Annotated in this window: 58 protein-coding genes and 1 pseudogene (1 of these 59 only partly in view); 31 read left to right on the forward strand and 28 right to left on the reverse strand. The window is 66.1% G+C overall.

Features of this window, described 5'->3' with window-relative positions; all coding sequences use genetic code 11:
* Positions 1-650, reverse strand: partial view of a nucleoside triphosphate pyrophosphohydrolase gene (mazG, locus tag AC6BOR_RS00620; protein ID WP_498059316.1) — the 5' portion only. Its footprint begins 142 nt before the window's first position; only the first 650 of its 792 coding nucleotides appear in the window; the start codon lies at positions 648-650; the stop codon falls past the left edge of the window.
* A gap of 82 nt (positions 651-732) precedes the next feature.
* Between mazG and AC6BOR_RS00625 the strand changes: the two genes are divergently transcribed.
* Together AC6BOR_RS00625 and AC6BOR_RS00630 are read left to right on the forward strand one after the other, a co-directional pair.
* Positions 733-1320, forward strand: a complete 588-nt coding sequence (locus tag AC6BOR_RS00625) for a glutathione S-transferase family protein (RefSeq protein ID WP_498059317.1) — start codon at positions 733-735, stop codon at positions 1318-1320.
* A gap of 90 nt (positions 1321-1410) precedes the next feature.
* Positions 1411-2463 (forward strand): YeiH family protein, encoded by a 1053-nt coding sequence (locus tag AC6BOR_RS00630; protein ID WP_498059318.1) that lies wholly within the window; start codon positions 1411-1413, stop codon positions 2461-2463.
* On the opposite strand, the gene AC6BOR_RS00635 is transcribed toward AC6BOR_RS00630, so the two are convergent.
* From AC6BOR_RS00635 to dusB, 14 genes and pseudogenes are all read right to left on the reverse strand, one after another.
* The gene (locus AC6BOR_RS00635; protein ID WP_498059319.1) at positions 2458-3237 is read right to left on the reverse strand and encodes an MBL fold metallo-hydrolase; all 780 of its coding nucleotides are present in this window, start codon (positions 3235-3237) and stop codon (positions 2458-2460) included. The genes AC6BOR_RS00630 and AC6BOR_RS00635 overlap by 6 nt on opposite strands.
* A 12-nt stretch (positions 3238-3249) precedes the next feature.
* Positions 3250-4107, reverse strand: coding sequence for a formyltetrahydrofolate deformylase (purU, locus tag AC6BOR_RS00640; protein ID WP_498059320.1), 858 nt, complete (start codon positions 4105-4107; stop codon positions 3250-3252).
* Entirely contained in the window at positions 4104-4877 is a 774-nt protein-coding gene (locus AC6BOR_RS00645; RefSeq protein WP_498059321.1) for a TatD family hydrolase, read from the reverse strand. The genes purU and AC6BOR_RS00645 overlap by 4 nt, the downstream gene beginning before the upstream one ends.
* A gap of 3 nt (positions 4878-4880) precedes the next feature.
* Entirely contained in the window at positions 4881-6413 is a 1533-nt protein-coding gene (gene metG, locus AC6BOR_RS00650) for a methionine--tRNA ligase (protein WP_498059322.1), read from the reverse strand.
* A 38-nt stretch (positions 6414-6451) separates the two neighbouring features.
* Complete coding sequence (locus AC6BOR_RS00655) at positions 6452-7420, reverse strand: DNA polymerase III delta subunit-related protein (protein ID WP_498059323.1); 969 nt, start codon at positions 7418-7420, stop codon at positions 6452-6454.
* Positions 7417-8022 (reverse strand): dTMP kinase, encoded by a 606-nt coding sequence (gene tmk / locus AC6BOR_RS00660; protein WP_498059324.1) that lies wholly within the window; start codon positions 8020-8022, stop codon positions 7417-7419. Before tmk ends, AC6BOR_RS00655 begins: the two co-directional genes overlap by 4 nt.
* Complete coding sequence (locus AC6BOR_RS00665; protein WP_498059325.1) at positions 8022-9170, reverse strand: D-alanyl-D-alanine carboxypeptidase family protein; 1149 nt, start codon at positions 9168-9170, stop codon at positions 8022-8024. Before AC6BOR_RS00665 ends, tmk begins: the two co-directional genes overlap by 1 nt.
* A 38-nt stretch (positions 9171-9208) precedes the next feature.
* Positions 9209-9979, reverse strand: a complete 771-nt coding sequence (locus AC6BOR_RS00670) for a septal ring lytic transglycosylase RlpA family protein (protein WP_498059326.1) — start codon at positions 9977-9979, stop codon at positions 9209-9211.
* Between the two features lie 125 nt (positions 9980-10104).
* Complete coding sequence (locus AC6BOR_RS00675; protein WP_498059327.1) at positions 10105-11112, reverse strand: lytic murein transglycosylase; 1008 nt, start codon at positions 11110-11112, stop codon at positions 10105-10107.
* 129 nt (positions 11113-11241) lie between these two features.
* Positions 11242-12540 carry a GTPase HflX gene (gene hflX, locus AC6BOR_RS00680; RefSeq protein WP_498060680.1) on the reverse strand — a complete coding sequence of 433 codons (1299 nt, stop codon included), beginning with the start codon at positions 12538-12540 and terminating at the stop codon, positions 11242-11244.
* A gap of 61 nt (positions 12541-12601) precedes the next feature.
* Positions 12602-12829: pseudogene (gene hfq / locus AC6BOR_RS00685) on the reverse strand (RNA chaperone Hfq); the annotation flags it as partial.
* A gap of 106 nt (positions 12830-12935) precedes the next feature.
* Entirely contained in the window at positions 12936-14336 is a 1401-nt protein-coding gene (gene ntrX, locus AC6BOR_RS00690) for a nitrogen assimilation response regulator NtrX (RefSeq protein ID WP_498059328.1), read from the reverse strand.
* 18 nt (positions 14337-14354) lie between these two features.
* Positions 14355-16574, reverse strand: coding sequence for a sensor histidine kinase NtrY-like (locus AC6BOR_RS00695; protein ID WP_498059329.1), 2220 nt, complete (start codon positions 16572-16574; stop codon positions 14355-14357).
* Between the two features lie 178 nt (positions 16575-16752).
* Positions 16753-17769, reverse strand: a complete 1017-nt coding sequence (gene dusB, locus AC6BOR_RS00700; RefSeq protein WP_498059330.1) for a tRNA dihydrouridine synthase DusB — start codon at positions 17767-17769, stop codon at positions 16753-16755.
* A 66-nt stretch (positions 17770-17835) separates the two neighbouring features.
* Between dusB and AC6BOR_RS00705 the strand changes: the two genes are divergently transcribed.
* Both AC6BOR_RS00705 and AC6BOR_RS00710 read left to right on the forward strand, forming a co-directional pair.
* Positions 17836-18981: a bifunctional 2-C-methyl-D-erythritol 4-phosphate cytidylyltransferase/2-C-methyl-D-erythritol 2,4-cyclodiphosphate synthase gene (locus AC6BOR_RS00705; RefSeq protein ID WP_498059331.1), complete on the forward strand. Its 1146-nt coding sequence runs from the start codon at positions 17836-17838 to the stop codon at positions 18979-18981.
* A 5-nt stretch (positions 18982-18986) separates the two neighbouring features.
* Positions 18987-19475 (forward strand): CinA family protein, encoded by a 489-nt coding sequence (locus AC6BOR_RS00710; protein WP_498060681.1) that lies wholly within the window; start codon positions 18987-18989, stop codon positions 19473-19475.
* A 6-nt stretch (positions 19476-19481) separates the two neighbouring features.
* Here AC6BOR_RS00710 and AC6BOR_RS00715 read toward each other — a convergent pair whose 3' ends face one another.
* On the reverse strand, positions 19482-19937 hold the full coding sequence (locus AC6BOR_RS00715; protein ID WP_498059332.1) for a type II toxin-antitoxin system RatA family toxin: 456 nt from the start codon (positions 19935-19937) through the stop codon (positions 19482-19484).
* On the reverse strand, positions 19937-20887 hold the full coding sequence (lipA, locus tag AC6BOR_RS00720; protein WP_498059333.1) for a lipoyl synthase: 951 nt from the start codon (positions 20885-20887) through the stop codon (positions 19937-19939). Before lipA ends, AC6BOR_RS00715 begins: the two co-directional genes overlap by 1 nt.
* A 106-nt stretch (positions 20888-20993) precedes the next feature.
* On the opposite strand from lipA, the gene AC6BOR_RS00725 reads away from it, so the two are divergent.
* Both AC6BOR_RS00725 and AC6BOR_RS00730 read left to right on the forward strand, forming a co-directional pair.
* A complete protein-coding gene (locus tag AC6BOR_RS00725) occupies positions 20994-21695 on the forward strand; it encodes a carbonic anhydrase (RefSeq protein ID WP_498059334.1) in 702 nt (233 codons plus the stop codon).
* Positions 21696-22036: 341 nt separating this feature from the next.
* Positions 22037-22171, forward strand: coding sequence for a hypothetical protein (locus tag AC6BOR_RS00730; protein ID WP_498059335.1), 135 nt, complete (start codon positions 22037-22039; stop codon positions 22169-22171).
* 66 nt (positions 22172-22237) lie between these two features.
* On the opposite strand, the gene AC6BOR_RS00735 is transcribed toward AC6BOR_RS00730, so the two are convergent.
* The 8 genes from AC6BOR_RS00735 to AC6BOR_RS00770 all read right to left on the reverse strand — a co-directional run bounded on the left by AC6BOR_RS00735 (position 22238) and on the right by AC6BOR_RS00770 (position 29084).
* Complete coding sequence (locus AC6BOR_RS00735) at positions 22238-22609, reverse strand: hypothetical protein (RefSeq protein WP_498059336.1); 372 nt, start codon at positions 22607-22609, stop codon at positions 22238-22240.
* A complete protein-coding gene (lpdA, locus tag AC6BOR_RS00740) occupies positions 22609-24003 on the reverse strand; it encodes a dihydrolipoyl dehydrogenase (protein ID WP_498059337.1) in 1395 nt (464 codons plus the stop codon). The genes AC6BOR_RS00735 and lpdA overlap by 1 nt, the downstream gene beginning before the upstream one ends.
* A 5-nt stretch (positions 24004-24008) precedes the next feature.
* Complete coding sequence (locus AC6BOR_RS00745) at positions 24009-24317, reverse strand: hypothetical protein (RefSeq protein ID WP_498059338.1); 309 nt, start codon at positions 24315-24317, stop codon at positions 24009-24011.
* The gene (locus AC6BOR_RS00750; RefSeq protein ID WP_498059339.1) at positions 24314-25588 is read right to left on the reverse strand and encodes a pyruvate dehydrogenase complex dihydrolipoamide acetyltransferase; all 1275 of its coding nucleotides are present in this window, start codon (positions 25586-25588) and stop codon (positions 24314-24316) included. The genes AC6BOR_RS00745 and AC6BOR_RS00750 overlap by 4 nt, the downstream gene beginning before the upstream one ends.
* A 1-nt stretch (position 25589) precedes the next feature.
* Positions 25590-26243 (reverse strand): NYN domain-containing protein, encoded by a 654-nt coding sequence (locus AC6BOR_RS00755; RefSeq protein ID WP_086116243.1) that lies wholly within the window; start codon positions 26241-26243, stop codon positions 25590-25592.
* A 5-nt stretch (positions 26244-26248) separates the two neighbouring features.
* On the reverse strand, positions 26249-27583 hold the full coding sequence (locus AC6BOR_RS00760; RefSeq protein ID WP_498059340.1) for a pyruvate dehydrogenase complex E1 component subunit beta: 1335 nt from the start codon (positions 27581-27583) through the stop codon (positions 26249-26251).
* Positions 27583-28641: a pyruvate dehydrogenase (acetyl-transferring) E1 component subunit alpha gene (pdhA, locus tag AC6BOR_RS00765; RefSeq protein WP_498059341.1), complete on the reverse strand. Its 1059-nt coding sequence runs from the start codon at positions 28639-28641 to the stop codon at positions 27583-27585. Before pdhA ends, AC6BOR_RS00760 begins: the two co-directional genes overlap by 1 nt.
* 110 nt (positions 28642-28751) lie before the next feature.
* Entirely contained in the window at positions 28752-29084 is a 333-nt protein-coding gene (locus AC6BOR_RS00770) for an FtsB family cell division protein (protein WP_498059342.1), read from the reverse strand.
* Between the two features lie 97 nt (positions 29085-29181).
* On the opposite strand from AC6BOR_RS00770, the gene AC6BOR_RS00775 reads away from it, so the two are divergent.
* The 4 genes from AC6BOR_RS00775 to msrA all read left to right on the forward strand — a co-directional run bounded on the left by AC6BOR_RS00775 (position 29182) and on the right by msrA (position 33673).
* Positions 29182-31221, forward strand: coding sequence for a 3-hydroxyacyl-CoA dehydrogenase NAD-binding domain-containing protein (locus AC6BOR_RS00775; protein WP_498059343.1), 2040 nt, complete (start codon positions 29182-29184; stop codon positions 31219-31221).
* 139 nt (positions 31222-31360) lie between these two features.
* Positions 31361-32512 (forward strand): DUF3089 domain-containing protein, encoded by a 1152-nt coding sequence (locus tag AC6BOR_RS00780; protein ID WP_498059344.1) that lies wholly within the window; start codon positions 31361-31363, stop codon positions 32510-32512.
* 31 nt (positions 32513-32543) lie between these two features.
* Positions 32544-33020 (forward strand): peptide-methionine (R)-S-oxide reductase MsrB, encoded by a 477-nt coding sequence (gene msrB / locus AC6BOR_RS00785; protein ID WP_498059345.1) that lies wholly within the window; start codon positions 32544-32546, stop codon positions 33018-33020.
* Entirely contained in the window at positions 33017-33673 is a 657-nt protein-coding gene (gene msrA, locus AC6BOR_RS00790; protein WP_498059346.1) for a peptide-methionine (S)-S-oxide reductase MsrA, read from the forward strand. Before msrB ends, msrA begins: the two co-directional genes overlap by 4 nt.
* Positions 33674-33682: 9 nt before the next feature.
* On the opposite strand, the gene AC6BOR_RS00795 is transcribed toward msrA, so the two are convergent.
* Complete coding sequence (locus AC6BOR_RS00795) at positions 33683-34534, reverse strand: MipA/OmpV family protein (protein ID WP_498059347.1); 852 nt, start codon at positions 34532-34534, stop codon at positions 33683-33685.
* A gap of 140 nt (positions 34535-34674) precedes the next feature.
* Between AC6BOR_RS00795 and AC6BOR_RS00800 the strand changes: the two genes are divergently transcribed.
* Genes AC6BOR_RS00800 through ftsY form a run of 5 tightly spaced genes read left to right on the forward strand, consistent with a single transcriptional unit; the run spans position 34675 to position 38179 of the window.
* Positions 34675-34989 carry a TraR/DksA family transcriptional regulator gene (locus AC6BOR_RS00800; RefSeq protein WP_498059348.1) on the forward strand — a complete coding sequence of 105 codons (315 nt, stop codon included), beginning with the start codon at positions 34675-34677 and terminating at the stop codon, positions 34987-34989.
* Between the two features lie 42 nt (positions 34990-35031).
* Entirely contained in the window at positions 35032-35619 is a 588-nt protein-coding gene (gene pdxH, locus AC6BOR_RS00805) for a pyridoxamine 5'-phosphate oxidase (RefSeq protein ID WP_498059349.1), read from the forward strand.
* Positions 35619-36452 (forward strand): PhzF family phenazine biosynthesis protein, encoded by an 834-nt coding sequence (locus tag AC6BOR_RS00810; protein ID WP_498059350.1) that lies wholly within the window; start codon positions 35619-35621, stop codon positions 36450-36452. The genes pdxH and AC6BOR_RS00810 overlap by 1 nt, the downstream gene beginning before the upstream one ends.
* 15 nt (positions 36453-36467) lie before the next feature.
* A complete protein-coding gene (gene dapF / locus AC6BOR_RS00815) occupies positions 36468-37271 on the forward strand; it encodes a diaminopimelate epimerase (protein WP_094473886.1) in 804 nt (267 codons plus the stop codon).
* The gene (ftsY, locus tag AC6BOR_RS00820) at positions 37268-38179 is read left to right on the forward strand and encodes a signal recognition particle-docking protein FtsY (protein ID WP_498059351.1); all 912 of its coding nucleotides are present in this window, start codon (positions 37268-37270) and stop codon (positions 38177-38179) included. The genes dapF and ftsY overlap by 4 nt, the downstream gene beginning before the upstream one ends.
* Before the next feature lie 3 nt (positions 38180-38182).
* On the opposite strand, the gene AC6BOR_RS00825 is transcribed toward ftsY, so the two are convergent.
* Entirely contained in the window at positions 38183-40516 is a 2334-nt protein-coding gene (locus tag AC6BOR_RS00825) for a putative bifunctional diguanylate cyclase/phosphodiesterase (protein ID WP_498059352.1), read from the reverse strand.
* 221 nt (positions 40517-40737) lie between these two features.
* Here AC6BOR_RS00825 and ffh point away from each other — a divergent pair, with 221 nt between their 5' ends.
* The 12 genes from ffh to AC6BOR_RS00885 all read left to right on the forward strand — a co-directional run bounded on the left by ffh (position 40738) and on the right by AC6BOR_RS00885 (position 49431).
* Positions 40738-42222 (forward strand): signal recognition particle protein, encoded by a 1485-nt coding sequence (ffh, locus tag AC6BOR_RS00830; protein WP_498059353.1) that lies wholly within the window; start codon positions 40738-40740, stop codon positions 42220-42222.
* A gap of 47 nt (positions 42223-42269) precedes the next feature.
* Complete coding sequence (rpsP, locus tag AC6BOR_RS00835; RefSeq protein WP_498059354.1) at positions 42270-42716, forward strand: 30S ribosomal protein S16; 447 nt, start codon at positions 42270-42272, stop codon at positions 42714-42716.
* Positions 42717-42728: 12 nt separating this feature from the next.
* Complete coding sequence (rimM, locus tag AC6BOR_RS00840) at positions 42729-43217, forward strand: ribosome maturation factor RimM (protein ID WP_498059355.1); 489 nt, start codon at positions 42729-42731, stop codon at positions 43215-43217.
* A gap of 35 nt (positions 43218-43252) precedes the next feature.
* Positions 43253-43528 carry an AbrB/MazE/SpoVT family DNA-binding domain-containing protein gene (locus AC6BOR_RS00845; protein WP_498059356.1) on the forward strand — a complete coding sequence of 92 codons (276 nt, stop codon included), beginning with the start codon at positions 43253-43255 and terminating at the stop codon, positions 43526-43528.
* Entirely contained in the window at positions 43525-43902 is a 378-nt protein-coding gene (locus tag AC6BOR_RS00850; RefSeq protein WP_498059357.1) for a type II toxin-antitoxin system VapC family toxin, read from the forward strand. Before AC6BOR_RS00845 ends, AC6BOR_RS00850 begins: the two co-directional genes overlap by 4 nt.
* On the forward strand, positions 43899-44630 hold the full coding sequence (gene trmD / locus AC6BOR_RS00855; protein WP_498059358.1) for a tRNA (guanosine(37)-N1)-methyltransferase TrmD: 732 nt from the start codon (positions 43899-43901) through the stop codon (positions 44628-44630). Before AC6BOR_RS00850 ends, trmD begins: the two co-directional genes overlap by 4 nt.
* 1 nt (position 44631) lies before the next feature.
* The gene (gene rplS, locus AC6BOR_RS00860; RefSeq protein WP_086117968.1) at positions 44632-45003 is read left to right on the forward strand and encodes a 50S ribosomal protein L19; all 372 of its coding nucleotides are present in this window, start codon (positions 44632-44634) and stop codon (positions 45001-45003) included.
* 90 nt (positions 45004-45093) lie between these two features.
* Entirely contained in the window at positions 45094-45546 is a 453-nt protein-coding gene (locus tag AC6BOR_RS00865; RefSeq protein WP_498059359.1) for a YbgC/FadM family acyl-CoA thioesterase, read from the forward strand.
* Complete coding sequence (tolQ, locus tag AC6BOR_RS00870; protein WP_086117969.1) at positions 45546-46253, forward strand: protein TolQ; 708 nt, start codon at positions 45546-45548, stop codon at positions 46251-46253. Before AC6BOR_RS00865 ends, tolQ begins: the two co-directional genes overlap by 1 nt.
* Positions 46253-46702 carry an ExbD/TolR family protein gene (locus tag AC6BOR_RS00875; protein WP_498059360.1) on the forward strand — a complete coding sequence of 150 codons (450 nt, stop codon included), beginning with the start codon at positions 46253-46255 and terminating at the stop codon, positions 46700-46702. The genes tolQ and AC6BOR_RS00875 overlap by 1 nt, the downstream gene beginning before the upstream one ends.
* A complete protein-coding gene (gene tolA, locus AC6BOR_RS00880; protein ID WP_498059361.1) occupies positions 46699-47487 on the forward strand; it encodes a cell envelope integrity protein TolA in 789 nt (262 codons plus the stop codon). The genes AC6BOR_RS00875 and tolA overlap by 4 nt, the downstream gene beginning before the upstream one ends.
* Positions 47488-47505: 18 nt before the next feature.
* Positions 47506-49431 (forward strand): S9 family peptidase, encoded by a 1926-nt coding sequence (locus AC6BOR_RS00885; protein ID WP_498059362.1) that lies wholly within the window; start codon positions 47506-47508, stop codon positions 49429-49431.
* A 473-nt stretch (positions 49432-49904) separates the two neighbouring features.
* Here the strand turns inward: AC6BOR_RS00885 and AC6BOR_RS00890 are convergent, their stop codons facing one another.
* Positions 49905-51578 carry an amidohydrolase gene (locus AC6BOR_RS00890; protein ID WP_498059363.1) on the reverse strand — a complete coding sequence of 558 codons (1674 nt, stop codon included), beginning with the start codon at positions 51576-51578 and terminating at the stop codon, positions 49905-49907.
* 137 nt (positions 51579-51715) lie between these two features.
* On the opposite strand from AC6BOR_RS00890, the gene tolB reads away from it, so the two are divergent.
* From tolB to truA, 4 genes are read left to right on the forward strand one after another with little or no spacing between them, the layout of a single operon-like run.
* The gene (gene tolB, locus AC6BOR_RS00895) at positions 51716-53017 is read left to right on the forward strand and encodes a Tol-Pal system beta propeller repeat protein TolB (RefSeq protein ID WP_498060682.1); all 1302 of its coding nucleotides are present in this window, start codon (positions 51716-51718) and stop codon (positions 53015-53017) included.
* 39 nt (positions 53018-53056) lie between these two features.
* Positions 53057-53599 carry a peptidoglycan-associated lipoprotein Pal gene (gene pal / locus AC6BOR_RS00900; RefSeq protein ID WP_498059364.1) on the forward strand — a complete coding sequence of 181 codons (543 nt, stop codon included), beginning with the start codon at positions 53057-53059 and terminating at the stop codon, positions 53597-53599.
* A gap of 43 nt (positions 53600-53642) precedes the next feature.
* Positions 53643-54548, forward strand: coding sequence for a methionyl-tRNA formyltransferase (gene fmt, locus AC6BOR_RS00905; protein ID WP_498059365.1), 906 nt, complete (start codon positions 53643-53645; stop codon positions 54546-54548).
* Entirely contained in the window at positions 54545-55309 is a 765-nt protein-coding gene (gene truA / locus AC6BOR_RS00910) for a tRNA pseudouridine(38-40) synthase TruA (protein WP_498060683.1), read from the forward strand. Before fmt ends, truA begins: the two co-directional genes overlap by 4 nt.
* Positions 55310-55319: the final 10 nt, after the last annotated feature.

The following is a 55319-nucleotide window of genomic DNA, read 5'->3' on the forward strand; positions in this document are numbered from 1 at the left end:
TCCGGATCAATGCCATGCCGCCGCGCCAGATTGGCCATCACGAACAGCACGTCGCCCATTTCCTCGGCGCGATGGGCATCGTCTGCGGCCATGTCAAACTCGGCCAATTCCTCATCCAGTTTGGCACGCACGCCGGCCACATCATGCCATTCAAAGCCCACGCGCGCGGCACGCGCCTGCAGTTTTTCGGCACGCATGAGGGCAGGGAGGGCACGCGCCACCCCATCCAGCGCCGAAACCGGCCGCTCCGGCGCGCCGGCCGCGGCCCGCTCCTCGGCCTTGATGCGCTCCCACTCGGCCTTCTGGGCGCCAGCATCCGCCGCCCGTGTGCCGTCGCCAAAAATATGGGGATGCCGCCGTTCCATCTTTTCGCACAGGCTGGTCACCACATCGGCCAGCGCAAAATGGCCCGCTTCCTCGGCCATGCGGCTGTGGAACACCACCTGGAACAGCAGATCGCCCAGTTCCTTCTTCAACTCGCCCATGTCGCGCGCCGCAATCGCCTCGGCCACTTCATAGGCTTCCTCGATGGTGTAAGGCGCGATCGTGTCGAAATCCTGCGCCAGATCCCAAGGGCAGCCGCGCTCGGGGTGGCGCAGAGCGGCCATGATATTGGCAAGGCGATCAAGGGCAAGGTCAGGGCTGCTCATCACGCCTTCCTGCCGCAGCCCGCACCGGCTTTCAATCGCGACGCGCCGCCGCTATGGGCCAACAGGCAAAGGAGGCCCCCTGATGTTCACCCTTTATGGCGACAGGATTTCCGGTAACTGTCTCAAGGTGAAGTTCGTGGCCGATCATCTCGGCCTTGCCTATCACTGGGTTGATATTGATGTCGTGAAGGGTGAGGCCAAGTCGGCCGACTATCTGGCCCGGTTTCCGATGGGGCAAGTGCCGGCAATGCAACTGGCGGACGGGCGGGTGCTGGCCCAATCCAATGCCATGATGCTCTATCTGGCCGACGGCAGCGATCTGATCCCGGCCGATGGATTTGAACGCGCCGAAATGCTGCAATGGCTGTTCTGGGAACAATATACCCACGAACCGGCGATCGCGGTTCGGCGGTTCCAGAAGCATTATCTGGGCAAGAGCGATGCCGAGATTGACCCCGCACTCGAACGCAAGGGCCGCGCAGCGTTGGATCTGATGGCCAATCATCTGGGCGGCCGCCAATGGTTTGTGGGCAATGCGCTCAGCTGTGCCGATATTGGCCTGGTTGCCTACACGCGCTTTGCCCATGAGGGCGGCTTTGATCTGACGGAATGGCCGGCGGTGGCGGCCTGGGTGAGGCGGGTTGAACAGGCGCTCGGGATCGCCTCCTGAGATCATGCTGATTTATCGATAATATATATTATGTTTAATAAACTTATGCTGGCCCTTGGCAGATCAGTGGCTACAGCCTAACCATCTGCCATGGACGTCCAGCCATCCGCCTTGCCGCAGGCCGCCGATCTTTATGGCGATATTGAACGAACGCCTGCAACCCGTTGGCGTGATTATCTTCCTGGGCTCTCCGTAGCCGTGCTCGCAACCTTGGCGGCGGCATCGCTCGCGGATCGTTATGGCGCGCCACTGACGCTGTTGGCGCTGCTCATCGGCCTTGCCATGAATTTCCTGTCAGCCGATCGGCGGCTCACACCGGGCCTGACTTTGGCCAGTCGCGAGTTGCTGCGTTGGGCCATCGTGCTGGTCGGCGCCCGCATCACGCTTGAGCAGATCATTGCTTTGGGGCCGCAATCCCTGCTGGCGGTGGTGGCCATTGTCGCCATCACCATCGCGGCTGGCGTCGCCACCGCACGTAGCCTGGGCTTTTCGCCGGCGTTCGGCACCTTGTCGGGCGGCGCCGTTGCCATCTGCGGCGCGTCCGCCGCCATGGCCCTGTCGGCCACACTCAGCGAACGCCGGGTCCGCCAGGCCGAATTGACCCTTGTCCTGGTTGGCACGTCGACCATGAGCAGCGCGGCGCTCGTGCTCTATCCAGCCATATGCGAGCTGTTTCATCTCAACGACTTGCAGGCCGGGTTTGTGCTTGGTGCATCGATCCATGATGTGGCGCAGACCTTGGGCGCCGGCTATGCCTTTTCCCCCGCGGCCGGCGAAACCGCCACCATCGTGAAACTGGCACGGGTTGCCTTGCTGGCGCCGGTGCTGGCGCTGGTCGCCATGGCCTTCCCAGCGCCACTGAAGATCAGCGGCGGCAAACGCGCCGCGCCGCTGCTTCCCTGGTTTGTGGCCGGCTTTTTCGTGGTGGCCGGCGTCAATTCCACCGGCATCATTCCGGATGCGGTATCGGGCCTGGCGGCGGATGCTTCGAGCTGGATGCTGGCCGTATCGGTGGCTGCCACGGCCATCCGTTCGCCGTTGGGTGAAATCCTCAAGGCCGGGCCCAAGCCACTGCTGGTCGGCCTGGTCGCCAGCATCACCAGCCTGGCGCTGGCGCTGGGGTTCGCCCTGTTGGCGTTATAGGGTGATGACCAGCCCGTCGTAACCAGGTTCAACCCCGACGGGCAGTTCGGCCAACAAGCTCGCATAATCCAGGGTCTGGTCCATGTGGGTCAGCACCGCCCTGCCCGGCCGCCGCTCTGCAATCCAGTCCAGCGTTTGCGCCAGATGGCTGTGCGTCGGATGCGGGTGCCGCATGGCCGCATCGACCACCCACAGATCAAGGTCGGTCAAAGCCAGATCAGCGCGATGATCAAAGGCTTTTACATCAGTCGAGTAGGCAAAACTCTTGCCATCATGATCAAAACGGAAGCCCGTTGATTCAATATCGCCATGCAGCTGGGGAAAGCCGGTGACACGCAGCTCGCCGAGTTGCACCGGTGCCAACAGATCATGTGCAACGCAGGTTGCCGGATAGCCATGCGCGCCTTCGAACACATAATCGAAGCGCGATTTCAGCACGGAAAACGTGGCCGGGCTGGCCCACACGTTGATTGGCCGCTGCATGGCATGAAACACCGGCCGCAGATCATCAATGCCATGGGCATGATCGGCATGATCATGGGTGATGAACACCGCATCCAGATGGGCCACCTGGGCTGACAACAATTGCTCCCGGCAATCCGGCCCGCAATCGATCAGCACGGTCTTGCCGGCCGCTTCCACCAGCACGGACACGCGGCGGCGCCGGTTCCTGGGGTTGGCTGGATCACACAGGCCCCAATTGCCGGCACCGCCAGGGCCGCCGATGCGCGGCACCCCGCTGGAACCGCCGCAACCAAGGATGGTGATGCGCACGCCCGCCCTGCCCTATGGCCGGAACACGATCGTGCGCTGGCCATTTGGCAGAATGCGCCGCTGGGCTGCCCAGGTCACGGCGCGGGCCAGCACCTGTGCCTCCAGATCGCGGCCCATGGCGGCCATGGTCTCGGCACTGTGGCCGTGATCCACCCGTTCGGTCATCTGCTCGATGATCGGGCCTTCATCCAGATCGCCGGTGACATAATGGGCGGTGGCCCCGATCAGCTTAACGCCGCGGGCATGCGCCTGGTGATAGGGCCGGGCGCCCTTGAAGCTGGGCAGAAAACTGTGGTGAATGTTGATGCAGCGGCCCGACAACGCCTGGCAGACCTGATCCGAAAGCACCTGCATGTAACGGGCCAGCACCACCAGATCGATGCGATGATCCTCCACCAGTTGCAGCAACCGGGCTTCCTGGCCGAGCTTGTCGCCGTTGGTGATCGGCAGATGATGGAAGGGTATGCCGTGGAACCCGGCCAGGGGGGCCAGATCGGGATGGTTTGACACCACCAGCGGGATGTCGATGGGCAGGCTGCCAACCCGCCAGCGATGCAACAGATCATTGAGGCAATGGCCGCCCTTTGAAACGGCGATCATCACGCGCAGCCGGTCGTCGCTCGAAACCAGTTCCCATTCCAGATCAAAAGCTTCCGCAATTGCCTTGAAACCATCGCGCAACACGGGCAGCGCGGGGAACTGTGGCCCGCCGGGCTGGAAGGCGATGCGCATGAAGAAGCGGCCGCTTTCCAGATCGGCATATTGCTGGGATTCGATGATGAAGCCCTGGTTGCCGGCCAGCCAACTGGTCACCGCGGCGACGATCCCGATGCGATCCTGTGCCGTGACCGTCAGAATATAATGGGTCATGCCGCGGCCTTTGCGAACAGCGCATGGAAATTGCGCGTGGTGGTTGCCGCCAGATCCTCGACCCGTTCGCCGCGCAGCTCGGCGAGGAAGCGCGCCGTGTGGGCCACAAAGGCCGGCTCACAGGTTTTCCCGCGCATCGGCACTGGCGCCAGATAGGGCGCATCAGTTTCCACCAGCAGACGCTCCGCGGGGATGGTCTTCGCCGTCGCCTGCAGATCGCGGGCACTCTTGAACGTCACGATGCCCGACAGGCTGATATAGAAGCCCAGATCCAGCGCCGCCTCGGCAAAGGCCTGGCTGGCGGTGAAGCAATGGATCACCCCGGTCAACGGCCCCTCCCCGGCCTCACGCAGCAGGTCCAGCGTGTCGGCTTCGGCGTCGCGGGTGTGGACGATCAGCGGCAGGCCCGTCGCCCGCGCTGCCTGGATGTGGCTGCGGAAACTGGCCTTCTGCCGATCCCGGTCCGACTTGTCGTAGTAATAATCCAGCCCGGTCTCCCCGATGGCGACCACCTTCGGGTGCGTCGTGGCAGCGATCAGCGTAGCCGCATCGGTATCGGGATGCTCATCGGCTTCGTGGGGATGGATGCCAACGCTGGCCCACACGCCATCATGCGCCTCGGCAATCGATATCACCCCGTCCCACTCGCTCAAACGGCAGGAAATCGCCAGAAAGCCTGACACACCGGCCGCCCGTGCCCGCGCCAACACGCCGGGCACATCGTCTCCCAGACCGGCGTAGTTCAGGTGGCAATGGCTGTCGATCAACATGGCTCAGACATCCAGCGTGACACGCGGGAACACGCCAGCGGGTGCCGGCAGCTGCGCGCCAGCTTCAACAGGCGTGTTGAAACCACTGAAATCACGGGTATCTGTTGCCACACCAAGCTGATCGAGCAGGGCGGCCGTGCTGGCCGGCATGAAGGGTTGCGCCAGCAGCACGATCCGCCTTGTGGCATCCAGCGTCGCCGCCAGCACCTCGGCCATGCGCACCGTATCGGTCTTGGCCAGCGCCCAGGGCGCATTCTCGGTGAAATAGCCGTTGGCCGCCGTGACCATCCCCATGATGGCATCCAGCGCCTTGTGGAGCGCGAGGGCATTCATGGCCCCGAAGTAGGCTTCAGTCCCGGCATGGAACGCCTCCTTCAGGCGGAGTTCGCTGTCGCCAGGCTGGCCGCGCACCGGCATCACGCCGCCCAGATTCTTGGCCACCATCGACAGGCTGCGCTGCGCCAGATTGCCGATGCCGTTGGCCAGATCGGCGTTGGTACGCTCGACAATGGCTTCGTCGCTATAACTGCCGTCCTCGCCAAAGGCGACCTCTCGGCACAGGAACCAGCGCAGCCGGTCGACACCAAAGCGGGTCGCCATTTCGGCCGGGTCAACGACATTGCCAAGCGTCTTCGACATTTTCTCGCCGCGGTTCAGCAGAAAGCCGTGGCCGAACACCGTCTTGGGCAAGGCAATCCCGGCCGACATCAGGAACGCCGGCCAATAGACGGTGTGGAACCGCACCACATCCTTGCCCACGATGTGCAAATCGGCCGGCCACCATTCGCCGTCCAGCCCGCCGGCCCCGGTCAGATAATTGGCCAACGCATCCAGCCAGACATACATGACGTGCCGCTCATCCCCCGGCACCGGGATGCCCCAGCTGAACGAGGTGCGGCTGACCGACAGGTCCGAAAGGCCGCCGGCCACAAAGGCGCGCATCTCGTTGAACCGGCTTTGCGGCTGGATGAAGGCGGGGTTGCTGTCATACAGGGTCAGCAGCCGCTCCTGATAGGCAGACAGCTTGAAGAACCAGCTTTCCTCCACCGTCCATTCCACCGGCGTGCCCTGCGGCGACAGCTTGATGGTGGCGCCAGCGGCATCCTGCGCCTCCACCAGCTCAGCCTCGTCATAATAGGCCTCGTCGCGGACCGAATACCAACCCTCGTAGCGGCCAAGGTAAAGATCACCATTGGCGGCCATGCGCTGCCACAATGCCTGCACCAACGCCTTGTGATCGGCATCGGTGGTGCGAATGAAGCGGTCAAAGCTGATGCCAAGCTGCTCGTCCAGCGCGCGGAACGGCGCCACCATCTGATCGACATAGGCTTGCGGGTTCATGCCGGCAGCACGGGCCGCCTGGTCGATCTTCAGGCCATGCTCATCCGTGCCGGTCAGGAAGCGCACGTCATGTCCATCCAGCCGCTTGAACCGGGCGATCACATCGGTGGCAATCGCCTCATAGGCATGGCCCATGTGCGGACGGCCATTGGGATAGGCGATGGCGGTGGTGACATAGAAACGCGGCTTGCTCATGGCCGTGGCCAATGCGGCATCAGCGCCGCCGTTTCAAGTCAGTTGGGCACCGATGCCAGGTGCATCGCCAATCGCCAGGCCACCTGGCTGGGTTCCAGCTGCAGGGGCATTGCCTCGCGCGCCAGCCGGCTCGCATGTTCCCATTCGGCAATCGCCTTCTCGCGCGCGGCGCCACGCAGTTGCTGGGCCTGCGCAGCGATCATCGCCGGCACGCGATCGAGCAGGGCGGCATAGCGCCCTTCCCGCCCCTTGGCGGCCAGCGATTTGGCCAGTGCCAGTGCCGCCGGATTGGCCCGCTCCACCGGCTGCCCCACCAATGCCGCCAGATCGCGCGACAGGCTGGTGATGCCGGCCCCCGCCAGGCTCAGCGCCCGGCCTGGGCAACCGGCGGCCAGCTCCACCAGCAGATCCTCATCCTCACCATCCAGATCAGCGCCAGCCAGCACCAAGCGCACCTCGGCATCGGCCAGTCGCGAAAAGCGCAAGCTGCGGCAGCGGGACCGGATGGTGGGCAGCAATCGGCCGGGCGAATGGCTGATCAACAGGAACACCGTGTCTTCCGACGGCTCCTCAAGGCTTTTCAGCAAGGCATTGGCTGTGTTGCGGTTCATGTCGTCAGCGGCGTCGATCACCACCACCCGGCGCGGGCCGAGCATCGGCGTACCCGAAAGGAATTCGCGCAGCGGCTGGCCATCGCTGTCGGGCCGGCGCACGATCTGGCCGATCACGATTTCGACGCGCAGCTTGCCAGTCTTTGCCGTCGTGCGTTCGATCAGGCGATAATCCAGGTGCGATCCTGCCGCCATCAGGCGGGCCGCCTCGCTGGTCTCCGGCACGTCAAATTCCGGTGGCGCACCAGCCAGCAGCCAGGTGGCAGCCGCGCGGGCAAAGCGCGCCTTGCCCAGGCCCTGTTGGCCGACCAGCAACCAGGCATGGTGCGGCCGGCCACCGGCAAAAGCCGCCATGAAGGCCGCGATCTGGGCATCATGGCCGATCAGCCCGGTCACAGCACCGCCATGATGCGGGCGGCCACATCGGCAACGCTGCCCGATGCATCAATGGCCCGGCAGCGGGCCGGATCACGGGCGGGCAGTTCGGCAAAGAAGCCGTTGATCCGGGCATGAAATTCCCGGCCAAACGCCTCGAAACGGGCGTCCCCACCGCGCGCTGCCGCCCGCGCCAGCCCTTCGGCCTCGTCCAGCTGGAACACCAGGGTCAGATCCGGCCACAGGCCCACGGCGTCGGCGTGCAGCCGGGTCAACACCGCATCGGGCAGGCCGTGGCCGGCGCCCTGATAGGCGCGGGTCGAATCGACATAGCGGTCACAAATCACCATCGCGCCGCGGTCCAGCGCAGGCCGGATGACCCGGGCGACATGATCCACCCGCGCCGCCGTCATCAGCAGCGCCTCGCTCCAGGGCGTCCAGCGATCGGTTTCGCCGCTCACCAACAGGCTGCGGATCGCCTCGGCGCCGGCAGTGCCGCCAGGCTCGCGGGTCAACACCACCTCGTGCCCACGGGTGCCGATGGCCTCGGCCAACAGGCGCGCCTGCGTGGACTTGCCGCTCCCCTCCCCGCCTTCCAGCGTGATGAAGCGACCCCGCAGCATCAGCCAAACAGGCCCATCAACCAATTGATGGCGCGGCGGAACATGCCGGCTTCCTCGATCGCCACCGGGGTTACCAGCGGCGCCCGCGCCGGCTGTTGGCCGGGCATGGTCACCACCAGCCAGCCCACCTGTTGGCCGGCCTTCAGCGGTGCCTTCAGGCCAGCCAGGGGCTGCACACTGGTCTTGCGCTCCATGGCAAAGCCGCGCGGCAGGGTGACAAACAGATCCTTGCCGGCCACCGCATCAATCTGGGCATCGGCGGCGCCTTCGATCGCCACCTTGCCCATCACCTGGCCCTTCTTGCCGAGCGGGATATTCTGCCAGGCGGCGAAGCCCCAATTCATGAAATCGACACTGGCCGACACGCGTTCGCCAAAGCTCTTCAGCCCAGCCACCACCATCACGATGCGGCGGCCGTTCTGCACGGCGGAACCAGTGAAGCCATAGCCAGCCTCTTCGGTGTGGCCGGTCTTCAGGCCATCGGCGCCAGGCACCTTGCCCAGGATCGGGTTGCGGTTGCCCTGCGAAATGGCATCACCGCTGCCCATCTGCTTGCCCCAGGTGAAGCCTTCCTTCTGATAGAAGCGCGCGTACAGGTCGGGGAAATCGCGGATCGTGGCTTCGGCGATCATCGCCAGATCGCGGGCCGTCACATATTCGCCCGGATCAGGCCAGCCGTTGGTGTTGGTGAAATGGCTGCCCTTCAGGCCAAGGCGGGCCGCCTCGCGGTTCATCAGGGCCACATAATTGGCCTCTGTCCCGCCCAGCCCTTCGGCGAGGACCACACAGGCATCATTGCCCGACAGGGTGACAATGCCGTGCAGCAGATTTTCAACGCTTACCTGGCTGTTCACTTCCAGGAACATGGTGCTGCCGGTGTTGTTCCACTTCTTCCAGGTGTCTTCGCGCACCATCACCATCTGGTCGAGATTGGCTTCACCAGCCTTGATCAGCTTGAAGGCGACATAGACGCTCATCATCTTGGCCATCGATGCCGGCGGCATGCGCTTGTCGGCATCCTTGGCGAACAGGATGCGGCCCGTCTGCAGATCCTTCATGAAGGCAATGGGCGCCGCCGTGTCATAGGCCTGGGCAAGGGCCGGTGCCGCAACGGCAGTGGCAACAAGAGCAGCAACAGCAAGACGCATCGTCAAAACACTTCCCTTTTGGGTTGGCGCCGACTGCCTCAACGGGCGGTCTGCGGCGGAATCACGCGTGCATCGACATAACCCGCCGCGCGCACCTGCGCCAGCGCCGCGCTGGCCATGGCTTCATTGCCAAAGGGCCCCAGCCGCACGCGGATCAGGCCATTCGGACCCGGCTGCGTCACCACCGGGCCAAAGCTGGTGAGATAGCCGGACAGCCAGGCCACCCGGCCCGAGTCGGACAGGGCAGCGACCTGCACCTGCCATTCGCCCCCGGCCACCGGCCGCGCGGCACTCGGTGGCGGCACTGCAACCGTGGTGACGGCAGGGGTGGGGGTGGGGGTGGGGGCCGGCGCCGTCGCCACAACCATTGGTGGATTGTCCCGCCGGCCGGCAGGATAGACACGGGTCAGGCGCACGCGGGCGGTGCCGGCGCGGTCCACACCCAGCAATTGCCCCGCCTTGCGCGACAGATCGATGATGCGGCCGCGCGCAAACGGGCCGCGGTCATTGATCCGGACGGTCAGCTTGCGGCCATTGTCGAGATTCTCCACTTCGACCCAGCTTGGCATCGGCAGGGTGCGGTGGGCCGCCGTCAGATCATCCTGGTCATAACGCTCGCCGTTGGCAGTGTTGCCGGCATGAAAGCCTGGCCCATACCAGCTGGCCACCCCTTCCTCGCGATAGTTGCGGTCATCGGCAGGGTAATAGGTGACGCCGGCCACCTGATAGGGCTTGCCGATCTTGACCGGCCAATTGCCCAGCCCGGCCGCATCGCGCGCCACCGCGCTGGTGTCGTCCGCAAGGTCCATGCCGCGTTTTGGTTCCGGCTTTGCCGGTTGGGCATGGTGGCGTGGCGGCGGCGGGGTTGGCCTTGGCGCTGGCGACCGTCCCGAACAGGCGGCCAGCAGCAGTGCCGCCAGAAGGCCAATGCGCCTCATTGCGCGCCCGTGGTTGCCACCTGCAGCGGGGCAACCGGCTGCGGCAGGCTGATCGCGTCGGCCAGCAGGGTGACCGACAGGGCATAAAGATTGGAGCAGTTGTAGCCCAGGATGGCGCGATAGCTGCGGGTGACGAGATACGCGCCCTGCCCCGCCCCATCCGGCTCGATCAGGCTCATCGGCACATCATCGGCCGGCCAGCTTGCGTTCACCGGCGTGAAGCCCAGCGCGCGCCATTCCCGCGCCGGCTTCAGCGCCGAATGGCGTGACAGCGGGGCAACGCAACGGCTCGGCGGCTCGGTTGCGGCCACACTGGCCCGGTCAAAACCCTCAGGCGGCAGCGTGCGGAACCCCCAGCCCTCACCGGTCTGCCAGCCGCTTTTCGCCAGATAATGGCCGATGGAGGCAAACACGTCGGCCTGGCTGGCCCACAGATCAACCCGGCCATCGCCATCACCGTCACGGCCATAGCTGAGATAGGAGCTGGGCAGGAATTGCGTCTGGCCAAAGGCGCCGGCCCAACTGCCCTTCATCGCCTCGCGCGTGGCGTGGCCTTCCCCCACCATGCGCACCGCCGCGTCCAGTTCGCGGGTGAACAAGTCGCGCCGGCGGCCTTCAAACGCCAGGGTCGCCAACGCCGACGGCAGGTCATGCCGGCCCATCACCCGGCCATAGCTGGTTTCGATGCCCCAGATGGCGGCAATGATTGCGGCCGGCACGCCACTGGCCGCCTCGGCCTGGGCCAGCGACGTGCGGTTGGCGGCAAACTGGCGCTGGCCATAGGTGACGCGGTCGCCGCGGAACTTGGCGGCGAGATAATCGGGGAAACGCACCGGCCGGGCAGCCGTGCCGGGCTGGCTGCGATCTGCACCAATCACGTGCGGCACCAGCGTCACGCCGGCCAGGGTCGCATCAAGCCATTCCGGCTTCAGCCCACGCGCGGTCGCTTCGGCGCGATAGACATTGAGCCATTCGGCAAAGGCCACCTGCTGCTCGGGCGACACGCGCGTTTCATCCGCGCAAGCGGGTGCCGCCAGAAACGCGATCAATATCCAGAGAACATGGGGGAAACGCACAGACATGCCCCCTAATGCCAAAGCCAAGGCGTGCCGCAAAGCCTCAATTGCGCCGCATCAATGCAGCGCGTCAAACCGGGCCTTGTCCTTGTCGTCCAGCCGCACATCGATGGTGATGCTGATGTCGTCACTCGCCTGCGCCAGCACCTCGCCATGGCTGTGCAGCCAGGCGATGCGCCGGCCGTCGCTCAATGGCAGGGTGATGCTGTGCACCCGCGCACCCGCCCGCAGCGCCGTGTCCATCGCTGCCTGCAGGCGCTCGATCCCTTCACCGGTCAAGGCCGAAACCGGGATGGCGTCATCGCCAGCCTGTGCCCGCACAAGTTCAACTTCTTCTGCAGAAAGCGCGTCAATCTTGTTGAAAACCGTGAGCATCGGTGTCTCGCGCTGGTCGGGCGCCAGGCCCAGATCGCTGAGCACGTCGATCACATCCTGCGCCTGCGCATCGCTGTCCGGGTGGCTGATGTCGCGCACATGCACGATCAGATCGGCCTCCAGCACCTCTTCCAGCGTGGCCCGGAACGCCGCCACCAGCTGGGTCGGCAGATCGGAGACAAACCCCACCGTGTCCGAAAGCACGACCTTGTCATGCCCCGGCAGCCGGATGGCACGCATGGTCGGATCAAGCGTAGCAAACAGCAGATCCTCGGCGCGCACCTCGGCGCCGGTCAGACGGTTGAACAGCGTGGATTTGCCGGCGTTGGTATAGCCGACCAGCGCCACCACCGGCCACGGCGCCTTCTGCCGGTTGCGCCGGTGCAGGCCGCGGGTGCGCCGCACTTCCTCCAGTTCCTTGCGCAACCGGGCGATGCGGTCACGGATAAGCCGGCGGTCGGTTTCGATCTGCGATTCGCCGGGGCCGCCCAGGAAGCCGAAGCCGCCGCGCTGCCGCTCCAGGTGGGTCCAACTGCGCACCAGCCGGCTGGCCTGGTATTGCAGATGCGCCAGTTCCACTTGCAACGTGCCTTCAGCCGTGCTGGCGCGCTCGCCAAAGATTTCGAGGATCAGACCGGTGCGGTCGATCACCTTGGCCTTCAACGCCTTTTCCAGGTTGCGCTGCTGCACCGGGCTCACCGGGCCGTCAATGATCACCACCTCGGCACACAAGGCGGCGACCAGCCCGGCCAGCCGATCGATCTGGCCGCTGCCCATCAGGTGCGACACCGATGCGCTGCGCAGCTTCACCACCTCGGCATGGACAACCTGCAGATTGATGGCGCGCGTGAGGCCAACCGCCTCGGCCAGCTTGGCATCGGGCGAGCGCAGACCATGAGCCCCGCCCAGTTGCGGCAGGATGACGATGGCAAGCGCGCCGGTGCGCAAACCCCGCGCTTCGTCAAAACCTGCAATGGTCAGTTGATTTGGGCCGGTCGGGGGGCCGGCTGGTTGATGACTCAAACCTGTCTCACTCTTCGGTTTCGGCCTCGAACAGTTGCAGCGGGGTCGCCGGCATCACCGTCGAGATGGCGTGCTTGTACACCAGCTGGCTGTGGCCGTCACGGCGCAACAACACCGAGAAATTGTCGAACCAGGTGATGACCCCCTGCAGCTTCACGCCGTTCACCAGGAACATCGTCACCGGGGTGCGCGTCTTGCGCACGGTGTTCAGGAACACATCCTGCAAACTGTTCGACTTGTCGGCCATCGGGTCATCCCTGTTCTTCTTGGGCGCTCATGGCGCCACCCCTCCGGCATAGGCACTGCCCTGCCGTATTTCAAATATCCCTTTCGTCACAGGAAGGTGAAGGTGGTCATTCGTCCACCTCGTCGCCCCCCTCCGGTTGCTCGTCGGCCAGGCCCAGCGCCTTCAGCTTGCGGTGCAAGGCGCTGCGTTCCATGCCGATGAAGGCGGCGGTGCGGCTGATGTTGCCGGAAAACCGCCTGATCTGGGCACGCAGATATTCGCGTTCGAACGCCTCGCGCGCCTCGCGCAGCGGGGTGCCCATGATCGATCGCGCAGCCTGGCCCGGCACCAGCCGCGATGGTTCGGCCGTCACCTCCTGCGGCAGCATGTCGATATCGATTTCGGCCACGCGCGTTGTCGGCGCCAGGATCAACGTGCGCTCGATCACGTTGCGCAGCTGGCGCACATTGCCGGGCCAGTCATAGGTCTGCAGCGCCGCCAGCGCGTCATCGGTCAGAACCGGGGTCGCGGTGCCGCGCTCGGCAGCATAGCGCGCCAGATAGTAACGCGCCAATTCCGCCACATCCTCCCGCCGTTCCGACAGCGGCGGCATGCGCACCGGCACAACATTCAGCCGGTAATAGAGATCCTCGCGGAAGCGCCCGGCGGCAATTTCGGCCGAAAGATCGCGGCTGGTGGCCGAAATCACCCGCACGTCCACCCGCACCCAGCGCGCACCGCCCACACGCTGGAACACCTGCTCGGTCAACACCCGCAAGATCTTGGCCTGGGTGGTGATCGGCATGTCGGCCACATCGTCCAGAAACAGCGTGCCGCCGTGCGCCTGCTCGAACAGGCCGGCGCGCACATTCTCGCCGCCCTCCTCCACGCCGAACAGCGCTTCTTCCACCCGTTCCGGCGTCATCCGCGCGGCCGACACGACCACGAAGGGCGCGGAATCGCGCGTGCTCCACTGGTGCAACAGCCGTGCCGCCACTTCCTTGCCGCTGCCCGCTGGCCCGGTGATCAGCACGCGGCTGCCGGTGGCCGCCACCCGCTTCAGCGTGGCGCGCACCTGGTTGATCTGCGGCGAGGTGCCTGTCAGCTCAATGTCATAGCCCACGCGTTCCTTCAGTGCCTGATATTCGCGGCGCAGCCGTTCGGTCTCGGTTGCCCGCCGCACCACCAGCAGCAGCTGCTCGGCCTGGAAGGGCTTTTCGATATAGTCATAGGCGCCGCGCTTGATGGCAGCGACCGCGGTGTCCAGTGTGCCGTGGCCGGAAATCATCACCACCGGCAAAGTGGGATCGCGCGCCTTCATCGCATCCAGCAGGTCGATCCCGTCCATCGCCGATCCTTGCAGCCAGATATCGAGGATCACCAGGCTCGGCCGTCGTTCGGCCAGCGCCGCCAGCGCCTGCTGGCTGTTGGCCGCCACGCGGGTTTCAAACCCCTCATCGCCCAGCACGCCGGCCACCAGCTCGCGGATATCGGCTTCATCATCAACGATCAGGATATCAAGCGCCATGATATGGGATGGTCCTCATCAAACGGGGGCGATCAGCGCGGCCATTGGCAGCGCCTGCTGGGGTTCCGGGGCAAGGGCGCGGGACAAGGTGGCGATTACCCGGGCACCCGGCCCATCGGGATTGTCGGCCAGTTCCAGGCTGCCGCCATGATCCTCGATGATCTTGGCGGTGATGGCGAGACCAAGGCCAGTGCCGCGCGCGCGCGTGGTGACATAGGGTTCCAGCAAGCGCTGCCGGTCTTCGTCGGGAAAGCCCAGGCCATTGTCGGTGATGCTGAGCAGCACCTTCTCGCCCGATTCCGCGATGTAGATGGCAATCTGGCCGGGCGTGCCGGTGCCGTCATCCGCGTCCAGCCGCGCCGTCACGCTTTCCGCGGCATTCTTGATCAGGTTGGTCACCGCCCGGCTCAACTGCTGACGGTCGCACACGATGGCGCTGGTGGTCTCCCCGCTCAGGCTGAACCGGATGGCCGGGAAGGCCACTTCCTGCAGTACCAGCGCCTGCCGCACCAGCCGGTCAAACTGGTCGGGCGCAAACACCGGCTTGGGCAGGCGGGCGAATTCGGAAAACTCATCCACCATGCGCCTGAGGTCGCCCACCTGGCGCACGATGGTGCCGGTCAGCGTGGTGAACGTGTCACCATCCTCGGCAATCTGGCGGCCGAATTTGCGTTGCAGCCGTTCGGCGGCCAGCTGGATCGGCGTGAGCGGGTTCTTGATCTCGTGCGCGATGCGGCGGGCAACATCGGCCCAGGCCGCACGCCGCTGATCGGCGAGCTGGGCCGAGATATCGTCAAAGGTCAGCACGAAACCGGCATCACCGCCCTCGCCCTCACCGGCCGCGCCAATGCGCACCGCCAGCGTCTGCGTCTCGCCATCACGCTGGATGCGCACCTGGCCAGCCGCGTCACCGGTCTGCCGCGCCTGATCCAGAAGATCGGCCAGTTCCGGTGCCACATCTTTCAGCTGTTGGCCGCGCAGCAGCCGCTGCGGCATGGCCAGCAGGGCGGCGGCCGAGGCATTGGCCACCCGCACCTCGCCATCCGGTGCGATGGACATCACACCGGCCGAAACGCCTGACAGCACCGCCTCGGTGAAGCGGCGCCGCGTGTCGAGCTCGCCATTGGCCGAAAGCAGGGCGGCCTGCTGGCTCTTCAACTGGCTGGTCATGCGGTTGAAGGCGCGTTCCAGCACGCCGATCTCGTCGGCATCGCCGCGCACCGGCACGCGCGCATCCAGATCACCGGCCCCCACCCGCTCGGCAGCAAAGGCCAGGCGCGCAATCGGTTCCACCAGCCGATTGGCCAGCCAAAGCGCAAACCAGATGGCGACAATCAGGGTGAGCAAGGACACCGCCATCAGCACCAGGTTGAAGCGCAACTGCATCACCCGGCTGCGTTCGATCAGGGATTTATACTCATCCAGCGCACCCGCCGCCTTGCTGGCGCGCGCCAGCACGGCCGGATCGACCCTGCGGCTCACATACAGGAAGGTGCCGGCCTGACCGGGCACGGCCACTGCCGCTTCCACTCGGTCCTCACCTGCACCGATAAGCGTGACCGGCGCAGCGGCGGCGCGATCGAGATCGATATCCGACAGATGGTTAGCCACATCGGCCGGGTTGACCTTGCTGACCGCAACCAATTGCAGCCCGTTGCCGGCCCGGCGGACCACGGCAGCTTCGGTGAGCGTGCGACCGGCGACCTGAAAATCCAGCCCGCGCCGATACAGCGCTGAACCCTCGCCAAAATCCCGGGCATAAGAGGCTACGTCGGCGGCCATCACCACGATGTCATCGGCGATGCGCTGGCGATTCTCCTCGACATAGGCCTGCGCCACCTGGTTGGAGCCATCGAGGATGGTGCGCACCCGGTCTGAAAACCAGAATTGCACACCAAACTGGAACAACAGCGAAGCGAAGACCACGACCAGCAGGGTCGGCACCGCGGCAATCGCTGCAAACAACGCCACCAGCCGCAGGTGGAGCCGGGCGCCTGCCAAGCCGCGGCGCCGGTTGGTGATCAGGATCGCGACGCGCCGCCCGATCAGCACGATCAGCAGCATTGCCGGCACCAGATTGGCCATCACCAGCAAGGCCACCTGCGGCTGAGACGCGCCGTTGGCCGGCACGCCACTGCCGGTGAGGTAGGCATAGCTCGACCAGCCGGCGATCAGGGTCAGCGCGGCAGCCAGCAGTTCCAGGCGTGGGTAGAAACCGGCGCTGCGGGTGGTGCGCATGGCGCGGCGCGACAGACGGCGCCAGCGCAGTGCCAACCAGGCCCGCGTGCCGCGTCGCCGGCGCGCAACCGGCATCAAGGAAGCTGATTCGGTCACCACAAGACCGGAACCATAACCGATTGCTGTTGCATCTGGAACACAGTGCAGCGCCGTAGCGTTGCAACAATGCGACAGGATGTCAGGCGGCGCGGTCGAGTGCGGGCGGTGGTGCTTGCAGTAGGGCTTCGTAGAAGCGGTCGATCATCGCCAGCACGGTGGCGCTGCTGGTCACCTGGTTCACCGCATTGCGGAACTGGGCACTGTCGTGCAGGCCCTTGGTATACCAGCCCAGATGCTTGCGGGCGAGGTTGACACCATTCAGCTCGCCATAAAGATCGAGCATCAGGGCATAATGTTCCTTCACCAGCGCATGTTGTTCCGCGAGGGTGGGATCGGCCGGCACGTCACGCCCGGTCAGAGCGGCCATCACCTGCGCCAGCAGCCACGGCTTGCCATAGGCACCGCGCCCGATCATCACGCCATCAGCGCCGCTCTGCGCCAGCGCCGCCCTGGCATCGTCGATGGAACAGATATCACCATTCACGATCACAGGCAGTTGCACGGCGTTCTTCACATTACGCACAAAGGCCCAATCGGCCGTGCCGCTGTAAAGCTGGCAGCGGGTGCGTCCGTGCACGGTGATCAGCTGGATGCCCTCACCCTCGGCAATGCGGGCAAGTTCCGGGGCATTGAGGCTGTTGTGATCCCAGCCCATGCGCATCTTCAGCGTCACCGGCAGCTTCACAGCCTTCACGGTGGCACGGATCAGCTGGGTGGCCAGCGGCAGGTCGCGCATCAGGCTGGATCCGGCATGGCCGTTCACCACCTTCTTCACCGGGCAGCCCATGTTGATGTCGATGATGGCGGCGCCCTTCTGCTCATTGAGCTTGGCGGCTTCGGCCATGCGCTGCGGCTCGCAACCGGCCAACTGCATGGAAACAGGCTCTTCCGATGGGTGCCAGGCCGCCTTCTGGATGCTCTGCCTTGTTTCGCGGATCATCGCTTCCGATGCGATCATCTCGGTCACGGTCAGCCCCGCACCGAAGCGGCGCACCAGCGTGCGGAACGGCATGTCGGTCACGCCGGTCATCGGTGCCAGGATCACCGGGATATCGATGCGGTTCGGGCCGATCTGGATGGGGGCAAGCAGGCTCATGGCGGTGGGGCCATAGCGCAGATTGGCCCTTTTCCACAAGGCGAAGGCCCGATATGTGCCCGCATCATGCGCATTGGTGCCCTTATCGTCGCGGCCGGTGCCGGCATCCGGGCCGGCGGTGGCGTGCCCAAGCAATATCGTGACGTGTCCGGGCACCCCCTGCTGCGCCACGCCGTGACCGGCCTGTTGAACCATCCCGGCATCACCAGCGTGACGGTGGTGATCAATCCCGAATGCCGCGCCTTGTATGAAACGTCCGTCGCTGGCCTCGCCCTGCCCCCTCCGGTTGCCGGCGGCGCCACACGGCAGGACAGTGTGCGCGCCGGGCTGGAGGCGCTGGCCGCCGATCCACCCGATATCGTGCTGGTGCATGATGCCGCCCGTGCCTTTGTGCCGGCCGCGGTGATCGATGCGCTGATCGCCGCCTTTGCCGATCCGGCGGTGGATGGTGCCTGCCCCGCCCTGCCCCAGGTCGACAGTCTGCGCCGCGGCGCCGACGGCCGCTTTTCCGGCAGTGTCGATCGCGACAACCTGTGGCGCGTGCAGACCCCACAGGCCTTCCGCTTCCCGGCCATCCTCGCCGCCCACCGCGCCGCCGCGCCGGGGCAGACGGACGAGGTTGCCATCGCGCTCGCCGCCGGCCTCGCGGTTGCCATCACGCCGGGCGACGAACGCGCTTTCAAGGTGACGGAGCCGCATGATTTTGCCAAAGCCGAGGCCATGACCGTCTATTCCTCCCGCGCCGCGTCCGGCTTTGATGTCCACCGTTTTGGCCCCGGCGATCATGTCTGGCTGTGCGGGGTGAAAATCCCGCATGATGCCGGGCTGATTGGCCACAGCGATGCCGATGCTGGCCTCCACGCCCTCACCGATGCCTTGTTGGGCACCATCGCCGCCGGTGACATTGGCGATCACTTCCCGCCCAGCGACGAACGCTGGCGCGGCGCCGCATCTGACCAATTCCTCGCCCACGCCGCCTATCTGGTGCGCGAGCGTGGCGGCATCATTGATCATGTCGATGTGACGCTGATCTGCGAACGGCCCAAGATCGGCCCGCACCGGGAGGCGATGCGCGCGCGCATGGCCGAAATCCTCGGGCTTGCCATCGACCGGGTCAGCGTGAAGGCCACCACCACCGAAAAACTCGGTTTCACCGGCCGGCAGGAGGGCATTGCCGCCCAGGCCATGGCCAGCGTGCGCCTGCCGGAATGAGCGGGATGGACGCCGAACTGGTCGCGCTGGCCGAACAGGTGCTGGCGGCAAACCGCGCCCTGGGCCGCCGCATCGCCGTAGCCGAAAGCTGCACCGGCGGGCTGGTCGCTGCCGCGCTCACCGAAATTCCCGGCTCGTCCGACGTGTTTGATCGCGGCTTCGTCACCTACAGCAACGAAGCCAAGATGGAATTGCTCGGCGTGTCGGAAGATGTGCTGGAAACCTTTGGCGCCGTGTCGCCGGCCACCGCCTGGGCGATGGCGCAGGGCGTGCTGGCCCACAGCCCGGCCGATATCGCCGTGTCGATCACCGGCATCGCCGGCCCCGGCGGCGCCACGCCGGGCAAGCCGGTGGGCATGGTGGTGTTCGCCCGGGCGCTGCGCGGGCAGGATCCGGAAAGCGTGGTGGCCGACACCCGCCAGTTCGGCGATCTCGGCCGAGCCGAAGTGCGGCGTCAGGCAGCACTCGTGGCGCTGAACCTGCTCAAGCCCTGACCTATTTCAACCCTTGGGCCCGTACAGCGCTTCCGCCCGCGCCACAAAGGCGGCCACCATCTTTTCGAAGGCCTCGGTGAAGAACATGCCCGCCAGCGCTTCGAAGGCGCGGTTGCGGAACTGGAAATCCACGGCAAAATCAATCTCGCAGCCGCCGCCCGGCCGGTCGCGGAAGGTCCAATCGTTGAACAGATATTTCATCGGCCCATCGAGATAGTCGACATGCACATGGGCCGGACGGTCCAAAGTCACCCGGCTGGTGAACTTCTCGCGGATCATGCGAAAACCCACCACCATGTCGGCCACCAGCATCGTCTTGCCATCGGGCAGTGCCTGTGGCGGGCCAACCCGCATGCCCTGCACCCAGGGCAGGAATTCGCCATAGCGGCGAACATCGGCCACCAGATCGAACATCTCGGTGGCCGACCAGGCCAGGGTTCTGACTTCGCGGTGCTTGGGCATCAGCCCCGCTTAGCGGCGCTGCCCGCCCCTGCCGCCTGCGCCTTTCGCCGCGCCTGCATTTCGGCAAAATCCCGGCCCGCGTGATAGGAGGAGCGGGTGAGCGGCGAGGCGGCAACCAGCAGGAAGCCCTTGGACCGCGCCACGCCGGCATAGGTGTTGAACGTCGCTGGCGTCACGAACTCCATCACCTTGGCGTGGCGCGGCGTCGGCTGCAGATATTGGCCAACGGTGAGGAAATCGACCCCGGCCGAGCGCATGTCGTCAAACACCTGGTGCAGTTCCAGCGGCGTTTCGCCCAGCCCCACCATCAGGCCGGATTTGGTGAAGATGGTCGGGCTCAGCTGCTTCACCTTGTCCAGCAAGCGCAGCGAATGATAATAGCGCGCGCCCGGCCGGATTGTCGGATAGAGGCGCGGCACGGTTTCCAGATTGTGGTTGTACACATCCGGCCCGGCCTCGACGATCATCTCCACTGCCCGGTCCATCTTGTTGCGGAAATCGGGGGTCAGGATCTCGATCGTGGTGTTCGGCGTCTGCCGGCGCAATTCGCTGATCACCTTCACGAACTGGCTGGCGCCGCCATCGGGCAGATCATCCCGGTCAACCGAGGTGATGACGATATGCTGCAGCCCCATGCGCGACGCGGCTTCGGCCACATGGCCGGGTTCGGCCGCGTCCACCTTGCCCGGCATGCCGGTCTTGACGTTGCAGAAGGCGCAGGCCCGGGTGCAGGTGTCGCCCAGGATCATCACGGTCGCGTGCTTCTGGCTCCAGCACTCCCCGATATTGGGGCAGGCCGCCTCCTCGCACACGGTGTTGAGCTTGAGACTGCGCATGAGCGCGCGCGTCTCGTTATAGGCCTTGCTGGTCGGCGCCTTCACGCGAATCCAGTCCGGCTTGCGCGGCAGGCCGGACGGAGTGGTGGGCAGATCAAGGACTGGCTCGCTCATGCGGCAGGATTAGCGGCTGTTGCGACCAATGCCAACCATGGCGGATGACGGTGCAGCCATAACGGTTTAGCATGGCGCGCAATCAGTGCAGAAACAGGGGAAAACCATGCCTGAATTCAAAGCCCTTCTGGAAGGCTATCGCCGGTTCCGCACCGGCGCCTATCAGGAACAGCGCCGCCGTTATGACGCGCTGGCCGACAAGGGCCAGGCCCCCGGCGTTCTGGTGATCAGCTGTTCCGACAGCCGGGTGGACCCGACGCGGATTTTCGACACCGAGCCCGGCCAGATGTTCGTGGTGCGCAATGTCGCCAATCTGGTGCCGCACTTCGATCCCGATCCCACCCATGGCCAGCACAGCACGTCGGCCGCGATCGAATATGCCGTCACCCAGTTGAAGGTGCATCATATCCTGGTGCTGGGCCACGCCCGCTGCGGCGGCATCAAGGCCAGCCTGGAAGGCACGTTCGACAATGCCCAGCCCGGCGAGGGCGGCTTCATCAACCGCTGGATGAGCCAGATTGCCCCGGCCCGCGACACGATCCGGGCGGCTGCCCAGCTGTCGCCCGATATTGATGCCTGCAGCGCGCTGGAATTGGCCTCGATCCGCCTGTCGATCGACAATCTGCGCAGCTTCCCGTTCATCGCCGCCGCCGAAGCCAGGGGCGAACTCCACCTGCAAGGTGCGCTGTTCGATATCGCCGAAGGCGTGTTGCGCGTGCTGAACCACGACACGGGCAAGTTCGAAGCACTGTCGGTGGACTGGGAGTCGGAGCCGGTGGCGGTGCCGGGCCAGTTGAAGGCCGTCTGAACACGGAAACGGGCACAGCCATCACAAACAGGGGGGAGTGATGGCTGCGCCCGTGCCGGAAAGGCCTGCGGTAAGGGCAGTTACCGCGGTGGCCAACCGATGCACGTGATATAGGACAAAACTGGTCCAGTTTTCAAGCCAGAAACATTGCGTTTCTGTCATGTCGGCCTGCGGCAGGCTGCCGCAGCTTGCCAGCACATGGGCGGCGCATGGGCGGCATATGAACAAGGCTTCACGCGCGGGACAGGTGGCTGCAAGCCGTGCGGCGCGATGATCCTCCCTGTCGCCACCCCCATCGGCGACAGCAGCCCCGCCCCGGGGCCAAGCCAAGGAGACCAGCCATGAACAAGATCGTGATGATTGCCGCCGTGCTGAGCGTTGCCGGATCGAGCGCCGCCTTCGCCGCCAACCACCGTGCCGGCCATGTGCACCACAAACCGGCCGCCAAGGAAACCCCGGCCAAACCAGCGAAGTGAGAGCACGGGCCCCGGCCAGCCAGTCCTCCGCCCCCCTGCGGCTGGCCGGGGCCCGTGCCTCCGTTGCTATTTCGGTGCCTGTTCATACACCCGGCCGCGCGGATCCCGGCTGCCGGCTGCCTGGTTCACATTGTCCTTGAAGCGCTGGAAATTGCAGCCGAATATCCCGCCGGCACCCCAGGTGGAACAAGTGCCGATGGTGCCGACATCCGGGCCCAGCAGCCGGTTGCGCTCGGCTGAAACGCTGGCGGTGCCGCGTTCGCCAAAGGGCTGCGGCAAGCGCAGCGGCGCGCGATAGGGCGATGGTGGCGGATCGCGATTCGCGCAGACCACGATTTCATCGGGCCGGGTTTTGGGTGGGCAGGTCACGCTCCACCCCGGCGGCATCAGCGCTGCCATGCCGCTGGCCGCCATGATCAGGGCGGCCAGCACAGCCATCAGAAATGCAGTGCCCGGCCATAGGCGTCGAGCACGCTTTCGTGCATCATTTCCGACAGCGTCGGATGCGGGAAAATGGTGTGCATCAGCTCCACCTCCGTCGTTTCCAGCCCCATGGCGATGGCATAGCCCTGGATCAGTTCGGTCACCTCCGCGCCGACCATGTGGGCGCCCAGCAACTGGCCGGTGGTGGCATCAAACACCGTCTTGATGAAGCCTTCCGCCTCCCCCAGCGCGATGGCCTTGCCATTGCCGATGAAGGGGAATTTGCCCACCCGCACCTCGTGCCCGGCGGCCTTGGCCTTGGCTTCGGTCAGGCCGATGCTGGCCACCTGCGGCCGGGCATAGGTGCAGCCCGGAATCCGGCTCACGTCCATGGCGTGCGGGTGGCCGCCGGCGATATGCTCCACCGCGATGATGCCTTCGTGGCTGGCCTTGTGCGCGAGCCAGGGCGGGCCGGTGACATCGCCGATGGCATAAAGGCCTGGCACGTTGGTCCGGCACATGGGATCGGTCACGATATGGCCGCGGTTGGTGGCAACGCTTAAGCCTTCCAGCCCGATATTCTCGGTATTGGGCACGATGCCGATGGCGACAATCACATGGCTGTATTGATCGGTCGTCGCCTTGCCATCGGCGGTGGTGATGGTGGCGGTCACGCCATCGGGGCCCGGCGTCACGTCGCTCACCTTGGCAGCGGTGACGATGGTCAGGCCCTGTTTGGTCAGCGCCTTCTGGGCGAAGGCTGAAACCTCCTCATCCTCCACCGGCAGGATGCGGTCGAGCATTTCGACCACGGTCACCTTTGCCCCCATGTCGCTGTAGAAGCTGGCGAATTCGATGCCGATGGCGCCGGATCCGATCACCAGCAGCTTCGTCGGCATCGCCGGCGGCACCATGGCGTGGCGATAGGTCCAGACGCGGTTGCCGTCGGCCGCCACGCCCGGCAGATCGCGGGCGCGGGCGCCGGTGGCCACAATCACGTTCTTGCCCGCCAGCACCCGCTCACCATTCGCCGTGGTGACAGAAACGCTTGTCGGCCCGGTCAGACGCCCCTGCCCTTCCACCACCTCGATCTTGTTCTTCTTCATCAGCGATTTCACACCGCTGTTGAGCTGCGCCGCCACCTTGCGGCTGCGGTCAGTCACCTTCTTGAGGTCAAACGAGGGCTTCTCGACGCTCAGCCCATAGGCATCGGCGTGGGTGATATAATGATAAATCTCGCTGGTGCGCAGCAGCGCCTTGGTCGGGATGCAGCCCCAGTTGAGGCAGATGCCGCCCAGCCGTTCGCGCTCGACAATGGCGACCTTCAGGCCCAACTGGCTGGCGCGGATGGCCGCGACATAGCCGCCAGGGCCGGAGCCGAGGATGACGAGATCAAAAGCATCGGACATGGTGATCACCCAGTTGGCATGACGAGCGTGGCGGAGCCCGCTGCAGGCGGACTGTCCAGCCAGTTCAGGATGTTGGCGCCCTTGGTGGCAACCAGCAGCGCGACCAGCGCAAAAAGGCCGAGGCCGGACCAGCCCAGCACCGGGCGCTGCCAGCCGAGCACGGCGGCGACCAGCATGGCCACGCCCGCAGCGGTCTGCAGCATTTCAGTGGCATCGAACGGGCGGTGGCCCCAGGTGGTATCGAGCCTGACCAGAAACAGCAGGCCGACACCCAGCAGCGCCAGCAGCACCGCTCCGATGCGGTGCAGGATCACGCTACCAGGCCCAGCGGGTTTTCGATCAGCGATTTGACCGCACCCATCAGTTCGGCGCCGTCCGCCCCATCGATGGCGCGGTGGTCAAAGCTGCCGGTGATGGTCATCACGGTGGCGATGGCCAGCGCGTCGCCCTTCACGACTGCCCGCTTTTCACCGGTGCCGACGGCCAGGATCATCGCCTGCGGCGGGTTGATCACCGCTTCGAACTGCTTGATGCCAAACATGCCGAGGTTGGACAGGCTGGCGGTGCCGCCCTGATATTCGTGCGGCTGCAGCTTGCCGGCGCGGGCCTTTTCGGCGAGCGCCTTCATTTCGCTGGCGATCTGGCTAACTGCCTTGGAATCGGCACCGGTGATGATCGGCGTGATCAGGCCCGAGGGGGCTGCGACGGCGACCGAGATGTCGGCGCGGTCATAGACCAGCAGATTGTCACCGGCGAATGAGACATTGCACTTCGGCACCTGCCTGAGGCCCAGCGCCAGTGCCTTGATGACGAGATCGTTGACGCTGACCTTGATGCCACGCGGTTCCAGCGCCCTGTTGAGCTCGCCGCGCAGCTTCAGCAGCGCGTCCAGTTCGACGTCGAGGGTGAGATAAATGTGCGGGATCGACTGCTTGGCCTCGGTGAGGCGGCGGGCGATGACCTTGCGCACATTGCCCAGCTTTTCCACGCTGTGCGGGATATCGCTGGTGACCGGGGCTGCTGGCGCAGGCGCGCGGGGGGCAACGGGTTCGGCCTGAACGGGGCTGGGCGCTGGCGCAACGGGCGCCGCCACAGCGGGCTTGCCGGCCGCGGCTTCCACATCGGCGCGCACGATCCGCCCGCGCGGGCCACTGCCGACGACCGTGGCCAGATCAACGCCCTGCAGTTCGGCAATGCGGCGGGCGAGCGGGCTGGCGATGATACGATCGCCCGATGGCGCGGAAGCCGGAGCCTGGGCGACCGGGGCCGCAGGCGCAACCGCCGCTGCTGCAGGGGCAGGCGCGGCCACGGGCACTGGCTTCGGCGGCGGCGCGCTGCTCTCACCCTCGCCAGCCAGCCGCAGGATCACCGTGCCCACCGGCACATTCTCCAGGCCTTCCGGCACGGCAATCTCGATCACCGTACCCTCGTCCACGGCCTCCACCTCCATGGTGGCCTTGTCGGTCTCGATCTCGGCGATGATGTCGCCGGATTTCACCACATCGCCGGGCTTCACATGCCATTTGGCCAGAGTCCCCACCTCCATGGTGGGCGACAGGGCGGGCATTGTCACATCGATTGCCATATCAATTGTCCACAAAAAGCTGATCAACCAGGGCGCGCTGTTCGTCGTCGTCCGGGTTGTCGATCAGGTCGGCCATGTCGAGGAAATAGGCGGCGGCACCGGCCAGCGCGCCGGAATAGCGCACTTCGGCGCCCTGTTCGGATTTCATGCCCCAGGCGACGACCAGGGCCCGCTTGCCGATGGCGTTGATCTTCTTCACCAGCGGCACGAAATCGCCATCGCCGGCCACCAGCGCCACCACGTCGCAGCGGTCAGACACGGCCAGATCGAACGCCTCCAGCGCCAGCCAGACATCGATGCCCTGTTCCTTGGGCGGCTCGCTGTTGGTGTCGATGCGGGTGAAGTGCGGCGTGATGTTGCTGGCAGCGAGGATCTGATCAAACACGCGGTCGTTGCGCAGCGATTCCTCGACGAAATTGGCGCTGCGGGCCCGGTCTTCCAGATCGCGCACGGTGTAACGGCCGCGGAAATAATGCGCCTCCACCACGCGCGCCCGGCTGCGCGACACATCCTCCATGTCGGCGGTGGCGACGCGGATGAAGTCCATCAGGCCCGACAGCGATAGCCGCCGCGCGGCGTTATGTTCAAACTTGTAGAAGTTCGACACGCGGTTGAAATAGCTGCCGTCGATCATCACGGCGATGCGGGTTTGCATATGCTTCACCGGTAACACACACGGTGCGCGGCGATGACGACATCATCAGCCTTCACCAGCGCGGCCTTTTCCAGATTGGCGGCATAGGGCAGCGGCACGTCGACATTGGTGACGCGCAGCACCGGCGCATCCAGATCGTCAAACCCGTCTTCCATGCAGATGGCCATGATTTCCGACGCGATGGAACAGGTGGGCCAGCCCTCCTCCACCACCACCAGCCGGTTGGTCTTCTTCAAGGATGCCAGCACGGTCGCCTTGTCGAGCGGGCGCAGGGTCCTGAGATCGATGACCTCGGCCTCGATGCCTTCAGCCGCCAATGTGGCCGCCGCCTGCAACGCCACGCCGACGCCAATCGAATAGCTGACCAGCGTGACATGGTGGCCGGCGCGCATGATGCGGGCCTTGCCGATCGGTACGACATGCTCACCCTCCGGCACGTCAAAGCTCTGGCCGTAGAGCAGCTCATTCTCCAGGAACACCACCGGATCGGGGCTGCGGATGGCCGCCTTCATCAGGCCCTTGGCATCGGCGGCATCATAAGGCGCGATCACCACCAGGCCGGGCACGCTGGCATACCAGGGGCCATAATTCTGGCTGTGCTGGGCCGCCACGCGGCTGGCGGCGCCATTGGGGCCACGGAACACGATCGGGCAGCGCATCTGACCGCCCGACATGTAAAGCGTCTTGGCGGCCGAATTGATGATGTGATCGATGGCCTGCATGGCGAAGTTGAAGGTCATGAACTCGACGATCGGCTTCAGCCCGCCCATCGCCGCGCCCGTGCCCAAACCGGCAAAGCCATATTCGGTGATCGGCGTGTCGATCACGCGGGCGGGGCCGAATTCATCGAGCAAGCCCTGCGTCACCTTGTAGGCGCCCTGATATTCGGCGACCTCCTCGCCCATCACGAACACGGCGCCATCGGCGCGCATTTCCTCCGCCATGGCATCGCGCAGCGCCTCGCGCACCGTCTGGCGGCGCGTCGGGCCGCTGGCGGTTTCGGGCGCAGTCACCGCCACCTGAGCCGGGGCCGGCGCTGCCACTGCAACGGCCGCCGGAGCAACTTCAGGCGCGGGTGCAGGCGCGGGCGGAGCTGCTTCATCCTCGCCGGCGATCACGATGATCGGCGTGCCCACCTTCACCCCGTCGCTGCCGGCCGCCACCAGCAGCGCGGTGACGGTGCCGCCATCATCGGCTTCCAGTTCCATGGTCGCCTTGTCGGTTTCAATCTCGGCAATCACGTCGCCGGGCTTCACCACATCGCCCACGGCCACCAGCCATTTGGCCAGCGTGCCCTCTTCCATGGTGGGCGACATGGCGGGAAGGAGAATCTGCGGCATCAGTAGGTTCCCAGCAGCACGTCGGTGTGGAGTTCGGACAGGGCGGGTTCGGGAGCTTCCAGCGCGAAATCGGCGCTTTCGGCCACCTCGTCACGCACCGCCCGGTCGATGGCCTTCAAGGCCGCTTCATCGGCAAAGCCGCCGTCCAGGATTTCCTTCTTCAACCCTTCGATCGGGTCACTCTTCTCGCGCATCGCCTGCACTTCCTCGCGGCTGCGATATTTGGCCGGGTCGCTCATCGAATGGCCGCGATAGCGATAGGTCTTCATTTCCATCAGCAGCGGCCCGTTGCCAGCGCGCACCCAGTCGATGGCCGTTTTCGCCGCGCCGCGCACCGCCAGCACGTCCATGCCGTCCACCTGCAGGCCAGGCACGCGGAAGCTTTCGCCCCGGCGATAGAGCTGGTCTTCGGAACTGGCGCGGTTCACCGATGTGCCCATGGCATATTGATTGTTCTCGATGACGAAGATCACCGGCAGCTTCCACAGCTCGGCCATGTTGAAGGCCTCGTAAACCTGGCCCTGGTTGGCGGCGCCATCGCCGAAATAGGTCACGGCGATATGGCCATCATTCTTGTATTTGTGGGCAAAGCCCAGCCCGGCGCCCAGCGGCACCTGGGCGGCCACAATGCCATGGCCGCCGAAAAAGCCATGCTCGACGGAGAACATGTGCATCGAGCCGCCCTTGCCGCGGCTGATGCCGGCGGCGCGACCGGTCAATTCCGCCATCACCGCCTTGGCATCGATGCCACAGGCCAGCATATGGCCATGGTCGCGATACCCGGTGATGATGCTGTCGCCGCGCACCAGTTCGGCCTGCATGCCCACCACCACAGCCTCCTGGCCGATATAGAGGTGGCAGAAACCGCCGATCTGGCCCATGCCATAAAGCTGGCCCGCCCGCTCCTCAAAGCGGCGGATCAGCACCATCTGGCGATACATGTCGAGCAGCTGCTCTTTGTTGGCGACGAACCGTTCCGGTTCGTCAGGGCGCGGCCAATTGGGAACGGCCGGTGCGGATGCGGCCTTGCGGCCTGTGCTGCGTGCCAAGATGGTCACCCTTCTCCCTTGAGGACGCCCCGGTATAAAATGTCGCAGGCGCCGCCCACAAGCGCACAATTCGGCCCGTGAACCTCAACGGTTACCGGCAGCCACATTCGGTCGGGATTTCAATTGGCCGCGGCAGGTTCCGGCGGCAGCGGCACGATCACCTCATCGGGCCGCACCATGTCCAGGTTCTTGCGCACCAGTTCATCGGCCAGATCGGGATCGACATGGCGCGGATCCAGCAACACCAGCCGCTGCTGCAGCGCCGCGCGCTGTTCATGGCTGCTCTGCACCGCCTGTTCCAGTTTGGCACGCTGCGCCTGATAATCGTGCCAGGCGGCAAAGCCGGTCGGCCCCGACACCGCGTGCCAGGTGAAATAGCCGGCCACCACCACGCAGCCCACCGGCAGCGCGGAACGCACGAGCATCTCTTTCAGGCTGAGCTTCACGGCCATGACGCGAACTTTATGCAAACACTGGCCTATCCACAAGGCTGCAATGTCACCAAACTGCTGCTAGCCTGCCGGCAAATTCACATCAAAGGGGAGTGTCATGGCCGCGATCAACCAGGTTGTCGATCTTTCGAAGGATGGCGAGATCGCCGTCGTCACGGTCAATTCGCCGCCGGTCAACGCGCTGTCTGCCGACGTGCGCGATGGCCTTGCCGGTGCCTTTGCCGCGATTGCCGCCGATGCCGGCGTGAAGGCCGCCGTGCTGGTGTGCGCCGGGCGCACCTTCATCGCCGGGGCCGACATCAGCGAATTCGGCAAGCCGCCGCGTGGCGCGTCCCTGCCGGCGGTGCAGGATGCGATGGAATCGGCCCCGGTGCCGGTGATCGCTGCCATCCACGGCACCGCGCTGGGCGGCGGCCTCGAAGTGGCGCTGTGCGCGCATTACCGGGTGAGCGATGCCAAGGCCAAGTTCGGCCTGCCGGAGGTGAAGCTTGGCCTGCTGCCCGGCGCCGGCGGCACCCAGCGCCTGCCGCGCATCGTTGGCGCGAAAAAGGCCACCGAAATGGTGACCAGCGGCGCCCAGATGGGCGCGAAGGACGCGCTGGCCACCGGGCTGGTCGATGAGGTGGTGGAGGGTGACCTGACCGCCGGCGCCATCGCCTTTGCCCGCCGCGTCGTGGCGGAACAGCGCCCGCTGAAGAAGGTGCGCGATGATGCTTCGCTGCTGGGCGGCGATGCCGCCAGCCTGGCCCCCTTCTTCGCCGAGTTCCGGGCCAGGAACGCCAAGGCCTTCAAGGGCTTCGAAGCGCCGGAAGCCAATATCAAGTGCATCGAAGCCGCGGTCGCCCTGCCCTTTGACGAAGGCCTGAAGGTCGAGCGCACCGAGTTCATGAAGCTGATGACCGGCCTGCAATCGGCTGCCCAGCGCCATGTCTTCTTCGCCGAACGCGCCGCCGCCAAGATCGATGGCCTGCCGGCCGACGTGCAGCCGCTGCCGGTGAAGAAGGTCGGCGTGATCGGCGCCGGCACCATGGGCGGCGGCATTTCGATGAACTTCCTCAGTGTCGGCATCCCCGTCACCATCGTCGAGATGAAGGAAGAGGCGCTGACCCGCGGTGTCGGCATCATCCGCAAGAATTACCAGAACAGCGCCGACAAGGGCCGCTTCCCGCAGAGCGAGGTGGAAGCGCGCATGGGCCGCCTCACCCCGTCACTGAACCTGGAAGACCTCGCCGATTGCGACCTGATCATCGAGGCCGTGTTCGAGAATATGGCCATCAAGAAGGATATTTTCGGCAAGCTCGACAAGATCGCCAAGCCTGGCGCCATCCTGGCCAGCAATACCTCCTATCTGGATGTGGATGAGATTGCGTCGGCCACCAGCCGCCCGGAATATGTGCTCGGCATGCATTATTTCTCGCCGGCCAATGTGATGCGCCTGCTGGAAGTGGTGCGCGGTGCCAAGACCGACGCCGGAGTCCTCGCCACCGCCATGGCCATCGGCAAGGCCACCGGCAAGATCGCGGTTGTCGCCGGCGTTTGCCATGGTTTCATCGGCAACCGCATGCTGGCCCGCCGCCAGCAACAGGCCAATGCGCTGATGCTGGAGGGCGCCGCGCCGGCCGATATCGACCGCGTGCTCACCGATTTCGGCTTCCCGATGGGCCCGTTCCAGATGAGCGATCTCGCCGGCCTTGACATTGGCTGGAATGCGGAAACGTCGAAGGGCGAAACCGTGCGCGACCGCCTCTGTGAAGCCGGCTTGCGCGGCCAGAAGAACGGCAAGGGCTTCTACGTCTATGACGAGCAGCGCAACCGCACGCCCAATCCGGAGGCGCTCGCCATCATCGATGCCTATGCCGCCGAAAAGGGCATCAACCGCCGCACCATCGACGATCAGGAAATCCTCGAACGCTGCCTGTTCCCGATGGTGAACGAAGGCGCCCGCATCCTCGCCGAAGGCAAGGCCCAGCGCGCCAGCGACATCGATATCGTCTGGATCAACGGCTATGGCTGGCCGGTCTATCGCGGTGGCCCGATGTTCTGGGCCGAGAAAGACGTGGGCCGGGAGCGCATCATCGCCGTGCTGGAGCAGATGGGCGAAGAGGTGTCGCCGGTGTTGAAGGATGGGTGGAAGTAAGGCCAAAGGCCCCTCCGTCGCCTGCGGCGCCACCTCCCCAAACAAGTTTGGGGAGGATTCGTGCTTCAAGGTCCTCCCCATTCTTTGAATGGGGAGGTGGCGCCGAAGGCGACGGAGGGGCCATCAAAAGGACGAAACGATGAAACTCCCCCTCCTTCCCCTCCTCGCCCTGCTCGCCGCCCCGGTCGTCGCCGCCGAAGCGCCGGATTACCGCAAGCCGGAAAGCTGGCTGTGCCGTCCCGGTGCCGCCGATCCGTGCAGCGGCGATGCCAGTGTCAGCCGCGTCGCCGCTGATGCCGTCGTCACCCTCGACATGCTGCCGGCGGCCAAGAAGCCGAAGATCGATTGTTTCTACGTCTATCCCACCGTGTCGACCGATCCGGGTCCCAACAGCGACATGGTCGCCGATCCGGCCGAAAACAATGTCGCGCTGGCCCAGGCGGCGCCGTTCCGCCAGGCCTGCCGCGTGTTTGCGCCGCTCTATCGCCAGGTCACACTGGCGGCGCTGCGCGACCGGTTGATGGGCAAGGGCGACGGCGGTGACCGGGCCATGGCCTATGCCGATGTGAAGGCGGCGTGGGACGATTATCTCAAGCACGACAACAAGGGGCGCGGCGTCGTCCTGATCGGTCACAGCCAGGGCAGCGGCGTCTTGAAGGCGCTGATCGCCAACGAAATCGAGGGCAAGCCGGTGGCCCGGCAGATGATTGCCGCCTATCTGGCCGGCACCAATGTGCTGGTGCCGCAGGGCGCCGATGTCGGCGGCGATTTCAAATCCACCCCGCTGTGCCGGTCCGCCGATCAGACCGGCTGTGCGCTCGCGTGGGTCAGCTTCCGCGACACGATGGCGGTGCCGCCGGCCAGCCTGTTTGGCCGCCCGCCCGCATCTGCACCGGCTGGCATGACGGTGGCCTGCACCAATCCGGCTGCCCTTGCCGGCGGGCGGGCCACGCTGCGGCCGTTGATGGTCAACCGCACCGGCATTGTCGACAATGGCACGCCGGTGCCGAAATGGGCCAAGGGCCGCAACATCTACACCCCGTTCGTGGCGCTGCCCGGCCTGCTCACCGGCGAGTGCATGGCGCGGGACAATGCCAATGTCCTGTCCATCGGCATCAACGCCGATCCGGCCGATCCGCGCACCGATACGATCAACGGCGACGTGATGATCGGCGGCCAGATCATCGCCGCCTGGGGCCTGCACCTGATCGATATGCAGGTGGTGATGGAGGATCTGGTGGCGTTGGCGCAAAATCAGGGGGCGACCTGGCTGCGGCAAAACCGCAAGTAACGGTTCACATCGCCCGTGCGTATATGGTGGCATGATGGATCGACGCACGCTTCTGGGGCTGGTCTCCGCCCTGCCCTTTGCCACCGCCGCGCTTGCCAAGGGCGGGCGCTTCGCCGTCAGCTTCACGCCGGAAGAGTGGAAGCGCCGGCTTGGCGCCGATGCCTATGCCGTGCTGCGCGAGGAGGCGACGGAACGGCCGTTCACCTCCCCGCTCAACAAGGAGCATCGCAGCGGCACCTTTGTCTGCCGCGGCTGCGCGCTGCCGCTGTTCAGTTCGGCCCACAAGTTTGACAGCGGCACCGGCTGGCCGAGCTTCTGGCAGCCGATCAACCAGGCCGCCATCGGCACCACCCGCGACACCAGCTATTTCATGGTCCGCACCGAAGTGCACTGCAGCCGCTGCGGCGGGCACCAGGGCCATGTGTTCGATGATGGGCCAAAGCCCACGGGCCTGCGCTATTGCATCAATGGCCTGTCGCTCAGCTTTGTTCCGGGGAAAGCCGCATGAAGCCGCTGTTGATCGCCCTGGCGCTGCTGGCCGCCCCGGCGGTGGCGGCCGAACGCATGGTGCTGGCCCCGGCGCCGGCCGTGGATGCGCCGCTGGCCAAGGGCGGCCTGCAGAAGGCGGTGTTTGCCGGCGGCTGCTTCTGGGGTGTGGAGGCGGTGTTTGAACGGGTGAAGGGCGTCACCGCGTCCGTCTCGGGTTATGCCGGCGGTGCACGGGCAACGGCAGTCTATCAGGTCGTCGGCTCCGGCCTCACCGGCCATGCCGAGGCAGTGGAGGTCACCTATGATCCGGCCGTGGTGTCATACGGCACGCTGCTGCGGGTGTTCTTTTCGGTGGCGCATGATCCCACCCAGCTGAACCGCCAGGGGCCGGATGAAGGCCCGCAATATCGCACCGCCCTGTTCCCGCGCAGCCCCGAGCAGGAGCGGATCGCCCGCGCCTATGTTGCCCAGCTGGAAAAGGCCGGCACCTGGAAGCCGAAGATCGTCACCAGCTTCGAAGGCGCCAAGCCCTTCTATGCGGCGGAGGCGTATCACCAGAATTATCTGCGCGCCCACCCGACGCAGCCCTATATCGTCTGGAACGATATCCCCAAGGTGGAGGGGTTCAAGCGGCTGTTCCCGGCGCTGTGGAACGACAGGCCGGCGGCCTGAGGCGGCGGCTCAGTTCCAGGTGAAGCGATAGCCATAGCTGAGACCGACCGCGATCTGGTCGCGCTGGCCGCGCTGGCGGATCAGGCTGGAGTCCGCCACCACATCACCCAGCCGGTCATAGCTAGTGAACAATGTGATGATGCCGTGCTTGCCATATCGGCCCAGCGGCTTGATCAGATTGCCGCTCACCCCGGCGCTGACCAGGCCGCTGCCGGTGCGGCTGACCAGCAGGCCGGTGCCGCGGGCCTGGAACGGGTTCACGCCGAAATAGACATTGGTGTAATCGCTGTCGGCCCAGGTGGCGCGGGCCGTGATGCCCCACAACAGGCTGCCATCGCGCTTGCGGTCGTTCCAGCCGATGCTGGTATCGGCCACCACACCATCATGGCCGCCGGCACCCTGGCGCAGCTCGGCCCGCAGGCGCAGCTTGCCGCCAACCAGGCTTTTCTGGGCAAAGCCGCCGAATTCGCCAGCCAGATCAACATCGCCCATGCCGCGCAACGCCGTCGAGCCACCGCTGACCAGGAACGGCGAGCCGCCGGTTGATTCGCGCCGGCCAAAGCGCAGCTTGGCCAGCGGGCCCAGCTTCCAGCCATCCTGGTTCACCGCGTTCCAGCCCAGGCCATCGGGCACCGAGAAGAAGACGCTGTCCTTGTAGTTCAGCCGCACGTCCGGGAAGATCGACAGGGCCGTGTCGCGGCTGCCCTGCCAGGCCGGGGCGACCACCGGGGCAATGCCAATACCCAATGTCCACGCCTTGGGCGCCGGCGGGCGCATCCCGGCCGGCGGGGCGGGCGCTGTCTGGGCCGCGAGTGGGCTGGCGATAAGGGCAAGGGCAATCATGGCGGAACAACGGATCATGGCGGGGGCCTCCTGAACGCTCCGCGCTTTAGGATAAAGATTACAGGAAAGCAATGTACCGCTCTACGCATTCGCCACGATGCACAGGCCGGCGCCCAAGGCCCATATGAACGGTGATAGAGGCTGAAGGGAGAGCCAACATGACCACCGAACAGATCGCCGCCGCGCTGCGCACCCGCCTGGCTGAACTGCAGGCCGAAATCGCCCGGCTGGAACAGGAAACGATCCAGCCGCTGTCCCCCAAATTCGCCGATCAGGTCGGCGATCTGGAGGCGTTGGCCACCAACGAGGGGCTGGAGGTTGCCCATATCCACGAGGCCGAGCAGATCATGGCGGCGCTGGCCCGGATCGACGCCGGCGATTATGGCGTGTGCAGCAATTGCGGCGCCGATATCGCCCCGGCCCGGCTTGCCGCCCTGCCCACGGCAACACGCTGCATCAAGTGCGCGGCGTGATGGCAGGATGACAGGGGGCCATTGGCCGGCTAACCCGTGCGCATGACCATCCTGCCCCACAACGCTCCCTTCACCCGCTTTGCCGACTGGTTCGCCGAGGCCCAGGCCAGCGAGCCCAATGATCCCAACGCCATGGCGCTGGCCACCGCCGATGCCGATGGTGCGCCCAGTCTGCGGGTCGTGCTGCTCAAGGCCTGGGATGAACGCGGCTTTGTCTTCTACACCAATCTCACCAGCCAGAAGGGCCGCGAGATTGCCGCCAACCCGCGTGTCCACCTGAACTTCCACTGGAAGTCGCTGCAGCGCCAGGTGCGCATCGGCGGCACGGCAGCGCTGGTGAGCGAAGCGGAAGCCGATGCCTATTTCGCCACCCGGCCGCGTGAGAGCCAGCTCGGCGCCTGGGCCAGCCTGCAGAGCGCACCCTTGCCCGACCGTGCCACCTTCGAAGGCCGGCTGGCGGACTATGACCGGCAGTTTCCCGATATTGTGCCGCGCCCGCCGCACTGGAGCGGCTGGCGGGTGACGCCGGCGCGCATCGAATATTGGCAGGCCCGCGACGGCCGCTGGCACGAGCGTGAGGCCTATCTTCGCGCGGGCGATGGCTGGACACACGGTCTGGTCTATCCCTGATGCGCATCAGCCTCACGCAGGTGGATGCCTTTGCCGATGGCCCGTTCACCGGCAACCCGGCCGCCGTGATGTTCCTGGATCGCTGGCTGCCCGATGCCGTGCTGCAGGGCATCGCGGCTGACAATAATCTGTCCGAAACCGCCTTCCTGGTGCCGGCCACTGCTGCCGATGTGGATTTCGAGCTGCGCTGGTTCACGCCGGCGCTGGAGGTTGCGTTGTGCGGCCATGCCACGCTGGCCAGCGGCCATGTCGTGCTGGACGCCCTGCCCGATCTGCCGGCGGTGCGCTTGCGCACCCGCAAGGCCGGCCTGTTGACCGTGGCGCGCGGCACGGATGGCCTGGTGCTGGACCTGCCGGCCTGGCCCGCCACCCAGCCGGTCACCGGCGCCCGCCTCGCCGCCGTCACCGCCGCGCTGGGTGCGACCCCGGCCGAAGTCTGGGCGCGCGGGGAGGATTATCTGGTGGCGGTGTTTGATCTGCCCGATGATGTGCGCGGGCTCTGCCCCGATTATCGCGCCATTCTCGCGCTGGCGCCGGGCGTTGACCTGATGCTGATCGCCACCGCACCCGGCGAGGCCACCGATGTGATCAGCCGGGTGTTCGTGCCGGCCTGCGGCGTGGACGAGGACCCGGTGACCGGTTCGGCTCATGCCGTGATTGCCCCCTTCTGGGCCCGGCGGTTCCAGCGCGCCAGCTTTACGGCGCTGCAGGCCAGCACGCGCAGCGGCCGGCTGGTCTGCACGCTGGCCGGGGACCGGGTGCAGCTGGCCGGCCGCGCCCGCACCGTCATCCGCGGTGAGTATGACTTGCCGGATGGGGCCATAAGCGGCTAACCCGCCGCCATGGCGATGCGCCCCTTCATCAAGATGCACGGCCTGGGCAATGATTTCCTGGTGCTGGATGCCCGCGAGGCGCCTGTGGCGCTGTCCGCGGCGCAGGTGCGCGGCCTCGCCAACCGCCACACCGGCATCGGTTTTGACCAGCTGATCCTGATCGAGCCCAGCGCGACCGCCGATGTGCGCCTGCGCTTCTGGAACAGTGATGGCGGCGAGGTGGCGGCGTGCGGCAATGGCAGCCGGGCCGCCGCCACGCTGCTGGGCGGGCATCAGCGCATCGAAACCGCTGGCGGCGCGCTGGAAAGCATCGGCAGCAGCGAGGGGGCCGAGGTGGACATGGGCCCGCCGCAGTGGGACTGGCAGGCCGTGCCGCTGGCCTTTGCGATGGACACAAGCGCCCTGCCCCTGGCCTGGAATGGCCTCGCCAATCCGGCGGCGCTGTCGGTCGGCAATCCCCATGCCGTGTTCGTGGTGCCCGATGCCTGGGCGGTGCCGCTGGCCGAAATCGGCCCGGTGATCGAGCATGACCCGGTGTTTCCCGAACGGGTGAATGTGGGCGTGATGCAGATATTGTCGCGCGAAGCCATCATCCTCCGGGTGTGGGAACGCGGTGCCGGGGCGACGCTGGCTTGCGGCACAGGCGCCGTGGCGGCGGTGGCGGCCGGGCAGCGGCGCGGCCTGCTGGCAGACCGGGTGCAGGTGACGATGCCCGGCGGCGATCTGGTGGTGACCCGGCGGGCGGATGGTCATCTGTTGCTCGCCGGCCCGGCACAAGTGGCCTTCACCGGCCAGGTGGATCTGGAGCGTTACGCATGAGCTGGTTTGGCCGCCTGACCGAAGGCCTGTCGAAATCGACGAAGAAGCTGGCCAACAACATCACCGGCCTTGCCACCGGCACGCTGCCGCTGGACGAGGAACGGCTGGACGCCATCGAGGAAGGTCTGATCGCCGCCGATCTTGGCCCTCGTGTCGCCGCCCGCATCCGCGAGCGGCTGGCCGATCAGAAATATGCCAAGGGCATTGATGATGATGGCGTGCGCGCCGTGGTGGCCGACGAGGTGGCGCAGATATTGGCGCCGGTGGCCCGCCCGCTGGCCATCACCCGCAAACCCCAGGTGATCCTGGTGGTGGGGGTGAACGGCAGCGGCAAGACGACGACCATCGCCAAGCTGGCCCGCCTGTTCAAGGCAGACGGCAAGCAGGTGATGCTGGCCGCCGGCGACACGTTCCGCGCCGCCGCCATCGCCCAGTTGAAGATCTGGGCCGATCGGGTGGGTGTGCCCATCGTTGCCGGCGATCAGGGCGGCGATGCCGCCAGCCTGGCCTTTGACGCGGTGAAGCGGGCGATGGACGAAGGCATGGATGTGCTGATCATCGATACCGCCGGCCGCCTGCAGAACAAGACCGGCCTGATGGACGAACTGGCCAAGGTGAAGCGGGTGATCGGCAAGCTTGATCCGGACGCGCCGCATGATGTGCTGCTGGTGCTGGATGCCACCACGGGCCAGAATGCGCTCAATCAGATCGAGGTGTTTGGCCAGGTGGCTGGCGTCACCGGGCTGGTGATGACCAAGCTGGATGGTTCGGCACGCGGCGGCATGCTGGTGGCGGCGGCGGAGAAATTCGGCTTGCCGATCCATGCCATCGGCGTAGGCGAAGCCATGGACGATCTGCAGCCGTTCACGCCGCAGGATTTTGCCGCCGCGCTGGTCGGCTCGCCCTGATCCTCAGGCAGCGCGGGCCAGGTTGGCCGCGGCGGCTTCGGCGGCCTTGATCGCCGCCTTCAGACCGGCCGCTGGCACCGGCTGAGACAACAGGAAGCCCTGCGCCCGGGCAATGCCGGCTGCCCTTGCCATTTCCAGTTCGGCCGCGGTTTCCACCCCTTCGGCCACCAGCAGCACGCCCAGCGATTGGCCCAGGCTGGCGGCGGCGCGGAAAATGCTGGCAGCCATGGGGTTGGCGGTGGCACCGGTGAGCAGGCTGCCCGAAATCTTGACCGCATTGATCGGCAGCCGGCCCAGCCGCTCCAGCGAGGAGAAGCCGGAGCCGAAATCATCCATCGCCACGCCCGATCCCATGGCGACCAGCCGCTGCAGATTGGCCAACGAGGCGGCTTCATCCGTCATCAATGCGGTTTCGGTGATTTCAATGGCGATGCGCTGATGGTCGATGCCGGCGGCCGCAATGTCGGCCAGGATCTCGTCCACCACCTCCGGCGACTTCAGATCATTGACCGACACATTCACCCACAGCCCGATGCTGCTTGGCAGCGCCGCCACCGTTGCCGCCGCCTGGCGGAACACCTGGCGTCGCAACTGGCTGATCAGGCCACGTGCTTCGGCAATGGCCACCATCTGGTTGGAATCGATCGGCGTGTCGGGATCAATGGCACCAGCCGGCATGCGCACCAGCGCCTCGACCGCCACCACCCGGCCCGATGCCAGGTCCAGCATCGGCTGATAGGCCACCTCAAGCTGGTTGTTGCGGATGACGGCGCGCACCTGGGCCTCGCGCTTGGCCATCTGGGCGGCATTGTCCGACAGGGCGTCGTGATACAGCCTGATCTGGTTGCCGGGCTCCGATTTGGCATCGCGCAGGGCCAGATCGGCAGCGCGCTGCAACCCTTCGGCCAGCATGGCATGATCCGGCGCCATGGCAATGCCCACAGCCGCGCCGACCGATACTTCGGCATCGCCAAAGTGCGCCGGGGTATCGATGGTCTCGATCAGCGACCGGGCCAGGCTGATCGCCTGTTCCACGCTGGCGCCGGGCAGGATGACGGCGAACTTGTCGCCCGGCAGGCGCGCCACCACCAGGTTGGGATCGGCGGTGCGCAGCCGGAAGCCGATGCGGGTGATCATCCGGTCACCCACCGTCTGGCCGTGGCGTTCGTTCACCAGCTTGAAGCCATCCAGATCGATCAACAACAGGCTCAACCGGTCGTCCCGCGCGAGGCGGCGCTCCAGCTCTTCGGCAAAGGCGCGCTTGTTGGGCAGTCCGGTCAGCGGGCAGCGGCGCAGCTCCCGGTTGAGCTCGGCAATGGCGTTGCGCTCGCCGGTGGTGTCGCGCAGCATGGCCACCCAGCCGGCACCCGGAACCGGGATACATTCCAGATCGATGGTGCGGTCGTCCACCAGCCGCAGCACGCCGGTAAAGGCCTGGCGTGCCGCCACCAGCAGCGCCGCGTGCGACAGAAACTCATCCCTGTCGCCAGATGCCCTGGCGAGGGCCGGAGCCGTCGCCATCATTTCCGGAAAGCGTGGCAATGGTCCGCCATCTTCGGGCGGCAGGCCCAGCAATGTGCGCGCGCTCTGGTTGATCAGCACGATCGACAATTCTTCGTCCAGCAGCACCATCGGCTGGTTCAGCTGTTGCAGTGCCGTGTTGATGCGGAGCCGTTCGTTGCGCTGCTCGTCACGCGTGATCAGCAGCTGTGATTGGGTGGCATAGGAACGCAGCGACAGCACCACACAGGCCAGCGCATAGACGGCAATGCCGATGAAGCTGTTGAGGTTCCACGGCGACGGCCAATAGAGCAGGGTGGCCAGCGCGGTGGGCACCCCCAGCGCCACCGATTGGCACAAGGTGGCCAGCGGCCGGCCTGGACCGCTGCCATTGCCAACCCCAAGCGCCGCCAGGGCCACCATCACCAGCAGGGCCTGCAGCACCATCGGCGCATTGGCAGCAAACACCGCCAGCACCATGCCGCCCAACCCGGCCGAGGCCAGCAGCACGCCCATGGTGTAGCGGTTCTCGATTGCGTCGATCTGATCGTCTGCCAGGGCCGCGCGGGCATTCCAGCACGCCAGAACCACCAGCAGAAAGCCGTTTACCGCAACAATTGCCAGCGCGATGGCAATCGAACTGCCGACGTGAAATGACACGGCAAGGCCAAGCGCCGTCGCAACACTGCCACCAACCAGGAAGGGCAGGAAATATTTGCCCAGTTCTTGCGTGAATTCCCGCTTGAGATGCACCGGCAGGGTTGGCCCCAGCCATTCGCGCAGGCGCTGGCGCCAGCGGTGCTGAACGGGAACAGGGATTGGCAAAAGATCAGACATTGGCGTGCCAATAGTGCTTAGCATGATGACAGTTTCAATAGCAAACCGGCTGCAGATGGGCGCAATCGCTTCGGCTTGACGCTGCCGGCCCAACCGCCTATGGCAGCCGCGAGCCCATGACCGGGCTCATGCGTCCGAGGATGCACGCCGGCCAGCGAATTTTCGCCCGCCGGCGCGTTTCTGTTTGGAGGCATATCACCCACCACAGGAGGCCTCGGCCCTTGTTCGATAGTCTTTCCGAGCGGCTTGGCGGCATATTCGACCGCTTGCGCGGGCGCGGTGCGTTGACCGAGATCGACGTGCGCGCCGCCATGCGCGAGGTGCGCGTGGCCTTGCTTGAGGCTGACGTTGCCCTGCCGGTGGTGAAGGATTTCATCGAGGCAGCCACCCAGCGCGCCATCGGTGCCGAGGTGATCAAGTCGGTCACGCCGGGCCAGCAGGTCGTCAAGATCGTCAATGATTGCCTGGTGGAGCTGCTGTCGGGCGGCGAGGATGTGCCGCCGCTCAAGATCAACGTCACCCCGCCGGCGGTGATCATGATGGTGGGTTTGCAGGGGTCGGGCAAGACCACCAGCACCGCCAAGCTGGCCAGCTGGCTGGGCACGCGGGAACGCAAGAAGGTGCTGATGGCCAGCCTGGACGTGGCGCGCCCCGCCGCCCAGGAGCAGTTGCGCGTGCTGGGCGAACAGACCGAGATTGCCACCCTGCCCATCATTCCGGGCCAGACGCCGGTGCAGATTGCCGAGCGCGCCCGCCAGTCCGCCCGCCTGCAGGGCTTTGATGTGGTGCTGCTCGACACCGCCGGCCGTCTGGGCGTGGACGAGGCGTTGATGGCCGAAATGGCCGCGATTGCCGGCGCCACCAACCCCGATGAAATATTGCTGGTGGTCGACAGCCTGACCGGCCAGGACGCGGTGAATGTCGCTGCCGCCTTCAAGGCGCGCGTGGCGCTGACCGGCGTGATCCTCACCCGGATGGACGGTGATGCCCGCGGCGGTGCCGCCCTGTCCATGCGCAGCGTCACCGGCACGCCGATCCGTTTTGCCGGCACCGGCGAAAAGCTGGACGCGCTGGAAGCCTTTGATGCCAACCGCGTTGCCGGCCGCATCCTGGGCATGGGCGACATTGTTGGCCTGGTGGAAAAGGCCGCTGCCAATTTCGAAGCCGAGCAGGCCGAGAAGATGGCGGAGAAGCTGGCCAAGGGCCAGTTCGACATGGACGATCTGCGCCAGCAACTGGGCCAGATGAAGAAGATGGGCGGGTTGTCGGGCCTGGCTGCGATGATGCCGGGCATGGGTGCCGCCAAGAAGGCGATGGACAGCGGCGCCATCAACCCCAAGCTGCTGGACCGGATGGAAGCGATCATCCTGTCGATGACGGCGAAGGAACGCGCCAAGCCGGAAATCCTCACCGCCAAGCGCAAGATCCGCATCGCCAACGGTTCCGGCACCACGGTGCAGGATGTGAACAAGGTGCTGAAGATGCACCAGGAAATGGCCAATGCCATGAAGCGCCTGAAGAAGATGGGCGGTATCAAGGGCATGATGAAGATGCTTTCGGGCATGGGCGGTGCGCCCGGGCCGGACGGCGGTGCGCCGGGCGGCGACCCCGGCGGGGCCATCGACATGGGGGCGCTGGGCCGGATGTTCGGTCGCCCCGGCATGGGAAATCTGCCACCCGGCTTCAACAAGTTCGGCAGGAAATAATCGCAAAACCCTGATTTCAATCGGATTACTGGAAGGAAGAAGATCAAATGGCTATTGCAATTCGTCTGGCCCGTGGCGGCATGAAGAAGCGCCCCTTCTATCGCATCGTTGTGGCCGACACCCGCGCGCCGCGTGACGGCAAGTTCCTGGAAAAGATCGGCACCTACAACCCGCTGCTGCCGCGTGACGACGCCAACCGCGTGACGCTGGATGGCGAGCGCGCCGCCTATTGGCTGGGCGTTGGCGCCCAGCCGACCGACCGCGTCGCCCGCTTCCTGGACGCCGCTGGCCTGCGCACCCGCGCTGCCAAGAACAACCCGAAGAAGGCCGAACCGGGCGCCAAGGCCAAGGAACGCGCCGAACTGGCCGCCCAGAAGGAAGCCGAAGCCGCTGAAGCCGCCGCTGCGGCTGCTGCCGAAGCCGCTGCCGCTGCTGCTGCCCCGGCCGAAGATGCCCCGGCTGCCGACGCTGCCGAAGGCGAAACCGCCGAATAAGGAGCAATGGCAATGGCGGCACCCACGATCGTGCTGGCCGCCATCGCCGGCGCCCATGGTATCAGGGGTGAGGTGCGGCTGAAGCTGTTCACCGATGCCCTTGACAATATCACCCGCCACGCCCGCTTTGATGTGGGCGGGCGGGTGATTGCTGTTCAGGCCGTGCGGCCGGACAAGCCGGGCATGGCTATCGCCAGGCTGGACGGCATCACCGATCGCAACGCCGCCGAGGCTCTGCGCGGGCTGCAGTTGGCGATCCCGCGCGCGGCGCTGCCGCCGCTGGCCGAAGGCGAATATTATGTCGCCGATTATATCGGCCGCCGCGTGCTCGATGAGACCGGTGCGCTGGTCGGCACGGTGAAATCGGTCGAGAATTTCGGCGCTTCGGACATTTTGGACATCAGCCGCGATGCCGGCGGCAGCGTGATGGTACCCTTCGTCGCCGATGTGGTGACCGAAACCGATGACGCCCTTGTCATTGACCGCGTCTGGCTCGCCTAGTATATACGCTCTGTATATCCAGAGGCGCCGCCACCATGCCCCGCACCAAGATCTTCAAATCCGGCAACAGCGCCGCCGTGCGGCTGCCGGCCAGCTTTGCGCCGCCGCCCGGCACGCTGGTGGAGGTGCGCGAGGAGGCCGGCCGCTGGGTGATCGAGCCAGTGCCGGCCGAGGTACCGCTCATCAATCTGGATGGCATTTACGGGGCCTGCCCCGGCATCAGGCCGATCACGGACCGCAGTTTTGACGAACGACCATCGGAACGGATGGCGCGCGAAGCGGCCGAACGGGCCGCAAAGACCCAGGGATGACCAGCCCGCAGTGGTTGCTTGACAGCAACGTTGGCATCTACCTGTTGCAGGGCAATGCCCCGCACGCGCTGCGGCGGCTGAGCCAGTGCCCGGCAGGATCAGTGGTGACATCCAGCATTTGCCTGGGCGAGATGCTGATCGGGTTGCGGGCAGCCGAGGTGGAGGTGCTGCGACGCCTGTTGTCGGTGATCGAAGTCATCCCGTTCGACGAGGCCGCCGCGCGCGCCTATGCCACCCTGCCCTTCCGCCGGGCCAGCTATGACCGCCTGATCGCCGCGCACGCTCTTTCGCTCGAATTGACGGTGATCACCGCCAATCTCGCCGATTTCGCCGATGTGCCCGGCCTGATGGTGGAAGACTGGATGCAGCCATGAGCTGGCGCGCGACGATCCTCACTCTTTATCCCGACATGTTTCCCGGGCCATTGGGCCACAGCCTCGCCGGCCGGGCTCTGGCCGATGGCACCTGGGCCTTTAACGCCGTCAACATCCGCGATTTCGCCGCCGACCGGCACCGCACGGTGGACGATACGCCGGCTGGCGGCGGGCCGGGCATGGTGCTGAAAGCCGATGTGGTGGCCGCCGCGCTGGACAGCGTGGCCGATGGCCGGCCGGTGCTGGCGATGACACCCCGTGGCCGCCCACTTACGCAAGGCCGCGTCAGGGCGCTGGCGGCAAGCCCCGGCGCCATCATCCTGTGCGGCCGCTTCGAAGGCTTTGACGAGCGGATTTTCCAGCGCCGCGCCATCGAGGAAGTGTCGATTGGCGACTATGTGCTGTCGGGCGGCGAGATGGCGGCGCTGGTGGTGATGGATGCTTGCGTCCGTCTGTTGCCCGGTGTAATGGGCGCAGCTTCAAGCGGGGTCGAGGAAAGCCACGAAAGCGGCCTTCTGGAACATCCGCACTATACAAGGCCACCCGAATGGGAGGGCCTTTCGATCCCCGAAGTGTTGCGATCGGGGGATCATGCACGCATCGCCCGCTGGCGGCGCGCGCAGTCCGAAGCGGACACACGGTCACGGCGGCCGGACTTGTGGGACCATCATGGGGATGGTCGGGTCCAACCGCCCTCTGGCGCGCGACAACAGAAGAAAGAGGAATGAGATGAATCTCATCCAGCAGATCGAAGCCGAACAGATTGCCAAGCTGACCGAAACCCGCAAGATCCCCGAATTCCGCGCTGGCGACACGCTGCGCGTCGGCGTGAAGGTGGTTGAAGGCGAGCGCACCCGCGTCCAGAATTATGAAGGCGTGTGCATTGCCCGTTCCAACAAGGGCATTGGCAGCTCGTTCACCGTTCGCAAGATTTCGTTCGGCGAAGGCGTGGAGCGCGTGTTCCCGCTGTACAGCCCGAGCATCGAGAGCATCGAAGTGGTGCGCCGCGGTGTCGTCCGCCGCGCCAAGCTCTATTATCTGCGTGGCCGCAGCGGCAAGAGCGCCCGCATCGTCGAAAAGCGCGACGCGCGTCCGGAGTAATCCGGGGCCGTTCAGCCTGCCGAAAGGGCGCCGGTGGCACTGCCGCCGGCGCCTTTTTCATTGCGCTTCTCTCCCCTGCCCTCCTATCTGATGTCCATGCTCCCCCAGCCTTCCTCCGGCGCGCTTGATGGCGGCATCCACCGCCTGATCTGCCGCGTCTATTTCGAGGATACCGACACGGCGGGGATCATGTATCACGCCAAATATCTGCATTTCATGGAGCGTGGCCGCACCGAGTTCCTGCGGGTGGCCGGCATTGATCATGGCGGCGCGGTGAAGGCCGGGCTGGGTGCCTATGCCGTCACCGAAATGCAGATCAAATGGCTGCGCCCGGCGCGGCTGGATGATGTGCTCAGCATCGAAACCCGCCTGCTCGGCGTGCGCGCCGCCGCCTGCCGCATTGCCCAGCGCATCCTGCGGGAGGGCGAGCCGCTCACCGAAGCCACACTCACCGCCGCCTTTCTCGATCCCGCCGGCCGGCCGCGCCGCCAGCCGGCCGATTGGATCGCCCGGTTCAACCTGCTCATGCCCCAGGACGCCTGATGGACACCGATATCGCCCTCAAAACCGCTGCCGATCTGTCGCCCTTCGCTCTGTTCCTCCAGGCCGATGTGGTGGTGAAGGCCGTGATGCTGGGCCTGCTGCTGGCCAGCGTGTGGAGCTGGGCCATCATCCTCGAACGCTCCCGCCGCCTGTCCCGCCTGAACCGCGAGGCCGCCCAGTTTGAAGACTGGTTCTGGAAGGCCGACAATCTTGACGCGCTCTATGAACCCGCCAGCCGCGCCAACCATCCTTCGGCCCGGGCCTTCATCGCCGGCCTGAACGAATGGCGGCGCAGCCTGGCCGCCAAGGGTGGCCGCATCGACCGCGACGGCCTGCGCGCCCGCCTGGCCAGCGCCATCAATGTTTCCATCGGGCGGGACATCGACGAATTGTCAGACCGGCTGAACGCGCTGGCCACCATCGGATCGGTGGCGCCCTTCGTCGGCCTGTTTGGCACGGTGTGGGGCATCATGCGCGCCTTCACCGGCATTGCCGCCAGCCAGAACACCACGCTCGCCGTGGTGGCGCCGGGCATTGCCGAAGCCCTGTTTGCCACCGCCATCGGCCTGTTTGCCGCCATCCCGGCGGTGATCGGATACAACCGGTTGCTGCATCGGGTGAACCGGCTGGAGGCGCGGCTGGGCGCCTTTGCCGAGGAATATCTGAACCTGCTGTCGCGCCAGATCGACGGGCTGGAGCGCAACTGATGGGCATGGGCAGCCCCGGCCTGAAGCGCGGCAGCCGGCGCCAGCCGATGGCCGAGATCAACGTGACACCGCTGGTGGACGTGATGCTGGTGCTGCTGATCATCTTCATGGTGACAGCGCCGCTGCTGGTCGCCGGTGTGCCGGTGGACCTGCCCGACGCCCGCGCCCAGAGCCTGCCGCAGGACAACACGCCGATCCAGATCAGCCTCAATGACCGCGGCGAGATTTTTGTCGACCGGTTGGGCGTGGCGCCGGCCGCCCTGCCCGCCAAATTGTCGGCCCTGCGCCAGGCCCGCAGCGACGAGGCCCGCGTCTATGTCCGCGCCGATCGCCGGCTGGATTATGGCCGGGTAATGGCGGTGGTGGGCGAAGTGAACAGCGCCGGCTTCAGGAAGGTCGCGCTGGTCACCGATGGCGCGCCGGCACCGGAGCCTGGCACCGCGCAATGACCCGGCAGGAAGGCATCAGCATCGGCGCGGCGCTGGTGGCGCATGCCGCGCTGCTGGCCGGGCTCAGCCTCGCCTGGCAGCAGCACCGGCAGTTGATGCCCAGCCCCGATGATGCGGTCGCGGTGGAACTGGTGACCATCGCCGATGCGCCCCGCGTGCCGGAGCCGCCGCAGCCATCCATCGCTGCCGCCCCGCAAGAGGCGGCCGCTGCACCTGCCGAAGCCGAACCCGCGCCAGCGTCCGAACCTGTGAAGACCGATGCCGTGCCGCCGCCCGAACCGGTGAAGCCCAAGCCGGAGCAGAAGCCCAAATCCACACCCACCAAGGCCCCGCCGTCCGCGCTCGACACCTCCAGCCTCGCCAGCCTCATTGACAAGAGCCTGCCCAAGGCCCCGAAGAAGACGCTCGACACCTCGAAACTGGCCAAGGACATCAACGCCGCCGCGCCAGCGAAGGCCGCCATCGATCCGCGCGCCGCCGCCACCCTGGCCCAGTCGATCCGCGCCCAGGTCGCGCCGTGCTGGAACCCACCCACCGGCGGCCGCGACGTGCGGCGGATGACCGTGGTGGTGAGCGTGCAATATGGCCGCGATGGCCGGGTGATCGGCCTGCCGGTGGCCGGCACGCCAACCGGCATGACCGCCGCCAACGCCGATTATGCCCGCGCCTTTGCCGAAACCGCCCGCCGCGCCGTGCTGCGCTGCCAGCCCTTGAAATTGCCGCCAGACCTGTATGAACTGTGGCAATCGGTCGAGATCAATTTTGATCCGGAAGAGATGACCTGACCAACCGGGGGGATGATCATGAAAGCCATGTTGAGCCTGGGCGTGATGCTCGCTGCGACCACGGCGCTGGCGGCACCAAAGCCGGTGCCCACCCCCGACCGCCCGGTCACCGATCCGGCCAGCCTCACCTCCCCCGCCAATCCGCTGGCCCGGCCGCTCAGCGTTGCCGATCTCGCCTTCAGCCGGTCGCTGGGCGGCCCGGTGTGGAGCGCGGACGGGCAGCAGATCTTTGTCACCACCAATCTTACTGGCCGGCCCAACATCTGGCGCATGGCCGCCGGCGGCAGCTGGCCGGTGCAGATGACCGTTTCCGATGATGGCCAATATGGCCTGGCCGTTTCGGCCGATGGCAAATGGCTCTATTTCGATCAGGACAAGGGCGGCGATGAATATGGCGACATTTATCGCGTGCCGACCGCCGGCGGACCGGTGGAACAGATCACCGCCACCCCCGATGTGGCCGAAGGCGATGCCCTGCCCGCGCCCACCGGCGATGCGCTGGTGTTCGCCCACAAGAAGCGCGGCGCGGCGCAGACCAATATCGCCATTATCGAAGCGGGCAAGCTGCGCCTGCTCACCGACGAGGCCGACCCGAGCTTCAACTGGCAGGCCGTCGCCTTTGTTGATGGCGGCAAGGCCCTGATCGCCAACCGCAGCCAGACGGCGGGCGCCGAAGGATCGGTGTGGCGCATCGATGTCGCCACGGGCGCCGCCAAGCAGCTGATCGGCCGCAAGGGCGTCGTCTATTCGGCTGCCGGCGCCAGCGCCGATGGCAGCCGCATCGCCATCACCAGCGACGAGGGCAGCGGCCAGGATCATGCCGGCGTGCTCGATGCCGCGTCGGGCAGCGTGCGCTGGCTGCCGGCGACGCCGTGGGAGGAAGCCGCCGTGGCCATGCACGGCAAGGCCATGCTGGTGCGCACCAACCGCGATGGCCGCTCCAGCCTGGCCCTCGTCGATGCCGACAGCCTGGTGCAAACCCCGCTGGCACTGCCGCCGGGCCTGAACGCCGCCAGTGGCAAGGCCTTTGCCCCCGATGGCCGCAGCCTGCTGCTGATCCACGCCGGGGCCGACACGCCCACCGATCTGTTCCGCTTCGACCTGGCCAGCGGCAGTGCCCGCCCGCTCACCCAGACAGCGCTGGCCAGCGTGTCGCCGGAAGCCCTGCCCAAGTCCGAAATCGTTACCTTCAAAAGCTTTGACGGCACGCTGATCAGCGCCGTGCTCACCATGCCGGCCAATCTGAAACGCGATGCCAGCGCCCCGGCCATCGTGCTGCCCCACGGCGGCCCCACCGGACAGAGCCAGGACGGCTTTTCCCGCAACGCCGCGCTGTTTGCCAGCCACGGCTATATGGTCATCCAGCCCAATTTCCGCGGCTCCACCGGCTATGGCCGCGCCTTCCAGGAAGCCAACCGCAAAGATCTGGGCGGCGGCGATCTGAAAGACGTGCTCGCCGCCCGCGAATTCATGGTCGCCACCGGCTATGTCGATCCCAAGCGCATCGGCATCACCGGCGGCTCATACGGCGGTTTCATGACCCTGATGGCCATCGGCAAGGCCCCTGACGCCTTTGCAGCGGCGGTGCAATTGTTCGGCATCATCAACTGGCGCACCATGTGGGAGCATGAGGACGCCTATCTGCAAGCCTATCAGCGCAGCCTGATCGGCGCGCCGGACGAATTCAAGGGCGTCTACGAAGCCTCCTCGCCGCTCACCTACATCAAGGCCGCCAAGGTGCCGCTGCTCAGCCTGCAAGGCGAAAACGACATCCGCGTGCCGCGCGGCCAGGCCCAGGAAGTGGCCGACATATTGAAGGCCAAGGGCAATGTGGTGGAAACCATCTTCTACCCGGCGGAAGGCCACGGCTTTGCCAAGCGGGAGAACCAGCTGGATTCCTTGACCCGGACGTTGGCGTGGTTTGACAAATATCTGAAGAAGTAAGGGGGCCTCCGGCGGGCAGGGGCGAGGCCCCTGCACCCATTTGTTTTGGGGTGGCCCATCTCGCGTGGGACAGGGCCGCAAGCTGCAAATTTGCTGCGAGTTTAAGGAGACGGTTTGGTGTCGGTTTTGGGGTGGGAACCTGCCCCTCCCCCGCATCGTCGCCCCGTGCTTGACACGGGGCTTGGCTTTGCTTCCAGGCATCGTCAACAATGGCCAAGCGTTGACCAAAGGCGGCCGGGTCCAGATCATGGCAAACCGCTATCGCGGTGGCGTGTGTGTTGGTGTGACGGCCGATGTGCTGCGGTGGCTACAGCGGCATCAGGCAGCAAGAATAGCCAAGCCCCGTTTCAAGCACGGGGCGACGGGGATTTGGAACGACTGCAAAGGAACGCAAGCGGGCTCACGCGCCACCAGAGCGCCTAAAAACGAACGGGTCCAGGGTCTTCGACCCTGGCCGCCGGAGGCATCCTGTTCTACCGCCCCGCCTCCCACAGGAACCGCCCTTCCTTCATCGTCCCCACCACCTTGATCTCCCGGATTTGTGCCGGCGGCGTCACCAACGGGTTGGCGCTCAGCAGGGTGAAATCGGCCAGCTTGCCGACCTCGATGCTGCCGCGCCGGCCCTCTTCGCGATAGGCCCAGGCCGGGTTGATGGTCAGCGCTTTCAGGCCGTTCCAGGCGTCGAGGCGCTGGTCAGGCCCCAAAGCAAAGCCACTGCGGGTGGTGCGGGTCATGCTGGTCCACAGGATGAACATCGGGTCCAAGGGCGTGACGATGAAATCGCTGTGGTTGCTGGCGTGCAGTCCGAGGGCGAGGGCGCTGCGGATGGGGGAAATGTGGGCAGCGCGGGTTTCGCCCAATTGGCGGCGGTGGACGTCGCCCCAGAAATAGGCGTGGTTGGTGAAATAGCTGGGGGTGATGCCGAGCGCGGCATAGCGCGGCAGCTGGTCGGGGCGTTGCACCTGGCTATGGATGACGATGCTGCGGTGGTCGGCGGGCAGGTTCAGGGTTTCGACCGCCTTGATCACATCATCGATGGCGGCATCGCCGTTGGCGTGGATGAACAGCTGCAGGCCAGCGCTGCTGGCGGCGCGGGCGGTGGCGAGGAAGGCGGGGAAGGGCTGGATCGGCTGGGCGCGCCAGCCGGCCTCGCCATTGGGGCCGGGCACCAGATAGGGCTCAGAAAGATAGGCGGTGCGGCCTTGGGGGCTGCCATCCTGGGTGATCTTGATGCCCTGCAGCTTCAGCCGGTTGTGCCATGTGCCGAAGGGATAGGCCGGGTTGCCGAGCCAGCGTTTCATGTCGACAAAGCTGGGCAGCGCGACAAGATCGAGTATGAGCCGCCCCTGCCCGGCCGCTTCCTGCAGCAGATCGAGATCGGCGATGTTGGTGAAGCCATCGTTGGCCAGCGTGTAGCCGTTCCGGGCATAGAGCGCCTGCACGGCAGCCAGGTTTCGCAGCCGTTCGGCGCGGCCGGGGGGTTTCAGCGCCGGGCCCGCCAGCGCCAGCGCGCTTTCCCAAAGCTGGCCATTGGGCGTGCGGCCATCGGCTTCGCGGTGGATCAGGCCGCCTGTGGGCGCCGGCGTGTCCGGCGTGATGCCCAGCACAGCAAGCCCGGCGCTGTTGACCACGGCACCGTGGCCGGAGACATGCATGATCAGCACCGGCCGGTCGGGAAAGCGGGCATCCAGATCGCGGCGGGTGAGTTCGCGCTTGTCGCCGAGGAGGCTCGCATCATAGCCCCAGCCAACCAGCCATTCGCCCGGCCCAAGCGCAAGGCCGGGTTCGGCGGCGGCGAGCTTTGTCACCAGCCCGGCGATGCTGGCAACATCGCCCACCGGCGCGCCCGAGACATTGACACGGCGGGCAAGATCGACCGCCATCATGAAATGGCTGTGGGCATCAACAAGGCCGGGGATCAGGGTGCGGCCCTTCAGATCAAGCCGGGGCGTGGTCGGGCCAGCCAGCCGCTGCGCACGGCCAAGCGGACCGGCAAAGGCGATGCGCCCGTCCTCCACCACCACGGCGGCGACCTGGTTCGGCCGTTCGCCGGCCATGGTGAGGATGGGCCCGCCATGGATCAACAGATCGGCCGCCAGGGCCGGCGATGTGACGAGGCCAGCCAGCAGCAGGACGCAGCGGCGCATGATGATCCCCCTCATTCTTCTGTTCTTCCTTGTTGGGTGCAGCGTGGCGGGCGCCGGCGATGCCGTCAATCGCTGCCATTTATCTCCCGTTCAGTCGGTCATGGTGATAAGCTGCCGCCATGCGCCTGATTCCGTTCATGCTTGCCCTGTCGCTTGCCAGCACCGCACTGGCGCAAACGCCTTTGCGGGTGGATATCAATGCCGGCCTGATGCAGCCGATGCCGATCGCGGTGCCGGCCTTTGCGCCGGGCAATGGCGGCAACACCGAAGCCGGCACCACCACGGCGCTGGGCGAGCGGGCGGCGCAGGTGATCGCCAATGATCTGAAAAGCTCGGGCCTGTTCAAGCCCATCGATCCGGCGGCCTACACGACGGCGGTGGGTCTGGACGAGGTGGTGAAGCCGGATTTCCCGGCCTGGCGCACCGTGGCGGCGCAGGCGCTGGTGACCGGCACCGTCAGCGCCAATGCCGATGGCGGCATCACGCTTGCCTGTTATGCCTATGACGTGTTTGCCGGCAGCGAGATTGCGCGCCAGGGCTTTGTCACCACCGCGGCGGGCTGGCGGCGGGCGGCGCACAAATGCGCCGATCTCGTCTATTCCCGGCTAACCGGGGAAAGCGGCTATTTCGACAGCCGCATTGTCTATGTGAGCGAGACCGGCCCGCGCACCAAGCGGATCAAGCGGCTGGCGATCATGGACCAGGATGGTGCCGGCCACCGCTTCCTCACCTCGGGCCAGAATCTGGTGCTGACCCCGCGCTTCGCGCCGGAGCAACAGACGATCACCTACATGAGCTTCGAGAACAACCGGCCGCGGGTTTGGCTCTACACGCTGGGCAGCGGCCGGCAGGAGGCGGTGGGCCAGTTTGCCGCCATGACCTTCGCGCCACGCTTTTCGCCCGATGGCCAGAATCTGGTTTTCTCGCTGTCGGTGCGCGGCAATGCCGATATCTATCGCTTCAACCTCGCCACCAAGCAGACGACGCGGCTGACCACCGGGGCCGGTATCGACACGTCACCCAGCTACAGCCCGGATGGCAGCCAGATCGTGTTTGAAAGCGATCGCGGCGGCAGTCAGCAGATTTATGTGATGAACGCCGATGGTTCGAACCAGCGCCGCATCAGCTTTGGCGAGGGCCGGTCGGCCAGCCCGGTGTGGAGCCCGCGCGGCGATTATATCGCCTTCACCCGCATCGGCGGCGGGCGGTTCGGCATCGGCGTGATGCGCCCGGATGGCGGCGGCGAACGGCTGCTCACCAACGGTTATCAGGATGAAGGCCCCACTTGGTCGCCCAATGGCCGGGTGATCCTGTTTGCCCGATCCGACCGTGGCGGCCGTTCGGGCCTGTGGTCGGTTGATATTTCCGGTTTGAATGAGCGGCGCCTTGCCACACCGCTGGATGCATCCGATCCAGCCTGGTCGCCGTTGTTGCCATAGGATTTGCCGTTCATGATCATCCCCCCGAAAGGAGCCCCGATGAACAAACTGCGTTTCACCCTCGTTGCCGCTGCAGCGCTCAGCCTTGCGGCCTGCGGCGGCAAGAAGCCGGTTGCGTTGGAAAAGCCGCCGGAAACTGCCCAGCCGCAGGCGCCCGCCAACGATGCACCGATTGCCGTGACGGAAACGCCGGCGCCGGTGCGCTCCACCATCGTGCCGGGCAGCCAGGAGGATCTGCGCGCACAGACCGGCGGCGACACGGTGCTGTTCGGCTATGACAGCTATGAACTGGATGCCGAAGCCAAAGCGATCCTGATCCGCCATGCCCAGTGGCTGAAGGCCAACCCGGCGGTGCGCGTGACGCTGGAAGGCCATACCGACGAGCGTGGCACCCGCGAGTATAACCTGGCGCTGGGCGATCGCCGCGCCAACAGCGCCAAGAATTTCCTGGCCGCGCAAGGCATTGATGTCGCCCGGCTCTCCACCATTTCCTATGGCAAGGAACGGCCGGCGGTTGATGGCAGCGACGAAGCCGCCTGGGCGCAGAACCGCCGTGCCGTGACCGTGGTGATGGGCCGCTGAGTGCCCTTCCCCCGGACTGCATAACCCGATAGAGCGCGTGCCCATGCGGATCATCCACATGGGCACGCCTTTTTTTGCGGTGCCGGCGCTTGAGGCAATGCTGGCGGCCGGGCACGAGATCGTGGCGGTTTACACGCGCGCGCCCAAGCCGGCCGGGCGCGGCAAGCAGTTGATGAACAGCCCGGTGCACGCCCGCGCAGAGGCACTGGGCATCCCGGTCTTCACCCCGCGCACGTTCCGCGATCCCGTTGCGGTGGCGGAATTTCTGGATGTGGCACGCGGTGTCGATGTGGCGACCGTCGCGGCCTATGGCCTGATCCTGCCGCCGGCGGTGCTGGCCGCGCCGCGGCTTGGCTGCCTCAACATCCACGGTTCCATCCTGCCGCGCTGGCGCGGGGCGGCGCCGATCCAGCGGGCGATCCTGGCCGGCGATGCCGTGACCGGCGTGACCATCATGCAGATGGAAGAAGGGCTGGACACCGGGCCGATGCTGGCCGTTCGTGAGACGCCAGTGGCGGGCAAGACCAGCGGCGATCTGTTTGCCGAACTGGCGGTGCTGGGGGCCGAGCTGCTGGTGGACGTGCTCGCCCAGCCGCGTGCCGCCGTGCCGCAGCCGGATGCGGGCGTGACCATCGCCACCCGCATCGACAAGGCAGAAAGCCATCTCGATTGCGCCCTGCCGGCGGTGGAGCTCGAACGACGGGTGCGCGCCTTCAACCCGGCGCCGGGTGCCTGGCTGACCATCGCCGGCGAGCGGGTGAAGATCCTGGCCGCCGATGTGGAGCGGGCCGCTGCCGCGCCGGGCGTCACGCTGGATGACCGGCTGCTGATCGGCACCGCCGACGGCGCGCTGCGGCCAACGCTGGTGCAACGGGCGGGCAAGCCGGCGATGCCGGTCAAGGCGCTGCTCAACGGCTGGCGGGTGCCGGCGGGCACGGCGGTCGGCTGATGCGCTTCCGGCTGACGGTGGAATATGATGGCCGGCCGTTCCAGGGCTGGCAGCGGCAGGGCCATGGCCCGTCGGTGCAGCAAGCCATCGAGGATGCGCTGTTCAGCATCTGCGGTGAACGGGCCGAGGTGGTGGCCGCCGGTCGCACCGATGCCGGCGTGCACGGCAGCGCGATGCCGGCGCATGTCGAGATCGAGCGGCCCTTTACAGCCTTCCGCCTGATGGAGGCGCTGAATGCCCGGTTGAAGCCGCTGCCGGTGGCCATCCTTGATTGTACGGAGGCGCCGGGCTGGCATGCGCGCTTTGATTGCATCCAGCGCCGCTACATCTATCGCATCATCAACCGGCGCGCGCCGCTGGCATTGGCGGCGGGGATGGCCTGGCGGGTGCCGGCGCCGCTGGACGCCGATGCCATGCACGCTGCCGCGCAACGGCTGGTGGGCCGGCATGATTTCACCACCTTCCGCTCCGCCCAATGCCAGGCCAATTCGCCGCTGCGCACGCTCGATCGGCTGGATGTGCGGCGGGAGGGGGATGAGCTGCTGGTCTTCGCTGCCGCCCGTTCCTTCCTGCACCACCAGGTGCGATCGATGGTCGGCTGCCTGAAGCTGGTGGGCCAGGGCAAATGGAGCGGCGATGATCTGGCCGCCGCGCTGGCCGCCCGTGATCGCGCCGCGCTGGGCATCAACGCCCCGCCCGATGGGCTGTGCTTTGTTGGCGCCAGCTACCCTGATTTGTCGGTGGGGTTTACACAAGGCTGAAGCGTGGGAT

This window comes from Sandarakinorhabdus sp. FBCC-B8862, from assembly GCF_059745315.1.

Bases quoted from the DNA above. Each gene is read 5' to 3' on its own strand.
- AC6BOR_RS00625 (WP_498059317.1), top strand. From the start codon at position 733: ATGTTCACCCTTTATGGCGACAGGATTTCCGGTAACTGTCTCAAGGTG.
- AC6BOR_RS00630 (WP_498059318.1), top strand. From the start codon at position 1,411: ATGGACGTCCAGCCATCCGCCTTGCCGCAGGCCGCCGATCTTTATGGC.
- purU (WP_498059320.1), bottom strand. From the start codon at position 4,107: ATGACCCATTATATTCTGACGGTCACGGCACAGGATCGCATCGGGATC.
- AC6BOR_RS00645 (WP_498059321.1), bottom strand. From the start codon at position 4,877: ATGTTGATCGACAGCCATTGCCACCTGAACTACGCCGGTCTGGGAGAC.
- metG (WP_498059322.1), bottom strand. From the start codon at position 6,413: ATGAGCAAGCCGCGTTTCTATGTCACCACCGCCATCGCCTATCCCAAT.
- tmk (WP_498059324.1), bottom strand. From the start codon at position 8,022: ATGCTGCGGGGTCGCTTCATCACGCTGGAAGGCGGGGAGGGGAGCGGC.
- AC6BOR_RS00665 (WP_498059325.1), bottom strand. From the start codon at position 9,170: ATGCGTCTTGCTGTTGCTGCTCTTGTTGCCACTGCCGTTGCGGCACCG.
- AC6BOR_RS00670 (WP_498059326.1), bottom strand. From the start codon at position 9,979: ATGGACCTTGCGGACGACACCAGCGCGGTGGCGCGCGATGCGGCCGGG.
- ntrX (WP_498059328.1), bottom strand. From the start codon at position 14,336: ATGGCGCTTGATATCCTGATCGTTGATGATGAAGCCGATATCCGCGAG.
- AC6BOR_RS00695 (WP_498059329.1), bottom strand. From the start codon at position 16,574: ATGCGCACCACCCGCAGCGCCGGTTTCTACCCACGCCTGGAACTGCTG.
- dusB (WP_498059330.1), bottom strand. From the start codon at position 17,769: ATGAGCCTGCTTGCCCCCATCCAGATCGGCCCGAACCGCATCGATATC.
- AC6BOR_RS00705 (WP_498059331.1), top strand. From the start codon at position 17,836: ATGCGCATTGGTGCCCTTATCGTCGCGGCCGGTGCCGGCATCCGGGCC.
- AC6BOR_RS00710 (WP_498060681.1), top strand. From the start codon at position 18,987: ATGGACGCCGAACTGGTCGCGCTGGCCGAACAGGTGCTGGCGGCAAAC.
- AC6BOR_RS00715 (WP_498059332.1), bottom strand. From the start codon at position 19,937: ATGCCCAAGCACCGCGAAGTCAGAACCCTGGCCTGGTCGGCCACCGAG.
- lipA (WP_498059333.1), bottom strand. From the start codon at position 20,887: ATGAGCGAGCCAGTCCTTGATCTGCCCACCACTCCGTCCGGCCTGCCG.
- AC6BOR_RS00725 (WP_498059334.1), top strand. From the start codon at position 20,994: ATGCCTGAATTCAAAGCCCTTCTGGAAGGCTATCGCCGGTTCCGCACC.
- AC6BOR_RS00730 (WP_498059335.1), top strand. From the start codon at position 22,037: ATGAACAAGATCGTGATGATTGCCGCCGTGCTGAGCGTTGCCGGATCG.
- AC6BOR_RS00735 (WP_498059336.1), bottom strand. From the start codon at position 22,609: ATGGCTGTGCTGGCCGCCCTGATCATGGCGGCCAGCGGCATGGCAGCG.
- lpdA (WP_498059337.1), bottom strand. From the start codon at position 24,003: ATGTCCGATGCTTTTGATCTCGTCATCCTCGGCTCCGGCCCTGGCGGC.
- AC6BOR_RS00750 (WP_498059339.1), bottom strand. From the start codon at position 25,588: ATGGCAATCGATGTGACAATGCCCGCCCTGTCGCCCACCATGGAGGTG.
- AC6BOR_RS00755 (WP_086116243.1), bottom strand. From the start codon at position 26,243: ATGCAAACCCGCATCGCCGTGATGATCGACGGCAGCTATTTCAACCGC.
- AC6BOR_RS00760 (WP_498059340.1), bottom strand. From the start codon at position 27,583: ATGCCGCAGATTCTCCTTCCCGCCATGTCGCCCACCATGGAAGAGGGC.
- AC6BOR_RS00770 (WP_498059342.1), bottom strand. From the start codon at position 29,084: ATGGCCGTGAAGCTCAGCCTGAAAGAGATGCTCGTGCGTTCCGCGCTG.
- AC6BOR_RS00775 (WP_498059343.1), top strand. From the start codon at position 29,182: ATGGCCGCGATCAACCAGGTTGTCGATCTTTCGAAGGATGGCGAGATC.
- AC6BOR_RS00780 (WP_498059344.1), top strand. From the start codon at position 31,361: ATGAAACTCCCCCTCCTTCCCCTCCTCGCCCTGCTCGCCGCCCCGGTC.
- msrB (WP_498059345.1), top strand. From the start codon at position 32,544: ATGATGGATCGACGCACGCTTCTGGGGCTGGTCTCCGCCCTGCCCTTT.
- msrA (WP_498059346.1), top strand. From the start codon at position 33,017: ATGAAGCCGCTGTTGATCGCCCTGGCGCTGCTGGCCGCCCCGGCGGTG.
- AC6BOR_RS00795 (WP_498059347.1), bottom strand. From the start codon at position 34,534: ATGATCCGTTGTTCCGCCATGATTGCCCTTGCCCTTATCGCCAGCCCA.
- AC6BOR_RS00800 (WP_498059348.1), top strand. From the start codon at position 34,675: ATGACCACCGAACAGATCGCCGCCGCGCTGCGCACCCGCCTGGCTGAA.
- pdxH (WP_498059349.1), top strand. From the start codon at position 35,032: ATGACCATCCTGCCCCACAACGCTCCCTTCACCCGCTTTGCCGACTGG.
- AC6BOR_RS00810 (WP_498059350.1), top strand. From the start codon at position 35,619: ATGCGCATCAGCCTCACGCAGGTGGATGCCTTTGCCGATGGCCCGTTC.
- dapF (WP_094473886.1), top strand. From the start codon at position 36,468: ATGCGCCCCTTCATCAAGATGCACGGCCTGGGCAATGATTTCCTGGTG.
- ftsY (WP_498059351.1), top strand. From the start codon at position 37,268: ATGAGCTGGTTTGGCCGCCTGACCGAAGGCCTGTCGAAATCGACGAAG.
- AC6BOR_RS00825 (WP_498059352.1), bottom strand. From the start codon at position 40,516: ATGTCTGATCTTTTGCCAATCCCTGTTCCCGTTCAGCACCGCTGGCGC.
- rpsP (WP_498059354.1), top strand. From the start codon at position 42,270: ATGGCTATTGCAATTCGTCTGGCCCGTGGCGGCATGAAGAAGCGCCCC.
- rimM (WP_498059355.1), top strand. From the start codon at position 42,729: ATGGCGGCACCCACGATCGTGCTGGCCGCCATCGCCGGCGCCCATGGT.
- AC6BOR_RS00845 (WP_498059356.1), top strand. From the start codon at position 43,253: ATGCCCCGCACCAAGATCTTCAAATCCGGCAACAGCGCCGCCGTGCGG.
- AC6BOR_RS00850 (WP_498059357.1), top strand. From the start codon at position 43,525: ATGACCAGCCCGCAGTGGTTGCTTGACAGCAACGTTGGCATCTACCTG.
- trmD (WP_498059358.1), top strand. From the start codon at position 43,899: ATGAGCTGGCGCGCGACGATCCTCACTCTTTATCCCGACATGTTTCCC.
- rplS (WP_086117968.1), top strand. From the start codon at position 44,632: ATGAATCTCATCCAGCAGATCGAAGCCGAACAGATTGCCAAGCTGACC.
- AC6BOR_RS00865 (WP_498059359.1), top strand. From the start codon at position 45,094: ATGTCCATGCTCCCCCAGCCTTCCTCCGGCGCGCTTGATGGCGGCATC.
- tolQ (WP_086117969.1), top strand. From the start codon at position 45,546: ATGGACACCGATATCGCCCTCAAAACCGCTGCCGATCTGTCGCCCTTC.
- AC6BOR_RS00875 (WP_498059360.1), top strand. From the start codon at position 46,253: ATGGGCATGGGCAGCCCCGGCCTGAAGCGCGGCAGCCGGCGCCAGCCG.
- tolA (WP_498059361.1), top strand. From the start codon at position 46,699: ATGACCCGGCAGGAAGGCATCAGCATCGGCGCGGCGCTGGTGGCGCAT.
- AC6BOR_RS00885 (WP_498059362.1), top strand. From the start codon at position 47,506: ATGAAAGCCATGTTGAGCCTGGGCGTGATGCTCGCTGCGACCACGGCG.
- AC6BOR_RS00890 (WP_498059363.1), bottom strand. From the start codon at position 51,578: ATGCGCCGCTGCGTCCTGCTGCTGGCTGGCCTCGTCACATCGCCGGCC.
- tolB (WP_498060682.1), top strand. From the start codon at position 51,716: ATGCTTGCCCTGTCGCTTGCCAGCACCGCACTGGCGCAAACGCCTTTG.
- pal (WP_498059364.1), top strand. From the start codon at position 53,057: ATGAACAAACTGCGTTTCACCCTCGTTGCCGCTGCAGCGCTCAGCCTT.
- fmt (WP_498059365.1), top strand. From the start codon at position 53,643: ATGCGGATCATCCACATGGGCACGCCTTTTTTTGCGGTGCCGGCGCTT.